The sequence below is a fragment of the Brevibacillus fulvus genome, from assembly GCF_016908525.1.
Classification (GTDB): domain Bacteria; phylum Bacillota; class Bacilli; order Brevibacillales; family Brevibacillaceae; genus Brevibacillus_G; species Brevibacillus_G fulvus.
Genome location: NZ_JAFBEB010000013.1, coordinates 1 through 56,187, shown reverse-complemented (window position 1 = coordinate 56,187; position 56,187 = coordinate 1). Strand labels below are relative to the sequence as shown.

Annotated in this window: 58 protein-coding genes and 1 riboswitch (1 of these 59 only partly in view); of the genes, 41 read left to right on the top strand and 17 right to left on the bottom strand. The window is 50.0% G+C overall.

All coding sequences use genetic code 11. The features are described 5' to 3' along the window. A protein-coding gene (locus JOD01_RS15950; RefSeq protein WP_204519306.1) for a COG1470 family protein crosses the window boundary here: on the bottom strand, window positions 1–574 show its 5' portion. The gene continues 578 nt to the left of window position 1, outside the view; the window shows 574 of its 1,152 coding nt (coding positions 1–574); the start codon lies at window positions 572–574; its stop codon lies beyond the left edge, outside the window. Between the two features lie 155 nt (window positions 575–729). Between JOD01_RS15950 and JOD01_RS15945 the strand changes: the two genes are divergently transcribed. The 4 genes from JOD01_RS15945 to JOD01_RS15930 all read left to right on the top strand — a co-directional run bounded on the left by JOD01_RS15945 (window position 730) and on the right by JOD01_RS15930 (window position 4,433). Then, window positions 730–1,323 (top strand): sigma-70 family RNA polymerase sigma factor, encoded by a 594-nt coding sequence (locus JOD01_RS15945; RefSeq protein ID WP_204519305.1) that lies wholly within the window; start codon window positions 730–732, stop codon window positions 1,321–1,323. After that, entirely contained in the window at window positions 1,316–2,044 is a 729-nt protein-coding gene (locus tag JOD01_RS15940; RefSeq protein WP_204519304.1) for an anti-sigma factor domain-containing protein, read from the top strand. The genes JOD01_RS15945 and JOD01_RS15940 overlap by 8 nt, the downstream gene beginning before the upstream one ends. A 129-nt stretch (window positions 2,045–2,173) precedes the next feature. Beyond that, window positions 2,174–3,856, top strand: a complete 1,683-nt coding sequence (locus JOD01_RS15935; protein ID WP_204519303.1) for an N-acetylmuramoyl-L-alanine amidase family protein — start codon at window positions 2,174–2,176, stop codon at window positions 3,854–3,856. A gap of 19 nt (window positions 3,857–3,875) precedes the next feature. Then, window positions 3,876–4,433, top strand: a complete 558-nt coding sequence (locus JOD01_RS15930; RefSeq protein WP_204519302.1) for a GerMN domain-containing protein — start codon at window positions 3,876–3,878, stop codon at window positions 4,431–4,433. Between the two features lie 85 nt (window positions 4,434–4,518). Here JOD01_RS15930 and JOD01_RS15925 read toward each other — a convergent pair whose 3' ends face one another. Then, window positions 4,519–4,716, bottom strand: a complete 198-nt coding sequence (locus JOD01_RS15925; RefSeq protein WP_204519301.1) for a DUF378 domain-containing protein — start codon at window positions 4,714–4,716, stop codon at window positions 4,519–4,521. Window positions 4,717–4,915: 199 nt separating this feature from the next. Between JOD01_RS15925 and JOD01_RS15920 the strand changes: the two genes are divergently transcribed. The 4 genes from JOD01_RS15920 (at window position 4,916) to pstB (JOD01_RS15905) (ending at window position 8,699) form a co-directional block, all read left to right on the top strand. After that, a complete protein-coding gene (locus tag JOD01_RS15920; protein ID WP_204519300.1) occupies window positions 4,916–5,857 on the top strand; it encodes a phosphate ABC transporter substrate-binding protein in 942 nt (313 codons plus the stop codon). Between the two features lie 166 nt (window positions 5,858–6,023). Then, window positions 6,024–7,016, top strand: coding sequence for a phosphate ABC transporter permease subunit PstC (pstC, locus tag JOD01_RS15915; protein WP_420829096.1), 993 nt, complete (start codon window positions 6,024–6,026; stop codon window positions 7,014–7,016). Further along, window positions 7,013–7,903 carry a phosphate ABC transporter permease PstA gene (gene pstA / locus JOD01_RS15910; RefSeq protein ID WP_204519299.1) on the top strand — a complete coding sequence of 297 codons (891 nt, stop codon included), beginning with the start codon at window positions 7,013–7,015 and terminating at the stop codon, window positions 7,901–7,903. The genes pstC and pstA overlap by 4 nt, the downstream gene beginning before the upstream one ends. Window positions 7,904–8,015: 112 nt before the next feature. Continuing rightward, on the top strand, window positions 8,016–8,699 hold the full coding sequence (pstB, locus tag JOD01_RS15905) for a phosphate ABC transporter ATP-binding protein PstB (RefSeq protein WP_420829098.1): 684 nt from the start codon (window positions 8,016–8,018) through the stop codon (window positions 8,697–8,699). Window positions 8,700–8,760: 61 nt separating this feature from the next. On the opposite strand, the gene JOD01_RS15900 is transcribed toward pstB (JOD01_RS15905), so the two are convergent. Beyond that, complete coding sequence (locus tag JOD01_RS15900; RefSeq protein ID WP_204519297.1) at window positions 8,761–10,770, bottom strand: methyl-accepting chemotaxis protein; 2,010 nt, start codon at window positions 10,768–10,770, stop codon at window positions 8,761–8,763. A 242-nt stretch (window positions 10,771–11,012) separates the two neighbouring features. Here JOD01_RS15900 and pstB (JOD01_RS15895) point away from each other — a divergent pair, with 242 nt between their 5' ends. After that, window positions 11,013–11,765 carry a phosphate ABC transporter ATP-binding protein PstB gene (pstB, locus tag JOD01_RS15895; protein ID WP_204519296.1) on the top strand — a complete coding sequence of 251 codons (753 nt, stop codon included), beginning with the start codon at window positions 11,013–11,015 and terminating at the stop codon, window positions 11,763–11,765. Between the two features lie 145 nt (window positions 11,766–11,910). Further along, window positions 11,911–12,249, top strand: coding sequence for an ArsR/SmtB family transcription factor (locus JOD01_RS15890; protein WP_204519295.1), 339 nt, complete (start codon window positions 11,911–11,913; stop codon window positions 12,247–12,249). Window positions 12,250–12,289: 40 nt separating this feature from the next. Here JOD01_RS15890 and JOD01_RS15885 read toward each other — a convergent pair whose 3' ends face one another. Further along, window positions 12,290–12,538 (bottom strand): glutaredoxin family protein, encoded by a 249-nt coding sequence (locus JOD01_RS15885; RefSeq protein ID WP_204519294.1) that lies wholly within the window; start codon window positions 12,536–12,538, stop codon window positions 12,290–12,292. A 164-nt stretch (window positions 12,539–12,702) separates the two neighbouring features. On the opposite strand from JOD01_RS15885, the gene JOD01_RS15880 reads away from it, so the two are divergent. From JOD01_RS15880 to JOD01_RS15820, 13 genes are all read left to right on the top strand, one after another. Beyond that, window positions 12,703–12,882 carry a gamma-type small acid-soluble spore protein gene (locus tag JOD01_RS15880; RefSeq protein WP_204519293.1) on the top strand — a complete coding sequence of 60 codons (180 nt, stop codon included), beginning with the start codon at window positions 12,703–12,705 and terminating at the stop codon, window positions 12,880–12,882. A gap of 119 nt (window positions 12,883–13,001) precedes the next feature. Next, window positions 13,002–13,385, top strand: a complete 384-nt coding sequence (gene acpS / locus JOD01_RS15875) for a holo-ACP synthase (protein WP_204519292.1) — start codon at window positions 13,002–13,004, stop codon at window positions 13,383–13,385. A gap of 301 nt (window positions 13,386–13,686) precedes the next feature. Then, the gene (locus tag JOD01_RS15870) at window positions 13,687–14,715 is read left to right on the top strand and encodes a DUF4367 domain-containing protein (protein WP_204519291.1); all 1,029 of its coding nucleotides are present in this window, start codon (window positions 13,687–13,689) and stop codon (window positions 14,713–14,715) included. A 131-nt stretch (window positions 14,716–14,846) separates the two neighbouring features. Next, entirely contained in the window at window positions 14,847–15,287 is a 441-nt protein-coding gene (locus tag JOD01_RS15865; RefSeq protein WP_204519290.1) for a hypothetical protein, read from the top strand. Between the two features lie 2 nt (window positions 15,288–15,289). Next, window positions 15,290–16,471, top strand: a complete 1,182-nt coding sequence (alr, locus tag JOD01_RS15860; RefSeq protein ID WP_204519289.1) for an alanine racemase — start codon at window positions 15,290–15,292, stop codon at window positions 16,469–16,471. Between the two features lie 190 nt (window positions 16,472–16,661). After that, window positions 16,662–16,961 (top strand): CopG family ribbon-helix-helix protein, encoded by a 300-nt coding sequence (locus JOD01_RS15855; RefSeq protein WP_204519288.1) that lies wholly within the window; start codon window positions 16,662–16,664, stop codon window positions 16,959–16,961. 3 nt (window positions 16,962–16,964) lie between these two features. Then, window positions 16,965–17,315 (top strand): type II toxin-antitoxin system PemK/MazF family toxin, encoded by a 351-nt coding sequence (locus JOD01_RS15850; protein WP_204519287.1) that lies wholly within the window; start codon window positions 16,965–16,967, stop codon window positions 17,313–17,315. 199 nt (window positions 17,316–17,514) lie between these two features. Further along, window positions 17,515–17,922, top strand: coding sequence for an anti-sigma regulatory factor (locus tag JOD01_RS15845; RefSeq protein ID WP_204519286.1), 408 nt, complete (start codon window positions 17,515–17,517; stop codon window positions 17,920–17,922). Between the two features lie 18 nt (window positions 17,923–17,940). Further along, a complete protein-coding gene (locus JOD01_RS15840) occupies window positions 17,941–18,945 on the top strand; it encodes a PP2C family protein-serine/threonine phosphatase (RefSeq protein WP_204519285.1) in 1,005 nt (334 codons plus the stop codon). A gap of 61 nt (window positions 18,946–19,006) precedes the next feature. Beyond that, window positions 19,007–19,339 (top strand): STAS domain-containing protein, encoded by a 333-nt coding sequence (locus JOD01_RS15835; protein ID WP_204519284.1) that lies wholly within the window; start codon window positions 19,007–19,009, stop codon window positions 19,337–19,339. Next, window positions 19,340–19,831, top strand: a complete 492-nt coding sequence (rsbW, locus tag JOD01_RS15830; RefSeq protein WP_204519283.1) for an anti-sigma B factor RsbW — start codon at window positions 19,340–19,342, stop codon at window positions 19,829–19,831. Continuing rightward, on the top strand, window positions 19,797–20,603 hold the full coding sequence (sigB, locus tag JOD01_RS15825; RefSeq protein ID WP_204519282.1) for an RNA polymerase sigma factor SigB: 807 nt from the start codon (window positions 19,797–19,799) through the stop codon (window positions 20,601–20,603). The genes rsbW and sigB overlap by 35 nt, the downstream gene beginning before the upstream one ends. 75 nt (window positions 20,604–20,678) lie before the next feature. Further along, complete coding sequence (locus JOD01_RS15820; protein WP_204519281.1) at window positions 20,679–22,838, top strand: Tex family protein; 2,160 nt, start codon at window positions 20,679–20,681, stop codon at window positions 22,836–22,838. Window positions 22,839–22,874: 36 nt separating this feature from the next. Here JOD01_RS15820 and metE read toward each other — a convergent pair whose 3' ends face one another. Together metE and cmpA are read right to left on the bottom strand one after the other, a co-directional pair. Beyond that, window positions 22,875–25,151 (bottom strand): 5-methyltetrahydropteroyltriglutamate--homocysteine S-methyltransferase, encoded by a 2,277-nt coding sequence (metE, locus tag JOD01_RS15815; protein ID WP_275581966.1) that lies wholly within the window; start codon window positions 25,149–25,151, stop codon window positions 22,875–22,877. Between the two features lie 87 nt (window positions 25,152–25,238). After that, window positions 25,239–25,340, bottom strand: a riboswitch (SAM riboswitch). Between the two features lie 79 nt (window positions 25,341–25,419). Beyond that, window positions 25,420–25,545: a cortex morphogenetic protein CmpA gene (gene cmpA, locus JOD01_RS15810; protein WP_204519279.1), complete on the bottom strand. Its 126-nt coding sequence runs from the start codon at window positions 25,543–25,545 to the stop codon at window positions 25,420–25,422. A 180-nt stretch (window positions 25,546–25,725) separates the two neighbouring features. Between cmpA and JOD01_RS15805 the strand changes: the two genes are divergently transcribed. The 6 genes from JOD01_RS15805 to tsaD all read left to right on the top strand — a co-directional run bounded on the left by JOD01_RS15805 (window position 25,726) and on the right by tsaD (window position 30,047). Further along, window positions 25,726–26,187, top strand: a complete 462-nt coding sequence (locus JOD01_RS15805; protein ID WP_204519278.1) for a SprT family protein — start codon at window positions 25,726–25,728, stop codon at window positions 26,185–26,187. A gap of 80 nt (window positions 26,188–26,267) precedes the next feature. Then, window positions 26,268–27,299: a thiamine-phosphate kinase gene (gene thiL, locus JOD01_RS15800; protein WP_204519277.1), complete on the top strand. Its 1,032-nt coding sequence runs from the start codon at window positions 26,268–26,270 to the stop codon at window positions 27,297–27,299. Next, window positions 27,292–27,768, top strand: a complete 477-nt coding sequence (tsaE, locus tag JOD01_RS15795; RefSeq protein WP_204519276.1) for a tRNA (adenosine(37)-N6)-threonylcarbamoyltransferase complex ATPase subunit type 1 TsaE — start codon at window positions 27,292–27,294, stop codon at window positions 27,766–27,768. The genes thiL and tsaE overlap by 8 nt, the downstream gene beginning before the upstream one ends. Beyond that, entirely contained in the window at window positions 27,749–28,462 is a 714-nt protein-coding gene (gene tsaB, locus JOD01_RS15790) for a tRNA (adenosine(37)-N6)-threonylcarbamoyltransferase complex dimerization subunit type 1 TsaB (RefSeq protein ID WP_204519275.1), read from the top strand. The genes tsaE and tsaB overlap by 20 nt, the downstream gene beginning before the upstream one ends. Before the next feature lie 38 nt (window positions 28,463–28,500). After that, a complete protein-coding gene (gene rimI, locus JOD01_RS15785; protein ID WP_204519353.1) occupies window positions 28,501–28,959 on the top strand; it encodes a ribosomal protein S18-alanine N-acetyltransferase in 459 nt (152 codons plus the stop codon). Beyond that, window positions 28,956–30,047 carry a tRNA (adenosine(37)-N6)-threonylcarbamoyltransferase complex transferase subunit TsaD gene (gene tsaD, locus JOD01_RS15780; protein ID WP_420829095.1) on the top strand — a complete coding sequence of 364 codons (1,092 nt, stop codon included), beginning with the start codon at window positions 28,956–28,958 and terminating at the stop codon, window positions 30,045–30,047. The genes rimI and tsaD overlap by 4 nt, the downstream gene beginning before the upstream one ends. A 475-nt stretch (window positions 30,048–30,522) precedes the next feature. On the opposite strand, the gene JOD01_RS15775 is transcribed toward tsaD, so the two are convergent. Then, window positions 30,523–32,451 carry an ABC-F family ATP-binding cassette domain-containing protein gene (locus tag JOD01_RS15775; protein ID WP_204519274.1) on the bottom strand — a complete coding sequence of 643 codons (1,929 nt, stop codon included), beginning with the start codon at window positions 32,449–32,451 and terminating at the stop codon, window positions 30,523–30,525. 131 nt (window positions 32,452–32,582) lie between these two features. On the opposite strand from JOD01_RS15775, the gene JOD01_RS15770 reads away from it, so the two are divergent. From JOD01_RS15770 to JOD01_RS15740, 7 genes are all read left to right on the top strand, one after another. Next, window positions 32,583–33,173, top strand: coding sequence for a 5-formyltetrahydrofolate cyclo-ligase (locus JOD01_RS15770; RefSeq protein WP_204519273.1), 591 nt, complete (start codon window positions 32,583–32,585; stop codon window positions 33,171–33,173). Between the two features lie 75 nt (window positions 33,174–33,248). Beyond that, window positions 33,249–33,761: a MogA/MoaB family molybdenum cofactor biosynthesis protein gene (locus JOD01_RS15765; RefSeq protein WP_204519272.1), complete on the top strand. Its 513-nt coding sequence runs from the start codon at window positions 33,249–33,251 to the stop codon at window positions 33,759–33,761. After that, complete coding sequence (locus JOD01_RS15760; RefSeq protein WP_204519271.1) at window positions 33,755–34,756, top strand: molybdopterin-binding protein; 1,002 nt, start codon at window positions 33,755–33,757, stop codon at window positions 34,754–34,756. Before JOD01_RS15765 ends, JOD01_RS15760 begins: the two co-directional genes overlap by 7 nt. A gap of 18 nt (window positions 34,757–34,774) precedes the next feature. After that, the gene (locus tag JOD01_RS15755) at window positions 34,775–35,137 is read left to right on the top strand and encodes a twin-arginine translocase TatA/TatE family subunit (RefSeq protein WP_204519270.1); all 363 of its coding nucleotides are present in this window, start codon (window positions 34,775–34,777) and stop codon (window positions 35,135–35,137) included. A gap of 30 nt (window positions 35,138–35,167) precedes the next feature. Then, entirely contained in the window at window positions 35,168–35,923 is a 756-nt protein-coding gene (gene tatC, locus JOD01_RS15750; protein WP_239565500.1) for a twin-arginine translocase subunit TatC, read from the top strand. Between the two features lie 117 nt (window positions 35,924–36,040). Continuing rightward, window positions 36,041–37,075: a threonine aldolase family protein gene (locus JOD01_RS15745; protein WP_204519268.1), complete on the top strand. Its 1,035-nt coding sequence runs from the start codon at window positions 36,041–36,043 to the stop codon at window positions 37,073–37,075. Between the two features lie 119 nt (window positions 37,076–37,194). Then, window positions 37,195–37,671, top strand: coding sequence for a hypothetical protein (locus JOD01_RS15740; protein ID WP_204519267.1), 477 nt, complete (start codon window positions 37,195–37,197; stop codon window positions 37,669–37,671). On the opposite strand, the gene JOD01_RS15735 is transcribed toward JOD01_RS15740, so the two are convergent. Then, complete coding sequence (locus JOD01_RS15735; protein WP_239565499.1) at window positions 37,658–38,929, bottom strand: CAP domain-containing protein; 1,272 nt, start codon at window positions 38,927–38,929, stop codon at window positions 37,658–37,660. The two genes, JOD01_RS15740 and JOD01_RS15735, sit on opposite strands and share 14 nt — an antisense overlap. A 253-nt stretch (window positions 38,930–39,182) precedes the next feature. On the opposite strand from JOD01_RS15735, the gene groES reads away from it, so the two are divergent. Together groES and groL are read left to right on the top strand one after the other, a co-directional pair. Beyond that, window positions 39,183–39,467, top strand: a complete 285-nt coding sequence (groES, locus tag JOD01_RS15730) for a co-chaperone GroES (RefSeq protein WP_204519266.1) — start codon at window positions 39,183–39,185, stop codon at window positions 39,465–39,467. A gap of 59 nt (window positions 39,468–39,526) precedes the next feature. Then, window positions 39,527–41,152 carry a chaperonin GroEL gene (groL, locus tag JOD01_RS15725; RefSeq protein ID WP_204519265.1) on the top strand — a complete coding sequence of 542 codons (1,626 nt, stop codon included), beginning with the start codon at window positions 39,527–39,529 and terminating at the stop codon, window positions 41,150–41,152. A gap of 107 nt (window positions 41,153–41,259) precedes the next feature. Here the strand turns inward: groL and JOD01_RS15720 are convergent, their stop codons facing one another. Together JOD01_RS15720 and JOD01_RS15715 are read right to left on the bottom strand one after the other, a co-directional pair. Continuing rightward, entirely contained in the window at window positions 41,260–42,771 is a 1,512-nt protein-coding gene (locus JOD01_RS15720) for a DHA2 family efflux MFS transporter permease subunit (RefSeq protein ID WP_204519264.1), read from the bottom strand. 45 nt (window positions 42,772–42,816) lie between these two features. Further along, complete coding sequence (locus tag JOD01_RS15715; protein WP_204519263.1) at window positions 42,817–43,446, bottom strand: TetR/AcrR family transcriptional regulator; 630 nt, start codon at window positions 43,444–43,446, stop codon at window positions 42,817–42,819. A 265-nt stretch (window positions 43,447–43,711) separates the two neighbouring features. Between JOD01_RS15715 and JOD01_RS15710 the strand changes: the two genes are divergently transcribed. Further along, window positions 43,712–45,010, top strand: a complete 1,299-nt coding sequence (locus JOD01_RS15710; RefSeq protein WP_204519262.1) for a helix-turn-helix domain-containing protein — start codon at window positions 43,712–43,714, stop codon at window positions 45,008–45,010. Window positions 45,011–45,093: 83 nt separating this feature from the next. Here JOD01_RS15710 and JOD01_RS15705 read toward each other — a convergent pair whose 3' ends face one another. The 7 genes from JOD01_RS15705 to JOD01_RS15675 form a co-directional block, all read right to left on the bottom strand. Continuing rightward, window positions 45,094–46,089: an ABC transporter ATP-binding protein gene (locus JOD01_RS15705; RefSeq protein ID WP_204519261.1), complete on the bottom strand. Its 996-nt coding sequence runs from the start codon at window positions 46,087–46,089 to the stop codon at window positions 45,094–45,096. 14 nt (window positions 46,090–46,103) lie between these two features. Next, window positions 46,104–47,066, bottom strand: coding sequence for an ABC transporter ATP-binding protein (locus tag JOD01_RS15700; protein WP_204519350.1), 963 nt, complete (start codon window positions 47,064–47,066; stop codon window positions 46,104–46,106). Window positions 47,067–47,099: 33 nt separating this feature from the next. Further along, window positions 47,100–48,029 (bottom strand): ABC transporter permease, encoded by a 930-nt coding sequence (locus JOD01_RS15695; RefSeq protein WP_204519260.1) that lies wholly within the window; start codon window positions 48,027–48,029, stop codon window positions 47,100–47,102. A gap of 18 nt (window positions 48,030–48,047) precedes the next feature. After that, entirely contained in the window at window positions 48,048–48,965 is a 918-nt protein-coding gene (locus JOD01_RS15690) for an ABC transporter permease (protein WP_204519259.1), read from the bottom strand. A 72-nt stretch (window positions 48,966–49,037) separates the two neighbouring features. Continuing rightward, window positions 49,038–50,612, bottom strand: a complete 1,575-nt coding sequence (locus JOD01_RS15685) for an ABC transporter substrate-binding protein (RefSeq protein WP_204519258.1) — start codon at window positions 50,610–50,612, stop codon at window positions 49,038–49,040. 26 nt (window positions 50,613–50,638) lie between these two features. Next, the gene (locus JOD01_RS15680; protein WP_204519257.1) at window positions 50,639–51,844 is read right to left on the bottom strand and encodes an amidohydrolase; all 1,206 of its coding nucleotides are present in this window, start codon (window positions 51,842–51,844) and stop codon (window positions 50,639–50,641) included. Continuing rightward, entirely contained in the window at window positions 51,841–53,199 is a 1,359-nt protein-coding gene (locus JOD01_RS15675; protein ID WP_204519256.1) for a M20 family metallopeptidase, read from the bottom strand. Before JOD01_RS15675 ends, JOD01_RS15680 begins: the two co-directional genes overlap by 4 nt. Window positions 53,200–53,425: 226 nt before the next feature. Here JOD01_RS15675 and JOD01_RS15670 point away from each other — a divergent pair, with 226 nt between their 5' ends. Continuing rightward, window positions 53,426–54,733, top strand: a complete 1,308-nt coding sequence (locus JOD01_RS15670) for an amidohydrolase (protein WP_204519255.1) — start codon at window positions 53,426–53,428, stop codon at window positions 54,731–54,733. A 14-nt stretch (window positions 54,734–54,747) separates the two neighbouring features. Continuing rightward, window positions 54,748–55,872 carry a M20 family metallopeptidase gene (locus JOD01_RS15665; protein WP_204519254.1) on the top strand — a complete coding sequence of 375 codons (1,125 nt, stop codon included), beginning with the start codon at window positions 54,748–54,750 and terminating at the stop codon, window positions 55,870–55,872. Window positions 55,873–56,187 lie beyond the last annotated feature (315 nt).

The window sequence follows — 56,187 nt, the reverse complement described above, 5'->3', positions numbered from 1 at the left end:
CATCTACTTTGAATTGGACATCCCAGCCTTGCGGAGCTTCGGCTGTCAAGGCGTACAGCTGCTTTTCCGCCGTCCGGTTGCGCAGGGTGGTCTGATAGTTGAAAGTGGAGCCGGCGTGTCCTTCCATATTCGGTTGATCAGAGGTCAGCTCGGTTTTATAGGTGCCTTGCTCGGAGACCGTCACGGATAGCGGCAAGGAAGCTCTTCCGCCCGCCACCAGCTGGAAATGGTATGTGCCTTTGTCCACTTGCAGCGGCACATCGACTTGCATGGTCAAGGTTTGACTGCTGTTTGGCTTAACGGCGATCTGCTGGACACTCCAGCCGTCTGCGCTCAATTCGGCTTCCCAGTTCGCGGGCAGTCCGGTGACTTGCAGGTCGCTCTCGGCAATATCGCTGCTGTTGTTTAAGACATCGACGGAAAAGTTGATCGATTCGCCCGGCGTCACGGTGATGCTTGGATAAGGCGTATACAAAGAGAATGACTGTGCCGCATACGTATGGGTAGCAGCGGCGGCGACAAGCGCCAGCATCAAGATAAGGAAAAGTGGAGCTTTGTTCCAGATCCTTTTCATCGAATAATCCCCCTTGGCATGAAAATGTTGTATCTGTTTGGAGTACGATGGGAAGATCGGTTTGGATTTATCGATTTTGAAAAAAACTTCAAAATGGAAGCAAAATTTGCTATTTCATAGAGAGAGGGGACGTCGAGGAACGGGAGGAGATTTTGGTGTCTCAGTCGCGAGATGAGGCAGTCGATTTGTTGGAAGAAATCAAACGCGGCTCCATTACGGCTTTTGAACAGTTTTATGAGCGATATGTTTCCCTGGTTTTTCAGATTGCCATGCGGGTAGTGGAAGATCGGATGGAAGCGGAAGATATTTGTCACGATGTGTTTTTGGAAGTATATCGAAAAGCGGATCAATTTGATCCCGCCCGCGGCTCGGTTGAAGCGTGGCTGGCTGTCAAGACACGGACCCGTTCGCTGGATCGCTTGCGCAAGCGGAAGAACCGGGTGCTTGAGGAAAACGCGGGAAGCGAGCGAGAATGGCAAACCGAACCGTTTGAAACAGAGGAGAAAGCGATCGCCCGGCTGAATCGGGAAGCTTTGCAGCGAGCGATCCAAAATATTCCTTCGCCGCAGCGAGAGGCGGTCTATCGGGTCTATTTTCAATCGCGCACCCATCAGGAAGTTGCCGAACGAATGGGGCGGCCGTTGGGGACGGTCAAATCGCTGATTCGTTACGGCTTGCAAAATGTCAGGAAACAATTGTGCCAGATGGGATGGCTGGAGCAATCAGGGGGTGCGAAAAAAGGTGAGTAACACATATTGCCATTGGCGGGAAGAAGATGTGGTCAGATTTGTTTTGGGACAAATGACGGGGCCGGAGTCCAGTCTGTTCAGCGGGCATCTTCCCGACTGCGAAACATGTGCCGCCGTTTGCAAACAGTGGGAGTCGCTTTTGCAGGAGAACACAAGCGAGCCAGGACCGTCGCCGGAATTGAAAGACAGATTGTTAGCGTCAATAGCGGCTGAACATAGAAAAGCTGAGCGCAGCGGTTGGGCGCGCCGGTTTTGGCGCAAACCGTTCTATCCGGCGGCAAGCTTCGGACTGATGCTCATTTTGCTCGTCGCCGCAACTGTCTACTCGCCCGCGCCTGTTCAGCAGGATAGGGGAGAGCGGGAGAGCTGGCAAGGCGGAAAAATTGTCAATGATCCGCGAACGGTGCTGCATTTGGCTGTGACAACCCCGCCCAATCAGGCAAAAGGGTATGTTTGGGTCAATGATGATTCGGAGGAAATCCTGTTTTTGGCGGAAGGGCTTGCTCCTTTACGCGAAAAGGATTATCAAGTCTGGTTCATTATCCGGAATAATCGTTTGAAGGCCGGCGTATTGCAATGGAACGGACAGATTTCGCATCTTTATTTTCACGGAGGGACGATTCATCAAGTCGAGGATATTGCGGTCAGCATTGAACCGAAGGGTGGCAGTTTTATTCCAACCGGTCCCGACACGTTCTACGTAAAGCTGCGTGAGCGCTAATTTTGTAGAAGGATGTAGAATTTAGTGCAAATTGACTATAAACTTTCGCGGACAAACAGCGTCTAATTCTATGTACAAAGCTGCCTGTCACGGTGCTTACACAAAATGAATCAAACAAGGGAGGACAGGATGAGAAAGATCATAGTAGCGCTGCTTTTCTGTGCAATGTCATTGCTGGTGCCGCAATTGTCATCAGCGGCGGCAAAACCGGCGGGAGATGCCGTCAACCTGATGATTGAAGGGAAGACGGTCGTGCCAGAAGTGCCCCCGCTGTTGGTTCAGGGCCGAACGATGGTTCCGGTGCGCATCATTGCGGAAAGTCTGGGAGCTGACGTGCAATGGGACCCTTCGACAGAGACAGCGACGATCGAGCGGCAAAATAGCCGGCTGCAGTTGCGGCTGAACAGCACCAAGGCAACCTTGAATGGCAAAGCGGTACAGCTGGAAACACCACCAATGATACATAATCAACGAATGCTGTTGCCGCTTCGCTTTGTGGGAGAGGCACTCGGCTGCAATGTCGGCTGGGACAACGATTCGCGTACGGTTTTGGCCAATCCGTCGATCGGGATTCAGGTGAATGACGAAAAGGTAACGTTCGAACCAAAGCTTTATCAGATCGGGGACTCATGGTATGCTCCGATCGGGCAGTTGGCTGAGCTGGTCGGCTGGTCAAAGACATTTGACCAAAGTGTGGTGCCTGAGGCCAAGACGATCGACTCGCAAGTGATGGTTCCGCTGGACGAGGCGGAAGATTTGCTGGATGCCAAACTGACCTGGCAAACGCAAGACAACTTGCTGGTCATTGAGCGTTTGAGCAAATTTACAGGGTTTGAAGTTGATGGGCAGACGGTGAATTTGCAGCTGAGCAAACAAGTGAGCGCCAAGCACTTTGTGCTGACACAACCGGATCGACTGGTGCTCGATCTGCCGCAAACCGTGCTGTCCAGTGAGATGAAGCGGGATGTGGAGCAACCGGAAGAGGAAGCCGCGACTGAACTGCAAGCGGACGGCGCCCTGGAAGCGGACGATGCCGATGTGGACGCGACCGATGTGGATGAAGAAGACACAACGGCGACTGATGACCAAGAGGCGAATGAAAAACAGACGGACGCAGAGCCGTTGGTGACCAAAGTTCGTTACAGCCAATACAGCAGCTCGCCGCAAACCGTCCGCGTCGTGATCGAGTTGCGGGAAAAGAGCGACTACACCCTGAAAGAAACCGCAGACGGTTTGCAGATTAGCTTTGCTCCCGCCCCTCATAAAACCGGCTTCCTGATTGTGGTTGACGCTGGCCATGGCGGACATGACCAGGGAGCATCGGGCGTAGCGGGGAATGTGGAGAAAGATTACAACTTGCAGGTGGCCAACCGGGTGGTCGAATTGTTGAAACAATACAAAGAGTTTCAAGTCGTCGCTACACGTTCGACAGACGTCTATTTGACTTTGGACCAACGGGTGCAGATCGCCAACAAACAAAACGCTGATCTGTTCTTGTCCGTCCATGCCAACTCTTTCCCGCCGTCGCCATCGGCAAGAGGTACGGAGACCTACTATTACAATGCCAACAGCAAAACATTTGCCGAGATTGTCCATCGCCATCTGCTGGCTGCGACAAAATTTCCCGACAGAGGGGTCAAAAAATCGGCATTTTATGTCATTAAAAATACGAAAATGCCCGCTGTTTTGACCGAAACCGGCTTTTTGTCAAACGCGTATGAGAATTCGCAATTAACGTCGCCCGCATTTCGGGAGAAAATCGCACAAGGGTTAGTGGCTGCCATTAGAGAATACTATACAACATACTATTAACTGCTATGGAGGTCATAGGATGAAAAACCCTTTTGCTATTGTCCTGCTCATTTTGTTGGTCGTGCTGGCTGGTTGCGGGAAACAGGCGACTCAGCCGCAATCGTCGGCACCTGCCGCTCCGGCTGCCGCGGAGGCACAGCCGCAAACAGCCGCTGACACACCGGCAAAACCGGAAACGCCTGCAACGCAGCGCGCGAAGGTGGCCATTTACTTTGCCGATAACAATCTGCTCGAGCTGACAAAAGAAGAGCAAGAGATTTCCTATACGGATGATGTGGACAAGTATAAGCAGGTCATTCAACTGTTGGAAAAACCAGCGGTGAAGGAACATGAAGCGCTGTGGCACAATTTTGCCTATCATTCTGTTGCGTTTGCAAACGGAACGCTGACGATCGATGCGTCAGGAAAGAACCAGTATAATCTCGGTTCGACCGGCGAAGGGATGGCGATCGATGCCCTCCAGCAAACGTTGTTTCAATTTCCGGAAGTAAAGGAAATCGTCATTTTGGTCGATGGCCAAAAAGCGGATTCATTGGCCGGACACGTCGATATCAGCCAGCCGCTGACCCGTTCCTGACGAAAACAGCAAAAGTGGCTCCTCCAGTGATGGAGAGAGCCACTTTGTTTTTATGCGGGAACCGCTTTTGCAACGCAGCGTGTGCTTAAGATGCCCGTTCCCGTTCGCTGAACAGAAGCTTGATGGAGTAAATGCCAGCCAAGCCGACCAGAGTGTAAACAATGCGGCTGATCAGTGAATCCTGGCCTCCGAATAAGGTAGCAACCAAATCAAATTGGAACAATCCGATCAATCCCCAGTTGAGAGCACCAATGATGACGAGTATTAATGCCAGCTTATCCATGCTTTGCACTCCTTTTCTTTTAGCGTCAAGCCTCATTTTCTCCCAAAAGGGCAAAGATTATACAACCTCGTGCTCTGTCTTTACCAATCTTTAAGAAAGCTTAACATTTGCAACATACTGCAACAACATTCGAACCGTATAGTTTGTACATGAAAGGACGATTAAAAAAACAGATTCATACGGGGAGGATTATCAATTCATGAAACGATTGAGCAAATTTATGATGGCTCTCACTCTGGTTGGTGCCATACTGGCAGGGTGTGGTTCCAACAATGCGGCAACACCTCAACAGGAGCAGCCGAAAACGGACAGTTCCGCACCAGCTCCAGCTGATTCCAATAAGCCGGCAGAGCCTGCAGCAAACGAACCGGTGACTGCGGTCGGCTCAACGGCGCTGCAACCGCTGGTGGAGCAAGCAGCCAAAGATTTCATGAGCAAAAACAGCGGTACGCAAATTCAAGTTCAAGGCGGCGGAAGCGGTACCGGTTTGAGCCAAGTGGCAAGCGGCGCTGCATCGATTGGTAACTCCGACATTTTTGCCGAAGAGAAAGACGGTATCCCGGCACAAGAACTGGTTGATCATAAAGTAGCAGTAGTAGGCATGGCAGCTGTAGCCAACCCGCAAGTAGGCGTGGACAATTTGACCAAAGAGCAATTGATCGGAATCTTTACAGGCAAAATCACCAACTGGAAAGAAGTTGGCGGCGCTGATGTAAAAGTAACTTTGGTGAACCGTCCAAAAAGCTCCGGAACGCGTGCGGTATTCCATCAGTTCGCTTTGGATGGAAATGAGGAAGCAGAAGGCATCACGGAAGATTCCTCCGGTACTGTTCGCAAAATCATCTCCGAAACACCGGGAGCAATCGGTTATCTGGCGCTTTCCTATTTGAATGAATCTGTGAAAGCATTGAAGCTGGATGGCGTTGAAGCAAACAAAGACAATATCGTGACCAATAAATACCCGGTATGGGCTTATGAACACATGTATACAAAAGGCGAACCGGCCGGCACAACAAAAGCTTTCCTCGATTACATCATGGGTGATGAAGTCCAAGGGAAAACCGTTGTGGAGACAGGATTTATCCCTGTGACGGAAATGAAGGTTGAACGTGATGCCCAAGGCAATGTAACCCAAAAGTAAGCCAGAACCGGAAGCGGAGAGAGGGGTAGATGATACCCCTCATTCTGCATGTCACTGTACGAAAAAAATAGACAGAGTTGTACAGAAGACGTAAGCGAGCGGCAGCGGATCATTCTTCGCCGTTGGGGAGGCGAAGCCAGTTTGCTTTTATGAATGGAGGAAGATTATGAATCGTCAGGGATCCGATGGAATGACCATGATCGAGAAGAACGTTGGCCGACAGCAGCACCGTCTGGCAAGAGACAAATCTTATCTGCAAAGCAAGCTGCTGAAGCCAAATAAAAAACAATCGCTGGAAAACTTTTTTGGCAAGGCGATCGCCATGTCTTGTGCGGCCTTGCTGTTGATTGCAGTTATTTCTATTATTTACTTTATCGCTTCCAAAGGGTTGTCTACTTTCTTTGTCAATCAAGTGAGCATTGTTGATTTTCTCACGGGGCTGAAATGGGACCCCGAAGGCGAACCTGCTTTATTTGGGGCATTCTCGTTTATTCTCGGATCGTTTTTGGTCACGGTGTTGGCGGCTTTGGTCGCTGCGCCGCTGGGAATTGGCGCTGCCATTTTTATGAATGAAATTTACCCGACATTTGGGAAGAAATTCGTCAAACCGGTCATTGAACTGTTGGTTGGTATCCCATCTGTCGTTTATGGATATGTAGGTTTGACTGTGCTCGTTCCCTTTATTCGCGAGCGGTTTGAAGTCTTGGGATTCAGCTTGCTGGCGGGCGGTCTGGTGCTGGCCTTGATGATTCTGCCGACGATTACAAGCGTTGCGACGGACGCCATTGAAGCGGTGCCGCAAGATATGCGCAATGCGGCCCGTGCGTTGGGCGCGACGCGGTGGCAAACGATCTGGCATGTCGTGCTGCACGGTGCTTTGCCCGGTTGCTTGACAGCCATTGTCTTGGGGATGGCGCGGGCTTTTGGGGAAGCGCTGGCCGTGCAAATGGTCATCGGGAATACATCCAAGCTTCCGGAAAGCATCTTTGACCCAATCAGTACCTTGACCAGTGCGATCACTTTGAACATGGGCAATACGATTCAGGGAACAGCATACAACAATGCGCTGTGGTCGCTGGCCCTGCTGCTCCTGTTAATGTCCCTTTTCTTTATCATGATTCTTCGCATCCTGGGCAGAAAGAAGTTGGATAATCGATGAGAGCAAAAACAATCGATCGGATCGCTACGTATGTGTTGACGGGAATTGCCGTGTTGATCATCGCCGTGTTGGTCGGACTGCTGGGCTTCATTTTGACCAACGGCTGGCATAAGCTGACCTTTGATTTTATAACGTCACCCCCTGATTTGTTAAAAGCGGGCGGAGGGGTTGGCCCGCAATTGTTTAACTCCCTCTACTTGCTGGTGCTGACCATGCTGATCTCGCTGCCGCTCGGCTTGGGGGCGGGTATCTATATGGCCGAATACGCGCCAAACAACCGGATTACGCAAAGCATTCGCCTTTGCATTGAGGTGCTGTCTTCCCTGCCTTCGATTGTGGTCGGGCTGTTTGGGTTGCTGGTGTTTGTAACGATGACCGGCTGGGGCTATTCTTTGATGTCGGGAGCGCTGGCTCTGACCGTTTTCAATTTGCCCTTGCTGGTCCGGATCTCTGAGGATGCGATTCGCAATGTCCCGAAAAGTCAAAAGGAAGCCAGTTTTGCCTTAGGGATCTCCAAATGGCGGACGGTGGTTACGGTTCTTTTGCCGGCTGCACTGCCGGGAATCGTTACGGGAGCGATTCTCGCTTCCGGGCGCGTATTTGGTGAAGCGGCCGCCTTGCTGTTTACTGCCGGGATGTCTTCGCCCGATCTGATTTTTCATGACTTTAATCTCGATTCGCCCACTTCACCGCTCAATCCGTTTCGCCCTGCGGAAACTTTGGCTGTGCACATCTGGAAGGTAAACACCGAAGGGTTGACTCCGGACGCTCGTGACGTTGCCGACGGCGCGGCGGCAATTCTTGTCCTTGCCGTACTGCTGTTCAACTTGGGTGCCAGATGGTTTGGCACGTGGCTGTTTAAAAAGATGACATCGGTGACTCGCTAAGAAAGAGGTGGAATAGGTGAACACGCTAGATTTTGACCAGGGAAACACGATTATTCGGACCAAAGATTTGTCTGTCGCTTATGGCGAAAAAACGGCCGTATCCAAGATCAGCATGGAGATTGAACGAAATACCGTAACGGCGTTTATCGGGCCGTCAGGCTGCGGGAAATCTACGTTTTTGCGCAGCCTGAACCGGATGAATGATTTGATTCCTTCCTGTCGGGTGACGGGTTCGATTGAAATTGACGGGATTGAAATCAATGATAGCAACGTGAACATCGAAGGGCTGCGTCAACTGGTCGGCATGGTTTTCCAACGGGCCAATCCGTTTTTTAAATCGATTTATGAAAATATTGCATTGGCGCCGCGTTACCACGGAATCCGCAGCAAAGCGGAACTGGATGAGATCGTGGAACAAAGCTTGCGCAAAGCAGCTTTATGGGATGAGGTAAAAGACCGGCTGAAAGAGTCGGCCTTGGCGCTTTCCGGCGGACAACAGCAGCGGCTTTGCATAGCTCGCGCGATTGCCATGCAGCCGTCCATCTTGCTGCTGGATGAACCGGCATCCGCGTTGGACCCGATTTCCACAATGAAGGTGGAAGAACTGATCAGCGAATTAAAGGATGAATACACGATTGTGATCGTCACGCACAATTTGCATCAGGCAGCGAGAATTTCCGACAAAACCGCCTTTTTCCTGATGGGCGAACTGATCGAAATGAACGAAACCTCCATTTTGTTCACGTCTCCTGCCCAAAAGCAAACGGAAGATTACATCACAGGTAAATTTGGTTGAAGCATCGCATCGCAAAAAGGTTGCCGAAGATTGATTCGGCAACCTTTTTTACTCTGTTGGATCAAGGGCGGAAATAGGCGATTTCGGACTGAAGTCCATCTACCAGTTGGGTAAGCTGATCGGCGTCTTCCGTAAATTGCTGCGCGATCGCTGCGCTTTCCTCGGCAGAGGCTGCCGCTTCCTGTGAGCCGGCGATGATCGTTTGATGGGAAGCGGCCAACAGCCCTACGCCATTTTCGATCAGATGGCTTTGCTTGTGGATGGCGGAGGAAAGCTGCTGAATCTGCTGGAAGCGATGATACAGACCCTCACTGGTTTGGACAATTTGCCGGAATTGCGAAGTGGTCAGCGAGAGAATCTCTCCTCCGGCAACCGTCGCTTTTTCTGTTTGCGTCATCCGGTCAGCTACAATATTCATATTGTTTTGAATGAGCATAAGCACGCGCTCGATTTGTTGTGCGGCTGCTTCGGTTTGTTCCGACAAGTTGCGAATTTCATCGGCAACGACTCCAAACCCCAAACCCAAATGTCCCGCCCGTGAGGCTTCGATTCGGGCATTTAGCGAGAGCAGTTTGGTCTTTTTGGAGATTTCGAGAATCGAGGAAAGAATGCCGCCGGCTTCGATGATGCTGAGATGCAGGTCGCCGATGGCCATTTGCGACGCTTTCATATCCTGGGAGATCTCCGCCATGCTGTTCGTCAGTTCGGTAAAAGCCATGTTAACCTGTGATGATTGCCGGAGCACCTGTTCGTGATCACCGCCAGCTTCGGCAATGTGGCTATGGATAATGGCAATTTCATCGGTGATCTGCTCGGTCGTCCTGCCGATTTGCTCGATTTCTTCCTTCTGTTTTTCCATTTCCGACACCCAAGTAGCGATGACAGCGGAGATCTGAATCTGCGATTGCCAAGAATGCTGCGATTCCTCCGCCACTTTGGCGGCAATCGCTTTGACATCAAGGCTTACCTGGCTAATGTCGCGAATAATCTCTCTGAGTTTGCCGCTCATTCGATTAAAGCTGTCCGCCAATATTTTCATTTCATCGTTGGTTTTTACCGATATGGCTTGCGACAGGTCGCCTTCGCTGAACCGCTCCAGCTTTTGCTGAACTTCTTTCAGCGGACGGGTGATCGCTCTTACAAAGAAGTACAGAACCGCGGCCAAGACGATCAGACCGATGATAAACACCAGCAAAATGATATGTTGCAGCCGGTCTACCTCTGTTTGCACCTCTGCTTCATTTTGCGAAACGATCACACCCCAGCGCAGGACAGGATCATATACATAGGCGGCCAAAATGGCGTTTCCCTGGAGGGTAGTATGACTGAACCCGGTTTTGTTGGCGAGCAACTCCTTGATCAGGTTCCGGTTTTCGTAGGCAGGTCGCTGCAACGCAAATTTTTTATCCGGATGAGCGACGACCCGGCCGCTTTGATCGACAATGCAAACGTAACCGGTTGCGCCAATCCGCATCTGCTCGACAAATTCGCTTAAAGAAGGAATGGAGACAAAGGCGACCAGGACCTGGGCGACTTGCCCGCTGGCGTCATTGATTGGCAAGGAAATGGCTACCTTGGGAAATTCAGTTTCCGAGTAGCGAAACACATCCGAGATGAATACTCCTTTTTGGGCAATCGCGCCTTTGTACCAGTCCGTCTGTCGCGGATCATAGGAATCGTCGGTAGGGGACCCGGGAAAAGAGAAGAACTTGCCGGATGTACTGGCAATTTGCAATTCGGAAATATCCTTGTTTTTGCTTGCCATTTCTTCAAATGCGTCAAATACGTCACTGTTGGAAACCGAGTTGGTTTTATAGACTGCAGCGAATGTCTCCAGGGAGGAGATAATCGATTGCACCCGTAGCCGGACTTCTTTTACGGAGGACTCGGCTGCAGTGACGAGTTGCTCTTTGGCATTTTGGCTGAGGACCAGCTGAGCTTGATGTCCGATTGAAACGGCGGAGGAAGACATGATGATCAGGACGATGAAGCATATTCCCGCGAATAGTTTGTGCATGATCGAGCGATGTTTTTGGGTACGGCTTGTGAGTAGCTTGATTTTTCCCCTCAATCGATACTCTCTCCTTTTATTCATATAAAACCCACAAACATATTGTAATGGCAGTCAGTCATCGCGGATTCAATGTGAAGCAAAATTAACCTTAAATTTACACTGCGTACAAAAAAGACACTTGAGGAAAAACTTAAAGAAAACTTAACACTGCTTACATATGCGCCTCATACACGTCCGTTATCCTGATAAGGAGTAGAAAAGTGGTGTACAAATAGATAAATCGTGGGGGCAGAGACAACGTGAGCATAATCGATGTGAAAAATCTCGATCTGTTTTATGGCAAACAGCAAGCATTGTTTCAAATCAATCTCGAAATTGAGGAAAAGAGCATCACAGCGTTTATCGGTCCGTCAGGATGCGGCAAATCCACTTTTTTGCGCACGTTGAACCGCATGAACGACATGATTGCCAATGTGGAAATAACCGGTGAGGTCCTGGTGGACGGCGTCGATATTTATGACGCCAAGGTGGATGTGGAAAGGTTGCGCAAACAAATCGGGATGGTGTTTCAACAGCCCAATCCGTTTCCGAAAAGTATCTATGACAATGTGGCGTTTGGGCCGAGAATGCATGGAATTACCAATCGTTCCACATTGGACGAGATCGTCGAGAACAGCCTGAAGGCAGCAGCTTTGTGGGAAGAAGTGAAAGACGTGCTCAAAAAGCCGGCGCAAGGGCTGTCTGGCGGGCAGCAACAAAGGTTGTGCATCGCCCGAGCGCTTGCCGTCAATCCGCAAATCTTGTTGATGGATGAACCGACATCCGCGCTGGACCCAATCTCCACAGCAAAAATCGAGGAGCTGCTGGAAGAACTGAAATCGTCCTACACGATTGTCATCGTGACCCACAATATGCAGCAAGCAGCGCGCATATCCGACAAAACCGCCTTTTTCCTGAGCGGTGAGCTGGTTGAGTACGATGACACGTCCGTGATCTTCCAAAATCCAGCCGATCAGCGCACCGAAGATTACATTACCGGACGATTTGGCTGAATGCTGTACGCGAATCCGTATTCCGGGGATGTTCTCGTTCCACGCTGACCAATAAAACTAAAACCGGTAAAACTTATCATCTTTCCCATCTGGAATAAGGTATAGTATACTGGTAAACAGAAATATTGGATAAAGGTGGGATCATATGGAAGCCGCGGATTTGATGCAGTTGCTCTACCTAGCAGATATATATAAGTTATTGGGTGACAAAACACGATTAACCATAATGGCACTGCTTCATGTTCAATCACTTTGTGTCCGTGATCTTGTTGAAATTCTTCAAGCTTCTCAGCCATCCGTATCACAACATTTAGCAAAATTAAAAACATATGGACTTGTTAAAGAAAGCCGAAAAGGTCCATGGGTCTTTTATTCGGTCAATACAGAATGCGCACCAATGGTAAAACGCATTGTCGAACAACTTCCCGATATGTCCGCAATCATTAACAAAAGACTTCAACATGAGGTAAATGCGATTGGTTGATCCCTCAGGGGTTCATCTGATAAACAACGAAGCGTTGGATCTATTGCAGATCCAACGCTTCTTTTAATGCTTCCTTATCGAACCCGTGAACGACCGTGCGATCACCATTTTCCGCTTCAATCAAGGTAACCGGAGTCATGTTCGCTCCCAATTCGATCGCTTCATTGAAGAAAGTGTTGTTTTCCCGGATATCGCGCTCTTCAAAGGCGATCCCTTGGTGAGTAAGCCACAATTTTTCCTCCTGGCATGGCCCGCACGTTTTTTGGGTATATAAAATGACTTTAGCCATCTTTCTCACTTCCCTTCTGAACACATCCATCTGTTTTGATTATACAGGACCGCGGCTGCAATTGCACATCTGGAGTGCTGCTTGCCGGGGAAAAATAAGGATGGGATAAACAGACCGGGCAAAGTCCACATTATACTCAGCGACGTCAAGGAGGTGAACTGACCATGGCTAAACGCAACAAAGTTGCTACTCCGGCTGCTGCTACTCCAGCTGCTGTTAACCCGAATGCCGCTGCAAACACAACAACTACTGAGTTTGCCAGCGAAACCAATGTTACCGAGGTTCGCCGCCAAAATCAACAATCGGCAGCGAAGGCAGCGCAAAAAAACAACCAAAACATGTAATGCTCGATATACAGTTGCCCTCACAAGTTTTTTGTGGGGGCATTTGCCTGTCTGCCGGCTTGTCTTGCCAAGCAACCGATGATAAGGTGGGAACAGTGAGAAAAACGGGAGGATGACCAATGATTGCGGGAATCGGCATCGACATTGTGGAAATTGAGCGGATTGCTGCGATATTGCAACGCAACCGATCCTTTTTGCGGCGGATTTTGACAGAACAGGAGCTAGCTGTATTGCCAGCGGGCGAGCAGCGGTTGGTGGAATATGTGGCGGGGCGGTTTGCTGCCAAAGAAGCGACCGTAAAAGCACTAGGCACAGGAATCGGCAGCATTGTCGGTTTTCACGACATTGAAATTCAGCGGACGGAAAGCGGCAAGCCGATGCTTTTGGTCGCCAGGCAGGCTTTGCAAAAAGTTTGCTCCGATCCAGCCGGCGTGACGTTCCATTTGAGCATCTCGCATAGCAAGGCTTTCGCGGTTGCGCAAGTCGTTATGGAGAAAGTCTAACTTGTCTGCATAATGGGACGAGAATGGACATAGATATATATCGCGTAGATTAGAAGGGGCTACCTGCTTTCCCGACGAGTCGACCGATTTTTGTCTGAGAAGACCTATTGTCCATCTTGTATTTTTTGTCGCAATAGTCCCAACTTTCAACTTATTGTTCAAGCCTGCTTGGCAAAACTTTCGCCATGATTTTTGCACGCAAAGGGCTTGGAGCAATTTGGGAAAATCCGCAGACAGATTTCCCGGGAAATTGACAGGGGTTCCCTTCTTTGTCGAACTAAGACAAGAAGGAGTTGATCGAATGAGAAAAGGAGCGATATGGCTGGTATTATTGCTTGTCCTATCCTTCACACTGGGCGGTTGTTTTGGGAAAAAGACGCCGGAAGATGTAATCGGAGATTTAAACAGTACGCTGGATAAAATCAGCGGATACAAGTCAACGGCTGTTCTGACGATGCAAACCGGCTCAACCCCGCAGGAGTATGACGTTGAAGTTTGGTATGAAAAACCAAGCTATTACCGCGTAGCTTTAACATCCAAACAACGAAACATCACCCAGATTATTTTGCGCAATGACGAAGGTGTTTTCGTGCTGACGCCTCACCTGAACAAGAGCTTCCGTTTCCAAAGCGGTTGGCCGGAAAACAATGGACCGTTGTATCTTTATGAGACGTTGGCCAGAAGTATCATTGATGATGCTGAACGCCAAATGAAGATGGATAACAAACAATACGTGTTTGAAGTAAAAGCCAATTATAGCGGCAATCGAATGTTAACCAGACAAAAGATTTGGCTGACAGAAGATTTCAAACCGACGCGGGCCGAGATTATGGATACCAATTTAAATACATTGGTAAGCATCAGCTTTAAGCAATTTGATTTTAATCCACAATTTGAAAAAGACGCATTTGACAAAGATCGCAACATGTCAACCAGTTCGCTTCCTGCCATTCCGACGCTGGCACAAGGCGGTCAACCTTTGCCGGAAGGACAATTTGGCGTCATCGAGCCTACATATACGCCAGAAGGAGTAACCCAGGTCGGCATAGAGCCTGTTGATCGGGATGGACAGCAAATGGTCGTTCTTGAATATAAAGGTGACTATAATTACCGGTTAATTGAGTCAAGGCCGACAGAAGCAACCGTTTCCTACGAACAAGGCATGCCGCTCGATTTAGGCTTCACCATTGGTGTGCTTACGCAAAATATGGAGAATCAGCGACAGTTGACATGGGAGCTGGACGGCGTGGAATTTACCCTGGTGGGCGATCTTCCAGAGGAAGAACTGGTAAATGTAGCGAAATCGACATACGGTGTAGGTGGTAAATAAAGGCGGGGCAACCCACCTTTTTTCTTTTGTCGGTGCTTGCGGATCGAGTTTGCTTGACATGAGAGGATTGACACGCGTGCCAAAAAAACGATAAGATACGCATAATCATGCTGTGAGGTGACCGGTAACAGATGAAAAAAAGCTCAGAGGAAGTTTTGTATCAGGCCGAAGCCACATACAAAGATTTACTCTTGCGAAAAAACCTGAAGTTGCGTATCTTTGAAACGGTGGTATTTGTGTTGGGGATGCTCGTTGCCTCAAGTATTTTAGATGCGGACTCGGACACCTTCAAACTGATCGCTTTTGCTATCGCGATTGCGGTGGTAGGCCTGTTTCCTTTCTTGTACAAGTTGGTTTTGCAGCCAAAGTACACATTGACGAGAACGCATTTGATCGTTTCCATGTCAGGAAAGGAAACCGCATTTCCCTTGAATGAAGTGGAACCGGTTATTGAAGGCCGACACATCTATCGTTTAAGCGGAAAACGGGAATCGTTAATGGTTTCCCGGGAATTTTTAGGGCACCTCAACGAACGGTTGCGTTATTTTCAAAATAAAGCTAAGAGGCGATAGGGATGAAGCCTTTTTTTCGGGATACGTGGGTAGAAATTGATTTGGACGCCATTCGTGCCAATGTGCAAGCATTTCGCAGACACCTGCCAGGCCAGACGGAGATCATGGCTGTGGTGAAAGCGGATGGCTATGGTCACGGTTCTGTTCAGGTAGGTCGTGAAGCCTTGCAAAGCGGGGCGAACTCACTGGCTGTCGCGATGCTCGACGAAGCGCTCGTGTTAAGAAAAGCGGGGATTACAGCACCGATTTTGGTGCTGGGCTATACGCCGCTTGATTCGGTTGCGCAAGCGTACGAATGGGACATTGCGCTGACAGCCTATCATGCTGAATGGGTCCATCAGGCCGCCCGACTGGTTGCCGAGCAGTTCCGTCAAAAAGAAACACCGCTGGCGATTCATGTCAAGGTAGATACAGGAATGGGCAGGATCGGTGTTCAAACCGAGGCCGAACTTGACGAGTTGGTTGCTGCATTGCATCAATCTCCTGTCATGCAGTGGTCAGGCATTTTTACACATTTCGCTTGTGCTGATGAGGAAGATACTGCGCATGTACGCAAGCAGCATGAACGATTCCAGGCATTGCTGGAAGGCTTGCGGCAGAATGGCTATGTTTTGCCCAAGGTCCATTGCTGCAACACGGCGGCAGCGATGGTATTTCCAGAATGGGGGTATGATTCAATCCGTTTGGGCATAGGTTTATACGGATTGTACCCTTCCATGTATCTCAAACAGCGCGAGCAGATCATGCTCACCCCTGCTTTGACCTTGAAGACGAAAATTTCGCATGTGAAGACGGCAAACTCGCCTTTTACCGTAAGCTATGGCGCTACCTATCAGGCGCAGGCGGGGGAGCAAATCGCCACACTGCCCATCGGTTATGCAGATGGGTTCTCGCGTTTGCAATCGAATCGAGGGGTTGTCTTGCATCATGGCAGACGCGTTCCGATCGTTGGCAGAGTTTGCATGGATCAAACGATGGTAAGTGTTCCGCGAGGCGATGCCGAGGTCGGGGATGAAGTGGTTCTTTACGGAAGACAGGGCCAGGAGGAAATTTCCTTGGACGAGGTCGCTTCTCTGATGGGGACGATCAACTATGAAGTTTCCTGTCTGCTCAATCATCGTCTGCCTCGCCTTTATGTAAAAGACGGTCAGGTCGTCGAAGTGGCACATTCCATTTCCAAATAGAGGAATCGCAGAAAAAGCGAGATTTTTGGCAGGATTTTCGCAGCGGGTAACGAATATATTAAAGCGGTGTATGGATGTGTCGAATCTTTTTTGTCCGTAGTCTGTAAAGTCAGGTATATTTTTGTAGTTGGTTCGACATAATGGTATTGTTAAAAACATTAGACAAAATGAGTGAACGGAAGTTACGGTCATGGTTGGAGGTGGATTTGTTTTGGCTAAGACTAATACCAAGCGCATCATGATTAGCTTGCCACAAACCCTTTTACAGGAAGTGGATGGCTTCATTGAAAAGGAGAATTCCAATCGGAGTGAATTTATTCGTCAGGCCATGAACCTGTATCTGAAGGAGCGCAAGAAACGCTTTATTCGCGAAACGATGCAGAAGGGTTATATGGAAATGGCAAAAATAAATTTGCATATGGCATCCGAAGCATTTGGAGCTGAAGAAGAGGCTGATCTTACGCTGGACCGCTTAGTAAGCGGGGTGTAACTGGTGATCGTTAAACGTGGCGATGTATTTTTCGCGGACCTTTCACCAGTGGTGGGCTCCGAGCAAGGGGGCGTTCGTCCAGTATTAGTCATACAGAATGATATTGGCAACAGATTTAGTCCGACGGTCATCGTCGCTGCCATTACAGCACAAATTCAAAAGGCGAAGTTACCTACGCACGTAGAAATTGATGCAAAGACATATGGATTTGATCGTGATTCCGTGATTCTGCTAGAACAAATCAGAACCATTGACAAACAGCGACTTACGGACAAAATAACGCATCTGGATGAAGAAATGATGGACAGAGTCAATGAATCGTTACAAATAAGTTTGGGATTGATTGATTTTTAAGGAACGGAACGCAGGAGAAACCACTTGGTTGAATCAAGTGGTTTTTGTGTTTTTGCCGAAAATTCCCTTCGCAATCTTTTCGACACTGGCAGGAATTCATATTAATTGTGACGAAATAAATTATTCAGCAAAATTAGACAAAATTAGACACGTTTTTTGGGGAGTGGCATCACTGCGGTAAGAAGGGGAGTACTTTGGTATGTCTGATCCGGAATGCATTAGGATTGAGATCAGGACGGAAAAAGATATCGTTCTAGCTAGACAAACAGGTCGGAATTTGTCGATTGAACTTGGTTACGGGAGAATTGTCCAATCGCGCATCGCCACGGCTATCTCTGAATTGGCTCGGAATATTTTTTTGTACGCCGAGAGCGGATTCATTGAGATCGACATTGTTCAGCAAGGCTCGTTGACTGGATTGAGAGTGATTGCGTGTGATCAGGGGCCGGGAATCGTCGACATCCGCAAGGCGCTCCAAGACGGCTATTCGACTTCCGGTGCGTTGGGAGCCGGATTGCCGGGAGTGAAACGGATGATGGACGAGTTCTACATAGACAGTTCGGAAGAGCAGGGGACGAAGGTCACGATCATCAAATGGAAGAATTGAGCGGAGGGAATCACTTTCATGATTCGTCAACAGCTGGAGAATGAGTATCGCGAAATTTTACAGGCATACCTGAAAGGGAAGGATGAGGATCAACTCTATCTGGCACAACAGTTTAGCAAAGTATTGGTGAGGAAAAAAATCGCTCCGGAAGATGTGATTGATATTCACCGAAGCTCTCTGGAACAGATGGTGGAACTTCCGGAGCTGGTTCGGGAGTCATTTTATTTGCTGACTGAAGTTATGATCGAATACGGCAATACATATCGGGAAAACCAGATGTTGCGGGATAAACAACAGCAGATGGAGACCGAAATTGACGTAGCTGTTTCGATGCAGCAAAGTCTGTTGCCTGAGCAGATCCCTTCCTATCCTGATTTGGATATTGGCATTATCAGCGTCCCGGCCAAGCAGATGAGCGGGGATTACTACAATATTGTTTCGCAAACTCCCAAGTCGTTTGGCATTGCGATTGCGGATATTATCGGCAAAGGAATTCCCGCTGCCCTCTGTATGTCCATGATTAAATATGCGATGGACAGTCTCTATACACGTTATGTCGAGCCGGCAACAGTGCTGAAGCGATTAAATACGATCGTTGAGAAAAACGTGGAAGCAGGCATGTTTGTCACCATGTTGTACGGCATGTATCAAATTGAGAAACATTGCTTTCGTTATGCTTGCGCCGGGCACGAACCAGGAGTTGTTTACCGGGCAACCGAGCAGAAGTTTGCCGATCTGGACGGACAAGGATTAGTGCTGGGCGTTGCCCAAGAGGTATACTACTCCAGCTATGAAATTGATTTGCAAGCAGGCGATTACCTGATCTTGATGACGGACGGGGTCACAGAGCGGAAAATTGGCAAACAGTATTTGAGCAGGGATGCCTTGCTGCAAATGATGCGGGAGGAAATCGGCGTTTCCGCGCAAAAAATGGTGGATAACCTGTATAAACGCCTCTTGGCAATTTCCGACTTCAAATTGCCGGATGATCATACGATGATGGTCATTCACCGCAAATTTTAGGCGGGGAAGATCGTCTGGAGGGTTTTCTGCTTGTCCGTCGAATCTTTATGGGGGGATCTGAATGAACTTTACGATAAATTGCGACAGTCAGAATGGACATTATCTGTTTCAGATTAACGGAGAGATTGATGCATATACTGCGCCGCGATTGAAAGAACGGTTAACTTCAGCGCTCTCCGATGCGGCAACCAAATCAGTAACGCTGGATTTTGAAAACGTAACCTATATGGACAGCACGGGAATAGGTGTGCTGATTGGGGCGCTGAAAATGGCTGCCAAGTCCGGCTGCCAACTGAAAATTACGAAAGTGATGCCGAGGATTGAGCGGATCTTAAAGATTACCGGTTTGGACAAACTGCTCCCGATTTCAAGGGAAAGAGGGGAGAGCACCTGAATGTACGCAAAGGAAAATGCTGATGTAGTTGAGCTGTCATTGCCAGCGAAAGAGGAATACATCGGCCTGGCTCGCTTGTTGGTTTCCGGCATTGCCAACCGCGCCGGGTTAAGCTATGACGAGATCGAGGACGTCAAGTTGGCGGTCGCGGAGGCATGCACCAATGTTGTCTTTCATGCATACAACAATTTACCCAAGGGTCAAATTCGCCTTCACGGTATGTTGTATCCCGACCGGCTGGTCATTGTTGTCGCAGATCAAGGAAACAGTTTTGACTTTTCTGACATTGTTTCCGAAATGGGACCAATCAATCAAGAAGCAAGCATTGAGGATCTGAAAGAAGGCGGTCTGGGTCTGTTTCTGATTCATAGCTTGATGGATGAAGTAAAGATAAGCAGCGAAGCCGGGGTCGTTGTCTCGATGACCAAGTATTTGCAACTAGATGGGGTGCCAAGAAATGTCGGCGGGTTCTCGCAACTGGAAAGTGAATAAAGAAGAAGCGCGTCAGTTGCTCGCTGGCTATCGGGAAAATCCTACGGCAGAAATCCAGGCACAACTCGTGAGCCATTATCGATCATTGGTTGAATCACTTGCCGTAAAATTTGCCCGCGGCCAGGACTCCATGGAGGATTTGGTGCAAGTCGGGATGATTGGGTTACTCGCTTCGTTTCGGCGCTATGATCCGGAATATGGTTACGGGTTTGAAAGTTTTGCCATTCCGACGATTGTCGGGGAAATAAAACGATACATTCGCGATAAAACATGGAGCGTGCATGTTCCCCGTCGCATCAAGGAACGGACTCCTCAACTGAAGCGAACCGTCGACGAGTTGACGATTGTTTTGCAACGATCCCCGCAGATTGCGGAAATTGCGCAAAAAATGGGGATTACGGAAGAGGAAGTGCTGGAGACAATGGAAATGGGGCGGAGTTACCATGCTTTGTCCATCGATGTGGAATTGGACGCCGACCAGGACGGCGGAACGATCACCTTGCTTGATCAAATTGGCGAAGTAGACGGCGGTTATCACCAAATCGAGCAAACGCTGATGCTCGGCAAAGTGCTGACACAACTGTCTGAGCGGGAAAAAGAAATCATTCAGCTCACCTTTTATGATAATTTAAGTCAAAAGCAGGTGGGAGATCTGCTGGGAATTTCACAAATGCATGTCTCGCGATTGCAGCGCAGGGCGCTGGCCAAACTGCGCGTGGCCCTGCACAACGAAGAAAAACAAATAGGCGGAAGAAAGCGCGAACAAGGCTGACGGCGAGGGGAATTCGCCGTTTTTTTGTTTATGGTACAATAATACAGCGATATTTTTGCGGGGAGGATATGGCCGATGGATATAAAGCGGATGACGCAAATGATAGCTCGGGAGCTTTCTGTCAAGGAACAACAGGTGGCGCAAACAATTGCTCTGCTTGATGAAGGAAATACGGTTCCGTTTATTGCCCGTTATCGGAAAGAAATGACCGGACAGCTGGATGAAACCCAGATCCGTGCAGTGGAAGAACGCGTGCAATATTTGCGAAACTTGTCTTTGCGCAAGGAGGAAGTGCTTCGACTGATTGCGGAACAGGGGAAACTGACCGACGACCTGCAAAAGTCGATCGAAGCAGCGACCAAACTGCAGGAAGTGGAGGATTTGTATCGGCCCTATCGGCAAAAAAGACGGACGCGGGCGACGGTTGCCAAGGAGAAAGGGCTGGAACCGCTCGCGGACTATTTGTTGAGCCTGCCGGAGCGTGGAGAACCGCTGGAGCAGGCGCAAGCCTATGTTGATGCAAAGAAGGGTGTGGAAACGGCGGAAGAAGCGCTTCAGGGAGCGATGGATATCATTGCTGAACGAATCTCCGACGATGCCGAACACCGCAAATGGATACGGTCAACCACGTTCGACAAAGGCAGGCTGGTCACTGAACAAAAGGAAGAGGAACAGGACGGCAAAAATGTGTACCAGATGTATTACAGCTTCAGTGAGCCGTTGAAGAAGATCGTGCCGCACCGCGTACTGGCGATCAATCGCGGCGAAAAGGAAGGCATCCTCAAGGTGACGATTGAATCACCTGTCCAGGATATTCTCTCCTATCTGCAGCGGCGGATTATCACCCGCAAAACTGTAGCGGGAGCGATATTGGAAGCAACGATTGAAGACAGCTACAAGCGGTTGATCGCCCCTTCGATCGAGCGGGAAGTGCGGGGACAACTGACGGAAACGGCCGAAGAACAGGCGATTCACATTTTCGCGGAAAACTTGCGCAATCTGCTGCTTCAGCCGCCGGTCAAGGGAAAGGTCGTATTGGGCGTAGACCCGGCTTATCGGACGGGCTGCAAATTGGCGGTTGTAGACGAGACGGGCAAGTTGCTGCATGTGACCGTGATTTATCCGACGCCGCCGCACAACAAAGTGGCCGAAGCGAAAGCCAAGGTGAAAGAGCTGATCGACCAGTTCGCCATCGAGATCATCACGATCGGCAACGGTACCGCCTCGCGGGAAACGGAACAGTTTATCGCGGACGTGTTAAAGGAAGTAAAACGGGAAGTTTTCTATATTATTGTGAACGAAGCGGGGGCATCGGTATATTCGGCTTCGGCACTGGCCAAAGAAGAATTTCCGGAGCTGGATGTTGCCGAGCGAAGCGCCATTTCCATCGCGCGCCGCCTGCAGGACCCTTTGGCTGAACTGGTCAAGATCGATCCGAAATCGGTAGGCGTCGGCCAGTATCAGCATGATGTCTCCCAAGCCCGATTGGCGGAAAGCTTGCAGTTTGTCGTGCAGTCGGCGGTAAACCACGTTGGTGTCGATGTGAACACAGCCTCCGCATCTTTGTTGCAATATGTTTCCGGCATCAGTAAACAGGTAGCAACGAATATTGTAAAAATGCGTGAAGAGCTGGGCAAAATTCAAAATCGCAACCAATTGAAAAAAGTTCCGCGTCTCGGCGCCAAAACATACGAGCAGTCGATTGGATTTTTGCGGATCATGGACGGGGAAAATCCTTTGGATAAAACGCCGATTCACCCGGAATCGTATGAAGCTGCCTATCAATTGCTGGCCATGATCGGTATCCAGCCAACAGCGATTGGCAGCGAGGAATGCCGCAATCGTCTGCAAAAGCTGGATTTGCCGCAGACAGCGGAACAGTTGGGAATTGGCGAACCGACTCTGCGCGATATGATCGAAGCGTTGCTCCGGCCGGGGCGCGACCCGCGTGAGGAACTGCCAAAACCACTGTTGCTCAAGGACGTGCTGCAGCTGGCTGATTTGCGCGTTGGCATGAAGCTGCAAGGAACGGTGCGCAATGTCGTGGATTTTGGCGCTTTTGTCGATATCGGGCTGAAAAATGACGGACTGGTGCATATTTCCCGTTTGAAGAAAGGATTCGTGAAGCATCCGCTTGAAGTTGTTACGGTTGGCGATATCGTCGATGTGTGGGTAGTAGACATTGATGAGCAAAGACAGCGCGTCGGGTTGTCTTTGATCGATCCGGAAAGCTGACAAGGCAGGCCATCCCGTGGGATGGCCTGCTCTTGTTTATTTTGGGGTTATAGTGATTTTGGCGCGGACCTTTTTGGCGGCGCGGACCATTTTCTCCAGGGCGGCGATCGCTTCTTCTTCTTTTCTTGTTTTTAAACCGCAATCGGGATTGACCCAAAACAGTTGTGCCGGCAAAACGGAAAGCGCTCGCTCCAAAATTTTTTCCATCTCCGCCTCGCTGGGAATGCGCGGGCTGTGAATATCATAGACACCCAGGCCAATTCCTTTGTCAAATTGTTCTTGTTCAAAATCGGCAATCAATTCGCCGTGGCTGCGCGATGTTTCAATCGAGACAACATCCGCGTCCAACTCCCGGATCGCCGAGAGAATATCGCCAAATTCGCTGTAACACATATGGGTATGAATTTGGGTAGAGTTGGCAACGTCGGAGGTGGCGATACGAAAAGCGGTCACGGCCCACTGCAAATAACTGTGCCACTCTTCCCTTTTCAGCGGCAAGCCTTCCCGCAAGGCAGGTTCGTCAACCTGAATCATTTCGATTCCCGCCTGTTCCAAACACCGTACTTCCTCGATCAAGGCATCGGCGATCTGATAGGCGATCTCTTGGCGGGGGAGATCGTTGCGGACGAATGACCAGTTCAGGATCGTTACAGGTCCGGTCAGCATCCCCTTCACCGGTTTTTCGGTCAACGATTGCGCATAGACTGTTTCTTTTACCGTCATCGGTTCAACAAATCGTACATTGCCAAAGATGATCGGCGGTTTGACGCAGCGGGAGCCGTAGGACTGCACCCAACCGTTGCGGGTAAAGGCAAATCCTTGCAATTTTTCGCCGAAAAATTCAACCATATCGGTGCGTTCAAATTCGCCGTGAACCAGCACATCCAGCCCGAGCCGTTCCTGCAGCTTGATCCACTTGGCGATTTTTTCACGAATGGCCGTTTCGTACTCCTGTTCCGTAATCTGCCCTTGTCTCCACAAGCGCCGCGTCTGCCGCAGGTCAGCCGTCTGCGGGAAACTGCCGATCGTTGTTGTCGGCAAAATCGGCAACTGCCACTTGGCGGCATGCAATGGTTGCCGCTGGGCAAATGCCGCCGCTCTCTTTGTGACACGTGCAGGCTGATGGGGCGAAACCGCTCTTTCCGGTGATTGCGCCAACGCTTGCAGCGCTTGTTTGTTGGCTTCCCGCTTTTGCAGGGAACGATCGCTTTCTGGCTGCAGGAAGATTTCTTTCAGGTCGGCCAATTCCTGCAGCTTTTCTTCGGCGAAAGCCAACGCATTTTTCAAAGTCGGTGCCAATTCGGTTTCCTGCTTCAGCGAAACAGGGACATGCAGTAAACTGCAGGAAGGCTGCAGCCAAATGTTTTCCAGCGGCACCCACTGCTTCACTTCACCGAACAATTCGGCTGCCTGCTGATAATCCGTTTTCCAGATGTTGCGGCCATCGATCAGCCCGAGGCCAAGCACTTTGTCGCGTGGAAAGGAACAGGTGCGCAGATGTTCGAGGTTTCCGGCATAGCCGGCGACAAAATCCAGCCCGATGCCATCAACCGGCAGGGCGACGACATCTTCATAAAAGCTGACGGCAGCGAAGTAAGTTTGCAGAAACAGCGACAAATCGGGAACCTCATTGCGCAACTGCTGGTAGACGGAAGACACCAAATCCATCTCCGCCTTGGTTATGCTCGTAACCAGCGACGGTTCATCGATTTGCACCCAACGGACGCCCGCCTCCCGCAATTCCCGTAACAGTTGCGCGTAAGGGGCGACGAGCGAATGCAATACCTCGGCAAACTGCTCTTTCGCATAACCTTTGGAAAGCTTGGCAAAACTGAACGGACCGATGATCACCGGTTTCCCCTCGATGCCTAACTCCGTTTTCGCTTCCAAATACAATTGCAACGGCCGGTTGTTGAGCAAATTTGGCACTTGTCCATGCCATTCGGGCACAATGTAATGATAGTTGGTGTTATACCATTTGGTCATCTCACTCGCGACCAAGTCTTGCTCTCCGCGGGCGATGGCAAAATAGAGAGACAAATCATCCGGGAAGCGCTTTGTTTGAAAACGTTGCGGAACAAGTCCAAACATCAAAGCTGTGTCCAATACATGGTCGTAGAATGAAAAGTCGCCAATCGGGATAAGATCGACACCGGATTGCTGCTGTTTTTGCAATAGCTCCAGACGGATCTGTTTCATTTGCTGCAAAAACGTTTCAGGCGCCAGCTGCCCATTCCAGAAGTTTTCCAGTGCCTTTTTCCACTCCCGATGCTCGCCAATGCGCGGATAGCCCAGATTACTTGTCTTTACCATCAAAATACCCCTTTCTTGAATTGCCATGGGTGGACAAACAAAAAACCCCTTCTGAAAATAGAAGAGGTTTTGTTTGCACAAATAATCTTCTTATCTTTCAGAATGAAATTCTGCTGGACGGAGCACCTTGTCAGCGACAGGTTGCTGAGATGTCATAGGGCCAGATCCCTCGATCTCTCTGGATAAGAATATTTGGAATTGTTTTTTGTTATTGTAAAATACTGGTTTTTCTCTGTCAATGACAAAATGAACAGGGGAGAAGTCCATCCTATTGTTGAGGAGGACTGCTTTGTTTTTCCAAATATAAAAACCAGCAACTGTTTAACAGGCGAATTTGCCGCACATCTTTGCCAAAAAACGCTCGTTGCAGTTGTTTACGCATCCATTGTGGCATGATTGTACCTCCTGCTGTCTCGCTTTACTGGCAATGTATGCCCAACACCGGGCAAAGGTACCTGTCTGCAGCGGCAAATTGCGGCAGCACACTTTCGTGCCGTTTTGCTTGAGCTTGCGGCATGATTGCTGGTATCGTGGAGAAGGACAGAGAATTGCTCAATTATGGGGGGAAGGAACAATGACGGATCAGGAGTTGCAAGCACTCGTCGAGATGATTTCCGTTGAATATTTTGGTTTGCCCTTTTCCCATCAGGCGCGGTTCAATAAACGATTGCGGACGACAGGTGGGCGATACCTGTTACGGTCGCATGATGTCGAATTTAATCCGCTACATCTGGCAGAGCACGGGGAGGAGGAGCTGATTAAGATCATCAAGCATGAACTTTGCCATTATCATTTGCATCTGGCGGGAAAAGGCTACAAACATGCTGACCGTGATTTTAAGCAGCTGCTTGCGCAAGTGGGCGGAAGCCGCTACTGCCAGCAGGTCAGCGGCGGGCGAAAAACGCTGCCTTATAAGTACGAATTGCTCTGCCAGCAATGCGGCATGGCATATAAACGGAAACGAAAGGTCAATCCGGCGCGCTATCGATGCGGACGGTGCGCAGGCAAACTCAAGCTTCGTCAGCTCGCTGACTAGGTTGGCAAGCTCCTTCGTTTCTTGCACCCCGGGGAGGGCGAAGGTATAATGGACACAATTGAAGAAAAGGGGCGTATAGTGTGGCACGGGATGAATTTGCCTTGATTCGGGAGTGGACGGGCCGCTCGTATGGGCTGGAGGGAAATGGCGTCAGCGTTGGACTTGGCGATGATGCGGCCGTTTTTTCCGTTGCCGCTGGAATGGAAGTCGTTGCCTGCTGTGACGCCATGATTGAAACCGTGCATTTTTTGCGTGAAACGATGAGTCCGTGTGACATTGGCTATAAAGCGATGATTAGCAACATCAGCGACATTGCCGCGATGGGGGGCATTCCGCGCTATGCGCTGGTGACGATCGGCGTGTCCCCCGGCTGGCAGGCGGATGAATGCAAGCGAATCTATGAAGGGATCGATCAGGCGGCGAAGCTCTACAATGTCCGGATGATCGGCGGCGATACGGTTGCAACACCCGATGCCTTGCATCTGTCGATCACATTGCTCGGTGAGGTGGAAAGCGGACGGGCATTGCGGCGTTCGTCGGCGCGAGCCGGTGATCTCCTGTTCTTGACCGGTCCGGTCGGCAGCTCGGCGGCGGGACTCGATCTGCTGCTGTCCCGGCGCGAACGGGCAGTGGAGCCGCGGCCAGACTGGCAGACGCTGGTCGCACAGCATCAGCGGCCAACCGCCCAGGTGGAGGCGGGCAGGCTGCTCTTGAAAAGCGGATTGGGCCGGGCGTTAAATGACATTAGCGATGGGCTCGCCTCGGAAGCGTGGGAGATTGCCGAAGCGAGCGGATGCAAGATTGTCATCGAAGCCGAGCGAGTCCCGATGCTGGAGGAAATGCGGTCATATGCCGCTTCTGTCGGGAAAAATCCGCTGGACTGGGCGTTTTACGGCGGGGAAGATTATCAGTTGATCGGTTCGGTTCCGGCAACCGAAGCGGAAACATTGGCTGCAGCCTTTGCCGAACATGGGCTGCCGTTTTATTTGCTGGGGACGGTGGAAGCGGGGCAACCCGGCGTATGGCTGTCAGAGCAGGGAAGCGAAAGACCGTTGCCGAAAGCGGGTTACAACCATTTCAAGGATGAGGCCGGGGAGGATCAGAATGGCTGAGAAGTACCAATGGGTATTGAAAAACGAAGCTGAGACGCGCGATTTCGCCCAGCGTCTGGCGGCATATCTGCGACCGGGAGATTTTATTTCCCTGGAAGGAAATCTGGGAGCGGGGAAGACGACTTTTACCCAAGGGTTGGCGAAAGGCCTGGGGGTGCAAGCGGTTGTCAACAGCCCGACTTTTACCATTATTAAGGAATATGACGGACGGTTGCCGCTTTACCATATGGATGTGTATCGGGTAGAAGATGACAGCGATTCCTTGGGACTGGATGAGTATTTTTACGGAGAGGGCGTCTGTGTGGTGGAATGGGCCTCGTTGATCGAGGATTTGCTGCCGGCGGAGCGCCTGACTGTCATCTTGGACGTTCAGTCTCCGGCAGAACGGCTTTGCCGTTTGGTTCCTTTGGGAGAGCGGTATATACAATTGTGTGAGGAGCTTGATCTGAATGCGCGTACTGGCGATTGACACCTCCAATCTGGTTTTAAGCGTTGCGGTCGTGGACGAATCGCGCGTGCTGGCCGAAATGACCACGAACCTTCGGAAAAATCACTCCGTTCGACTGATGGACAATATTTCGCTGTTGTTGGATGAACTGGAGCTTTCTCCCCAGGAATTAGACGGGATTGCGGTAGCCAAAGGGCCGGGCTCCTACACGGGCGTCAGAATCGGAGTGGCCACTGCCAAGAGTTTGGCTTGGTCTCTGGGGATTCCTGTCGTGGGCATCTCCAGTTTGCAGGCGGTAGCGCTCAATGCATGCGGGTTCACCGGAGGAATCGTTCCTTGTTTCGATGCCCGCCGTGGGCAGGTGTATACGGCTTTGTATCAGTCCCAAGGGATGAACCGCCTGACGGAGATGGCAGCGGAGCAAATCATTTTGTTGCGGGAATGGCTGCCGTTGATTGCCGCGGAAACGGCCGGTCGACCGTTGCTGTTTCTGGGGGATGACGTCGCCTTGCATCGGGAGACGATTGTCGAGATGTTGGGAGAGCGGGCGCTGTTTGCTCCAAGTGCCTTTAACCATCCGCGTGCTGCCCATCTGGGGTGGCTGGCGATTGAACGGATCGAACAGGCGGACGATCCGCACAGCCTGCTGCCAGAATATTTGCAGGTGGCCGAAGCGGAAGCCAAATGGCTGGCGAAAAACAGCGCAACAAAGTAGAAATGTCACAGACGAGAAAAGCGGAAGAGGGAAAGAAAATGGCTGAACTGGCGGACGTGGAATTTCGTTTTATGACCCTCGACGATGTGGATGCGGTCAGCGAATTGGAGCAGCTTTCCTTTACCACCCCTTGGCCGAGAGATGCCTTTGTAAATGAGTTGACGATCAATCAACATGCCAGATACGTCGTGGCGGTCAGTCAGGGAAAAGTGATTGCCTACGGGGGAATGTGGGTCATTTTTGATGAGGTGCATGTAACCAATGTAGCGGTTCATCCGGCTTTCCGCGGCCAAAAAATCGGAGAGCAACTAATGCGCCAAATGATGGCGACTGCCGTCTTGTTTGGCGGAGAGCGGATGACGCTTGAGGTGAGACCTTCCAACACGGTTGCGCGCAATTTGTATCAAAAACTGGGCTTTGTGGAAAATGGACGGCGCAAAAAATATTATTCCGATAATGACGAGGACGCATTAATAATGTGGGTGAATTTACGATGATGACGAAAGCGGGAACACGTTATCAACAGCGTGTCCAACAAACCTTGCAAAAGCATAAAGCATCGGATAAACCAACGTATATTCTGGGAATCGAGACAAGCTGCGACGAGACATCGGCCGCGGTCGTAGAAGACGGCCGCAAAATTTTGTCCAATATTATCGCTTCCCAGGCCGATATTCATAAACGGTTTGGCGGAGTAGTGCCGGAAGTTGCTTCCCGCCGTCATGTGGAAAACATCACGCTGACGATTGAAGAAGCGTTGCAAGCCGCGGGCAAGACGTTTGACGATTTGGCGGGAATTGCCGTTACCTATGGTCCGGGATTGGTCGGGGCGCTGCTGGTTGGAGTAGCGGCGGCGAAAGCGATCTCGTTTGCCCGGGGAATCCCGTTGATCGGGGTGCACCATATCGCCGGCCACATTTATGCCAATCGGCTCGTTGAAGAAATGGAGTTTCCATTGGTTGCGCTGGTTGTGTCTGGCGGCCATACGGAACTGGTGCTGATGAAGGAGCACGGCGATTTTGCCATTTTGGGCGAAACCCGTGATGATGCCGCCGGAGAAGCTTATGATAAGGTCGCCCGCGCTTTGCATTTGCCATATCCCGGCGGTCCGGAAATTGACCGGCTGGCCAAGGAAGGGACGGCAAGCGTGCCGCTTCCGCGGGCGTGGCTGGAGGCGGATTCGTATGATTTCAGTTTCAGCGGACTGAAATCGGCTGTGCTCAATACGCTGCATAATGCCGAACAAAAAGGGACCACCATCAATCCGGCCGATATGGCTGCCAGCTTCCAGGATTCGGTCTGCGAAGTGCTGGTGGAGAAAACGCTGCGGGCAGCGAAGCAGTACCAAGTCCGGCAAGTGCTGCTGGCTGGCGGTGTCGCTGCCAATCGGGAACTGCGGGAGCGGCTGGTGCAACGCTGCCAGAGCGAAGGAATCAAACTGGTCATTCCGCCGTTGTCCCTTTGCACGGATAATGCGGCGATGATTGCTGCTGCCGGGTATATCGGTTATTTGAAAGAAGATTTTGCGGACCTTGATCTGAATGGAGTTCCCGGGTTACCTTTGGCGACCTCTTCCCTGCAATAACGGGAAGAGGTTTTTGTCATGCACAATACCCGGTTTGCCTCGCTTCATTGGGCGTTTTGGAGAAAAACACTTTTCCACAACCTATGGATAACCCGATGGAATAACTCACAAGCACATTGTGAATTATGGTGATAACTATAACAAATTGTTGTTTTGTCACGCCTTTACTTGTGGGAAAAGTTGTGGAATTTGTGGATAAACCTGTTGATAAAAATAGCGGAAACACCGTTGTTTTGGTGACTCCGTTGTATCCACATGTGGATAACTTTTCGGGATTTGCCGAGCTTGTTGCTCCTGACCATACAGCAGAAAAAAAGACTCCTTTCGGTTGAAGAAAGGAGTCTTTTTTGGCAGGCATACCTGTTGATGGTGCCCGGACGACCGAGATGCTCAAGATGCGACTTGCACAGTCCAGCTCAATAGCGGGCGATGGGGTGGTGGGGGATGATTGGATGCGAATCGGATTCGCCCCGGATTAAGCCTCCGACAACTCGCTCCATTCGATATACAATGCGTCAATCTCTGCTTTCGCTTGCTCGATGGCATCATTTCGCTCTTTGGCTTGCAAATGGTCGCTGTAAATTTCCGGGAGACAAAGCTCCTCTTCCCACTGTTGGATAGCCTGTTCCCGTTGCTGGATAGCAGCTTCAATCTCCTCAATCCGCCGCAAGCGTTGCCGTTCGCGGCGTTTGGCTTCTTTGTCCAGTTCATAAGAAGACTTGTCTGGCTGCACGGCAGCTGTACCCGCCTTTTTCACTTGGCTGGCCTGTTCCGCTGCCAATTCCGCCAGTTCCTGTTTTTTGTCGACGTAATAATCATAATTGCCCAAGTAACTGGTGACTCCTTCGGGAGACAGTTCCAGCACGCGCGAAGCAATACGATTGAGAAAATAGCGGTCGTGGGACACAAACAAAATGGTCCCCGGATAATCGACCAGCGCGTTTTCCAATACTTCTTTGCTGTAAATATCCAGATGGTTGGTCGGTTCGTCAAAGATCAAGAAGTTGGCTTGCTTCAACATCAGCTTGGCCAGGGAGACACGCGCCCGTTCCCCGCCGGACAATTCGTGGATGCGTTTTTGCACATCATCGCCGCTGAACAGAAAATTCCCCAACAGCGTGCGTACATCCCGTTCCAACATATTGGGGTAGTCATCCCAAATCTCCGTTAAAACGGTCTTGTTTTCATGCAAATTGCGGTGCTCCTGGTCATAGTAGCCGATGGAAACATTGCTGCCGAGCTGGAACGAACCGCTCAAGGGGGCAAGTTCGCCGACGATCGTTTTTAACAAAGTCGATTTGCCGATCCCGTTGGGGCCGACCAGCGCCACCCGTTCTTCCCGTTCAAGCTCAAACAGAAGATTGCGGGACAGCGGTTTTCCGGCATACCCTACGCTCAGCTGATTTACTTTCAACACGACATTGCCGCTCATTTTGACAATATCAAACGAAAAATTGGCCGACTTTTGCTGTGCGATTGGCTTCTCCAGCCGCTCCATTTTTTCCAACGTCTTGCGGCGGCTTTGCGCGCGTTTTGTTGTCGAGGCGCGCGCCAGATTGCGGGCGATAAAATCCTCCAGTTTGGCGATCTCCTCCTGCTGCTTGTCAAACCGCTTCAGCTCTTGCTCCAGCTTTTCCGCTTTCAAATCGAGAAAATGACTGTAGTTGCCGGGATAACGAGTGGCGCGGGTTCGTTCGATCTCATACACTACCGTAACCAGCCGATCAAGAAAATAGCGATCGTGGGATACAACCAAAATCGCCCCCGGGTAGTTCTGCAAATAATTTTCCAACCACGTCAATGTTTCGATGTCCAAATAGTTGGTCGGTTCGTCGAGCAATAAGAGCGTCGGCTCTTGCAACAGCAATTTTGCCAGGGCCAGCCTTGTCTTTTGCCCGCCGCTCAGCACGTGAATCGGCGTCTGGTAGTCCAAATCGGCAAAGCGCAAGCCGTGCAGCACTCCGCGAATGCTCGCCTCGTAGCTGTACCCGCCTTTTTCCTTAAAAGCTTCCATACGCCGGGAGTAATCCTCGGTGATTTGCTGGAACAGCTTTTCATTGGCCAGCACATCCGCTTCGCCCATTTTCGCTTCCAATTTGCGCAGTTCTTGTTCCTCCTGCTGCAAATGGCTGAAGACGGAGAGCATTTCATTCCAGATCGTTTGTTCAGATTCCAGCCCGCTGTCCTGAGCGAGATAGCCAATGGTCACGTCTTTGGGGATACGAATCGCGCCGGAATCGTAGCTGAGTTCCCCCGCCAATATTTTCAGCAACGTTGATTTGCCGGCGCCGTTTACACCGACCAGACCAACTCGTTCGCCTGTTTGTATCTGAAGGGAAATATCTTGTAAAATAACTTCAACACCGTATGCTTTTTGGATGTTTTCCGCTTGCAGTAAAATCATGGTTTCACCTCAAGAGATTCTCTTCATTTCAGTGTATCGTAAGCACAGGGTAGGGACAAGTGAGAAGGACGTGTTTCACACGGAGCATTCTTGGAAACATTGTTTTATTTTTGGGGAAAAAGGTGATAGGGATGGATCGAGTCGAAGCAAAAGCAGAGCTGCGCAAACAGAAACTGGCGGAATTGTCTTCCCTGTTGCCGGATGAACGGGCGTGTGCCTCATCTCTTGCTGCTGAAAGATTGCTTGCGCTAAAACCGCTTGCCGCTTGCCGAACCATCATGCTGTTTTACCCGTTTCGACAGGAGATCGACACGCTGCCGTTTATCGAGCGGGCCATGCAGCGCGGTCAAACCGTATGGCTGCCCGTAACCGATCCGACGGCGAAAAAAATGGTTCCCTATGTATACCAGGGAGCTTCAGCGCTGCGAAGAGGAGCGTACGGAATTTACGAACCGGATCCTGTTTTGTGCCCGGCGGCAAATCTGGTAGAATTGGAGGCAGTAGTGCTTCCCGGTGTCGCCTTTGATCAGGCGGGCGCCCGGCTCGGCTACGGCGGTGGCTATTACGACCGGTTTATCGCCGGTTTGCAGCGAAAGCCGCTTTTGATCGGATATGGCTACTCGCTGCAAGTCGTCAAGCGGGTACCGCGGGAAGTGCACGATGTTGCACTTGATTATGTTGTCACGGATAGTCGTACGTGGGGACCATTTGCAGGTGGATAACGTGACTTAGACATAGAAGGAATTCGCCAAAGCGGTTGTCCCATTTATGCTGATGGAGAGGGGAGGATTTTCAGGATGAACTGGAAAGTAGGGGTCTTGTCAGCCAGCGATTCCATTGCCAAAGGTGATCGGGTGGACGATCGAATCCCGATCATTCGTCGATTGGTACAGGATTGGCTGAAGGTGGAGGTAGCCATCTATCGCCGGGTGACGGACGATATGGAAGAATTAAAGGAACATATGATTGAACTGGTCGACCGCGAAAAATGCGATTTGCTGATTACAACGGGCGGAACGGGTTTGAGTCCGCGCGATGTGACGCCGGAAGTAACGGAGTGGGTTATTGATCGGCCTGTTCCCGGACTGGCCGAAGAAATGCGCCGGGCTGGCCTGCAGCAATCCCGCCGCGCTATGTTGACCCGAGCGGTTGCCGGTACACGGGGGAATTGTTTGATTGTCAATCTGCCAGGCAATCCGAAAGGGGTAGAAATCTGCTTCAATGCGATTGCCGATATGCTTCCCGATGCTTTGCATATTTTGCAAGGAACAGAATATGCCGATGAAGGCTGGGGGGGACGCGGATGGTAAAGAAGCCGAATTTTAAGGAAGTGCCTGTCCGCGAAGCGGTCGGCATGGTGTTGCCCCATGACATGACGCAAATTTTGCCGGGTGAATTTAAAGGCCGCCTGTTCAAGAAGGGGCATGTGATTCGGGAAGAAGATATTGAACCATTGTTGTCCATTGGCAAGGAGCACATCTACATATTGGACATGCCGCCCGGACACATCCATGAAGATGAGGCCGGTACCCGCATTGCCAAGGCGGTAGCGGGCAAGGGATTGTCTCTGACCGAGCCGTATGAAGGCAAGGTATCGCTGAAGGCGGAATGGCTCGGCTTGGCCAAGATCAACGAAGCGGCCGTCCATGCGGTCAATGCGTTGGAAGGCATTGCGCTGGCAACGATATTTGGCGATCAGGTGGTCAAAGCGGGCGAGACGGTCGCGGCCACCCGGATTATTCCTTTAATCATGGAAGAGCAACGGATTGTCGAACTGGAGGCATTGGCGGCCAGCTTCGACGGACCGATCGTTGAGGTCATTCCGTTTGCTCCGAAGAAAATTGGCCTTGTCACAACAGGCAGCGAAGTATTTTCCGGCCGCATCGAGGATAAATTTGGCCCGGCCATCCGCAAGAAGGTGGAGGCTTTGGGCTCGGTCGTGGTGGAACAGCGCTTTGCGCCGGATGACAAAGAGTTGATCCAGCAGCACATCAAGTTTTTTCACGAACAAAAGGTCGATCTGATTCTCGTCACGGGCGGGATGTCTGTTGACCCTGATGACCGAACCCCCGGCGCGATTGCCGATGCGGGAGCGAAGATTGTCCGCTACGGCACGCCGATGCTTCCCGGTTCGATGCTGCTCGTCGGCTACCTTGGGGAAACGCCGGTCCTGGGCTTGCCAGGTGCGGTCATGCACGAGCCGTTTACTTCGTTTGATGTCTTTTTGCCGCGGATCTTGGCCGGCGAACGAATCGAGGCCGCCGACATGACTCGCCTCGGTTATGGCGGACTGCGGAAATCTTGAGAGCGGAGGGGATTAGAGATGGATAACATTGGTTTCCCCGGGATGATCTTGCTGTTGATTCTTGCGTTGGTTTTGTTTGGCCCCAAAAAATTGCCGGAATTGGGGCGTACCGTCGGGCTGGCGGTACGGGAATTTCGCAACGCCGCCCGCAGCGTTGCCTTGGAGGAACAAGCGAGCAGCAAGGATGCCGCGGCGCAACCGGCCGCCGGCGACGACATCCCTGCGGCGGAACGGGCGAAAATCGAGCAGGAAGTACGCGAACGTCTGGAAGCGGAAATTCGGGAGCGGCTGGAGAGGGAGCGGCTGGAGAAAGAAATTCGCGACAAACTGGAAATGGAACGGATGGTACAACAAAACGAGCAAGGCAGTGTAAATCGGTAAGGGTGGGCTTGTATGCAGGAGCATAAAGAAATGACCTTGGTGGAACATCTTGCAGAACTGCGGCGCAGATTAATCTGGGTTATCGTACTGTTTATCATTGCATTGATCGCAGGTGTCTATTTTGCCGGACCGGTAATTGAATATTTGAAACACGACCCGATGGCCGGAGGGGTTCCGCTAAAATCATTTCACCCTTCGGACGCTTTGATGGTCTACATGCAGTTTGCTTTTCTGATCAGTCTGGTCGTGACAGTTCCTTTTGCGCTTTTTCAGCTATGGGGATTTGTCAGTCCCGGTTTGCGGGAAAATGAACGGAAAGCAACCGTATACTTTATTCCGGCGGCGTTCCTGCTGTTTATCGTCGGGATTTTGTTTGGGTATTATGTGGTTTTTCCGATGGTGATCCAGTTTATGGCCGGGGTGACCACCGAGATTGGCGCGGATCCTACTTACGGGATTGCGCAATATTTTGGATTTCTGTTTAATATGGTCATTCCCTTCGGTTTTTTGTTTGAGCTGCCGATTATTGTCATGTTCCTGACACGTCTGCGGCTGTTAAATCCGATGCGGCTGGCCAAAATTCGCCGAATCTCTTATTTCTTGCTGGCGATTGTCGCGATTACGCTGACACCGCCGGACTTTATGAGCGATGTGCTGGTGACCATACCTTTGTTTATCTTATATGAACTGAGCGTCTGGATTTCCCGGGTTGTCTACCGGAAACAACTGCAGGAGGATGCCGCGTGGCAGGAGCGGTATGAAACAGACAGCAACAAGTCGGTATAGGACAAGGCAGTGTGTGGATATGAGCAGTCTCCATCGCCAAGATCGCTCTTCCCGACAGGGGCAAGGCGATCTTTTCTGTTACCATCAAAAATCGGATAGGTTGGAGAGGATCAAAGAATGATACGATTTGAAAACGATTATACGGAAGGCGCGCATGAGCGAATTTTGCAACGCTTGTGGGATACCAATTATGAGCAGACTCCCGGTTACGGAACAGACGAACATTGCGAGAAAGCGAGAGCGTATATCCGAAAAGCTTGTGATCGAGAGGACATCGATGTTCACTTTTTAGTGGGCGGCACGCAAACGAATATGACGGTGATCGCCTCAATCTTGCGGCCATATCAAGGCGCTGTTTCCGCCACGACCGGCCATATTGCAGTTCATGAGACAGGAGCGATTGAAGCGACCGGCCATAAAGTGCTGACATTGCCAAGCGACGACGGCAAAATTCGCGCCGAACAAGTCAGAGAACTGTATGACGCGCACTGGAATGATGCGACGCACGAGCATATCGTCCAGCCGGGCCTCGTTTATATTTCCCATCCTACCGAGAATGGAACGACTTATACGAAAGCCGAACTGGAAGCATTAAGCAAGGTTTGCCGTGAGTGCGGGTTGCCCTTGTTTATGGATGGTGCCCGGTTAGGTTATGGATTGGCGGCCAAAGGCAACGATTTGTCCCTGGCCGATATCGCCCGGTTATGCGACGTGTTCTATATCGGCGGCACCAAGGTTGGCGCTCTGTTTGGTGAAGCGGTTGTAATCACCAATGATGCCCTGAAAAAAGATTTCCGCTATATGATCAAGCAGCGGGGCGGATTGTTGGCGAAAGGGAGATTGTTGGGAATCCAGTTTGAGACTTTGTTTGAGAACGGTCTGTACGGCGAACTTTCCCGTCACGCCGTCGAGATGGCGATGATGATTCGGGAAGCGTTTGTGCAAAAAGGATTTTCCTTGCGCTACGATTCCACCACCAATCAGCAGTTTCCGATTTTGCCGGATGAGGTGTTAACGGAACTCGGCAAAACGTATTCATTCTCCTTCTGGGAAAAAATCGATGACAACCACAGTGCGGTGAGATTTTGCACCAGTTGGGCGACGAAAAAAGAAAATGTAGAAAAGCTGATCGAGGATATTCGAGCGTTGTAAGACGTTTACTTCCGCGCGTAAAGCACTCCCGCAACGGGGAGTGCTTTTTTTGTTGCCCTTATGCATAGCAACTGTAACCAGACAGCCATACTAAACCAAATAGAGGAGGTAGACAGCGTATGTGGCTAATCGTCTGTTTGAGCTTGCTTCTGAATCTTGGTCAGCAACAAGGGACAGCTGCTGAGCAGGTAGAGTTGTTTGATACGGATAAGGAGCGAGTGGTGCAAACGATAAACAACTCCGCAGCGTTTCAGCAAACGGCGCAAGCGATGCTGGCCAGCATTACGGGCAGAGTGATGGAGATCAGTCCCTCGTTGGCCAAAGCGATGATCGTCAAAATTCCGCTTGCTCCGCCGCAACATATGCGGATTCCCAAAGAAAGCGTGGAGGCAGACATTACGAATGTGTTTGTCGTGATGCCCAAACAAGGAGAGCGAAAGCCTTGGCTGCTGTTGCATACAACCGAAAACGATACCATTCTCGTCGAGTTTAGCAGCAGTCTGGACAAACTGAAAAAATTGCTCAACGAAAAAAGAGCCCTGGCACGAGGAAACGCCAAGGCTTGGTACAACAGTGAAACATTTATTGTAATGTGACAAAGTTTTGCGTGTAGTATTCAACCAATACTCCAACGCCCAATTGCCGAAAGTCTTTTTCCAGGATGTTTTTGCGATGTCCAGGGCTGTTCATCCAACTTTCAAACGCCTCAATGGCATCCGGAAAGCCGGCAGCGATATTTTCTCCGGCAAGCTGATAAGAGAGTCCCGCTTTTTTCAAGCGGTCGAAAGGATCAAGCCCGGTTGTGACGGAGATATGTTGAAAAAAGTTGTGCGTCCGCATATCGGTGCTGTGCCCGCGGGCGACTTCAGCCACCTGTTCATTCCAGGCCAGCTGCGGAAGCTTGTGACGATAGCGAATGACATTGACCAGGTCGAGGCTTTGCCGTTCATTGGCCGCGTTGACCAACTCCTGTTGCTTGATGGAGAGTGGAGGGGCATCAAAATTTGGCGCTTTTCCGTAGTAACTCCATCTCGTTTCATAAAAGCCGCCGCGCAGCAGCATCAGTTTGTCGATCATGCGGATCGCGGTAACGAGATTGTGATTCTCCTTGTCGACATAAAAGATGACCGGCGTATTTTCTTGCAAAACAAGCGGGCGCTCTGTCGGTTGGTTGGTGATTTGAATTTGTGTACCCTCATAGGTAAACGATACGTTAGAGGCAAGCTTGTATTGACTGGATAACGTTTGATAGCTGGTGCCTACGCGGATGGAGCCGATTTGAGCCGCAGGTGCATTGGAATACAGATCAACGACTTTTCCATTCAAGATCCCGACTTGGACATAACGGTCGGGATTTTTGTTGTATATCCACCATTCATAGCCGAATGCGCTCGGTTCCTTTCTGACAGGTTGTCCAAGAATGGCGGTTACTTGCTGCGCACTGGTGCCCAGTGTGAGGCCAAACAAGGCAGGAGAAGCGGATTGGTCCGCTTTCTTGGTCATTGCCGCGCTTTTTTGGACGAGGTTGGTCGATCGCGTGACAGCAGCGGCCTGTGCGGCCGGTTCCGCACCAGGTTTGTCTCCAATCCAGGCCATTTGCTTGCGTTGATCCCAGCCTACCGTTTTATGCAGGTTTTGTCCGACCAGATTGAGCGGAACATATAACGTGTCGTTATATTGGATCACGGCAGGCGCATCGGTTTGCCCAGCATTCCAGTTCACTTCTTTTCCGTCATGATAGAGAGTGAATGGCAACGGTCGCACATCGCTTGCTCCGTGCCATTTGGCTCCCAATATCGAAGACAGGCCAAAAAGTGAAAGTGTGAAAAGTATAGTCAAAAATCCTTTTCGCAAGATAGATCCCTCCCGTGCAGCTTGGTTCGAGCCTGTATACTTAAACCATATGGTTCGGAACGATTTGCTAGAACCGCTTTTCTAGCAAAAAAAGAGAAAATGCTAGAAAGGCAAAAAAATTAAGGGAAGCGCGAGGAAAATACTTGCAAATTCATCAGTGATTCTTTATTATAAGAAATGGATGTTAGCACTCAACCTCACTGAGTGCTAACAACAAAAAATTGACCTACATTTTTTGAGGAGGGTGTTTTTTGTGTTAAAGCCATTAGGTGACCGTGTGGTAATTGAACCAATTTCCAAAGAAGAAACAACTGCAAGCGGAATCGTGCTTCCAGACACCGCTAAAGAAAAACCACAAGAAGGCCGCGTTGTCGCAGTCGGATCCGGTCGCGTAGCTGACAACGGAGAGCGCATCGCATTGGAAGTTAAAGAAGGCGATAAAGTTATCTTTTCGAAATATGCTGGCACTGAAGTAAAAGTAGACAACAAGGAATTGCTCGTGCTGCGCGAATCCGACATCCTCGCGATTTTTAGCTAATTCCTTTTTTGACATATTTCTCTATCCAAAACACATACCTACAGGAGGTTGAGTAACTCATGGCAAAACAAATCAAGTTTTCTGAAGATGCCCGCCGTTCCATGCTGCGTGGTGTAGAAACTTTGGCAAATGCCGTTAAAGTAACGCTTGGACCAAAAGGACGCAACGTTGTATTGGAGAAAAAATTCGGTTCTCCTTTGATCACCAATGACGGTGTGACCATTGCGAAAGAAATCGAATTGGAAGATCCATATGAAAACATGGGTGCGCAACTGGTTAAAGAAGTTGCTACCAAAACAAACGATATTGCCGGTGACGGTACCACTACCGCAACTGTACTGGCTGCTTCCATGATCCGTGAAGGTTTGAAAAACGTAACCGCTGGCGCAAACCCAATGGTAATCCGTCGCGGTATGGAAAAAGCTGTTCGCGCAGCTGTGGAAGAAATCAAAACAATCGCAAAACCGGTTGAAGGCAAATCTTCCATTGCGCAAGTTGCCGCTATCTCCGCTGATGATAAAGAAGTGGGTAACCTGATCGCTGAAGCGATGGAAAAAGTGGGCAAAGACGGTGTAATCACTGTTGAAGAGTCCAAAGGTTTTGTAACCGAATTGGAAGTAGTAGAAGGTATGCAATTCGACCGCGGCTACGCTTCCCCTTACATGATCACTGACACTGACAAAATGGAAGCAGTGTTGAACAACCCATACATCTTGATTACTGACAAGAAAATCTCCAACATCCAAGAAGTATTGCCTGTACTGGAACAAGTGGTACAAAGCGGCAAACCGCTCTTGATCATTGCTGAAGATGTTGAAGGCGAAGCGCTGGCTACCTTGGTTGTAAACAAACTGCGCGGTACCTTCACTGCAGTTGCTGTTAAAGCTCCTGGCTTCGGCGATCGCCGCAAAGCAATGCTCGGTGACATCGCTGTTTTGACCGGCGGTGAAGTGATCACTGAAGAACTCGGTCTCGATCTGAAATCCACTCGTTTGGAACAATTGGGCCGCGCTGGTAAAGTTGTTGTTACCAAAGAATACACCACAATCGTGGAAGGTGCCGGCAACAAAGCGGATATCGAAAGCCGCGTAGCGCAAATCCGTCAACAAATCGCTGACACCACTTCCGAATTTGACCGTGAAAAATTGCAAGAACGTCTGGCGAAATTGTCCGGCGGTGTAGCGGTAATCAAAGTTGGGGCAGCTACTGAAACAGAGTTGAAAGAAAGAAAGCTCCGCATCGAGGATGCGCTGAACTCTACTCGTGCCGCTGTTGAAGAAGGTATCGTACCTGGCGGTGGTACTACTCTCGTGAACGTAATCAAAGCGGTAGAAGCGGTTAAAGCAGAAGGCGAAGAGCAAGTGGGTGTACAAATCGTACTCCGCGCTTTGGAAGAGCCAGTTCGTCAAATCGCTGCAAACGCTGGCTTGGAAGGCTCTGTCATCGTAGAGCGTTTGAAAAAAGAGCCTGTAGGTATCGGCTACAACGCTGCTACTGAAGAATGGGTGAACATGCTGGAAGCTGGTATCGTTGATGCTGCGAAAGTTACTCGTTCCGCGCTCTCCAACGCTGCTTCCGTTGCTGCAATGTTCTTGACTACCGAAGCTGTTGTTGCAGATAAACCAGAAGAAATCGTTAAATCGCCTGCTGGCATGCCAGACATGGGCGGCATGGGCATGATGTAATCTGCCCGATAAAAAAAGGCTTCTCGGGAGAAACCTCCGGGAAGCCTTTTTTCTGTCGGATGGCAATGAAAAAGGCGACTCCTGCAAGGAATCGCCTTTTTTGTTTCTTACACGGTCTCGGGCTTCATTTGTTTTTGCCCTTGTCGATTTAATTTCTTGACTGTTTCCTCACTTGTATCAACACGTTTCACAAACAGGGACAAGATGAGAACGACAATATTGATGCCCAAGGTTACATAGAAAGAATATTGAATTCCGGCCAATAAAGCTTGCTGTGTGACTACTGCTTGTGCAGTCTCCGTCATCGTTGCTGGATCTACACCAGACATGAGGCTGTTCGCTTCTGTTTTGGTCACGGAATTCATAATGGTCACAAGTACAGCCGTCCCGATAGAACCGGAAACTTGCTGGGCGGTGTTATTGATCGCTGTACCATGCGGATTTAAGCGTGTGGGCAATTGGTTGAGCCCGTTTGTCATAATCGGCATCATGACCATGGACATTCCTAGCATACGAAGTGTATAGACAATAATGATATACGTGTAACTGGAGTCAATTTGCAAGTTTGCCAGCAAATAAGTCGAGACAGCCGTAATCGACAGTCCGACAACACCAAGAATACGCGGCCCAAATTTATCGAACAGTCTTCCGGTAATCGGGGACATAATCCCCATGATAATCGCGCCAGGCAGCATCATTAACCCGGAATGAAGCGGCGAAATCCCTCTGACGTTTTGTACATAGGCCGGTGTCAAAATCATCCCGGAAAACATCGCTACGGCGTTGACAATCGCAATGACCGACGCCAGGGCAAACATCGGGTATTTGTAAACACGCAAGTCTAACAATGGTTCATCCATTTTCAATTGTCGGCTGATGAAAGCAATCAAAGCAGCTGCCCCGATGATTAAAGTGGTCAAAACAATTGGATTTGTCCAACCGTCCGAGCTGGCCGAACTGAATCCATACAGCAGTCCGCCAAATCCGATCGAAGATAAAACAACAGAAAGGTAATCAAGCGTTGCACTTTTGTTTTGTTCCATGACGTTTTCCAATTTCCAAATGGCCAATAGCAAACTGATGACGGCTAACGGCAAAATCATTTCGAAAAGCAACCGCCAGTCATAATATTCCACAATAAACCCGGACAAGGTTGGCCCGATAGCCGGGGCAGTGATCATGACCAAGCCGAAGACGCCCATCGCGGTCCCGCGTTTTTCACGAGGGAAACTTACCAGCATGATATTCATCAACAAAGGGCCCATTACCGAAGAACCGGCAGCCTGGATCATCCGTCCGAAGAGCAGTATCCCAAAGTTTGGGGCAAAAGCTGCCAAGGCCGTCCCTAAAGTGAAAATGGCCATCGATACAATAAACAGGCGACGGTTGGAGAAGCGCGTGATCAAAAAGGCTGATGCCGGAATTAAAATCCCGCTGACAAGCATATAGCCCGTCGAAAGCCACTGGATAGACGAATAATCTTTAATATTTAAATCTGCCATGATCGAAGGCAGGGCGACATTTAACAGCGAGTTATTGAGGAACGAAACAAACGCTCCGACAAATAAGATCGCAATCATTAAATACGGTGTTTTTTTCTGGTGTAGCATAGAATCCATATACGTATTCTCCTTGTTGTAGTTATATTTTTGCGCACGAGGCGACTAGACACTTGCGCCGTTTTCGAGATACAGTCCTCGCTTGACCATTTCCATTTGTTGGCGGTAATTTTGCAATGCTTCCTCTTCGGTTAAATCTTTGGCAAAAGTCTGCACAAGGTTATGAAAGGTGATGGCTGTAATAATTTTGATCAAATGATGCAATTCTTGATCGTCTTTAACGTTCAAATGTTTGCGATTGATCATGTTCATCATCAGTCGGTTCTGGCTTTTTTGATTCTCTTCATATACATTGCTAGCCAATGTTTTTTCCAAACGATAATTCATATTGGAAAAAGCATTTCGAAAGAAGTTTTTATGTTCTTGGCTTTTGTGATCTTTTACCATAAGACGGAAAAAATCGAGACAGGTTGCAAACAAGTCACCGTCCTTCTCCTGCAGCAGAGTGACAAACCGCTCGAAATTTTTTTGTGAGAGTTGGTGTAACAGGTAATAAAACAGATCTTCTTTATCCGCAAAATACTGATAAAAGCTGCCCCTCGGAATTCCCGCCTTTTTGATGATATTGGCGATGGAGGCTTCATGTAATGGAACTCTGGAGAACTCCTCCTTGGCAGATTGCAGCAATTTGTTCTGTTTCTCTGGCGACAAATGAAAAAACGTTTGTTTTGGCATTGTTTCTGCTATCCTTTCCCAAATAAATGACACGGTGTCATAACGAATAGTGATTATTATATATGACACCGTGTCATAAAGCAATACGCAAAATGACATTGTGTCACAATTGTTTTAAAAGGAAAAACAAAAAGCTCTGTTCAGTAATGCCAATCGATTGTATCAAAATTTTACAAAAATGTGATAAAATAGAGGGGAGTAAGTTGCTGTTTCGCAAGATTTTCTGTTGGGCATGCCCTTCTGCCCAGACAAAGGGGATGAGGTGTTGGACAGGCTTGCTATTGTTGGTCCGAAAGATTCCGTTGAACATATATTGCGGGTGTGTAACCAGGAAAACTTGTTCGAACCGATCCCGCTGCCATACGCCCGGCTGGAGGAATGCCGGCAAATAATTGAAGACAATCGGCATCGGATCGACTTTTGGCTTTTTTCCGGTCCAATCCCGTATTCTTATTGTCTGGACCAGTCGTTGGTTTCCGAAAAAAATGCCGCTTACCCGCCGCTGAACGGACGCGGGCTGATCAATACGCTGTTCCGTGCCTTTCGCGAGCGAATAAATATACAGGCGGTCAGTTTTGATCTGTTTCCCCACAGCGAAGTGGAGGAGACTTTGCAGGAATTGCGAATGGAGAAGTTGCGCTATTTTACAACAGGCTTTCCCGATGATTGGGACACGGAAAAGTTAGTTTCCCATCATATGAAACTGTGGGAGTCAGGCGCCGCCGACACCGTTTTTACTTGTATCGGCAGTGTGTACGAGACGCTGCAAGCGACAGGCATTCCCGTATACCGCGTTTCCGCCCCGATTTCCGTATTGCGCAGCACCTTGCATGAAATCGAACAGCGCGTCAAAACGGAAAGGTACCAACTGTCTTCCATCGTCATTATGGCGATCGAAGTGGACTATCCCGTCGAACTGAGCAAGTTTTCCTTTTCTTATCAATACAAGAAAAGACATACCCAGTTGCACTACGGTTTGCTGGATTTTGCGGAGAAGATTAACGGCTCTTTGTTTCAAAGCACAACCAATCTGTTCTTGCTGTTTACGACAAGCGGCGAGTTGGCCAATTTTCTGCAGAAACAAAGTCCGTATGAGTTCTTGCACAACCTGAAGGCAATGTATGAGGTAGTGGCACGGATCGGCATCGGCTACGGTTTGAACGTCCATCTGGCAGAAAAAAACGTGCAAAAAGCTCTGGAACACGCCAAGCGGTATGCCAATTCGACCATCTTTGAAGTGAGGGAGGACGGCAGCGTACATGGACCGCTGGAACTGGCGGGAAAAGGGAATGATCAGGAACCATACAGTGTGTACAAGCACAATCGCAAACTAAAGGAAGCGGGATTAAGTCCGCTGTTGCTGTCGCGTTTGGAAGCGATTTCAAAACAATATGGGATCAAGGAAGTGACGCCAAGCTATTTGGCTGATTTCCTCAAGGTTACAGAGCGAAACGCGAGACGAATCTTGCAAGAGATGGAAAGAGCGGGACTGGCTACCCATGTGCGAATCGAACAAACAGAGGGAAGAGGCCGCCCGCGAAAGGTGTATAAAATTTTCCATTAGATGCAAGAAAACAAACGAATAGATGTAAGAAAACAAACGAACCGACCAGCAAAAGGATACCTGGTCGGTTTTTGCTTTGTATTTTATGTCCCGAGGGGAAAGTGGCAGGCTACCGTATGTCCCTCCGCGATTTCTTGCAGGGGCGGCGGCGTTTGGCTGCAAAGGTCTGTGGCATACGGACAACGCGTATGGAAGCTGCAGCCTTTTGGCGGATTGGCCGGACTGGGCAGGTCTCCTTCCAACAGCATCCGTTCTTTTCGTTTGGTCGGGTCCGGAATCGGAACGGCCGATAACAAAGCTTCCGTATACGGATGGCGCGGATTGGCAAACAACGCGTCGCGGTCAGCCAACTCCACGATTTTCCCCAAATACATGACGGCAATCCGATCGCTGATATGTTTGACAGCGGGCAGGCCGTGAGCGATAAAAATATAGGTAAGACCGTAATCCGCTTGCAATTTTTTCAACAAATTCAAAATTTGCGATTGAATCGATACGTCGAGCGCAGAAACCGGTTCGTCGCAAACAATGAGTTTCGGCCGCAACGCCAAAGCTCTGGCGATCCCGATGCGTTGGCGCTGGCCGCCGCTAAATTCGTGGGGATGGCGGGACAAATGGTGTTCGCCCAGCCCGACGACTTCCAGCAATTCAATCACTTTTGCTTTTAACTCTGCTCCTTTGTACATCCCGTGGATTTTTAAAGGCTCTGCAATAATATCTTCCACTTTCATTCTCGGATTGAGCGAAGCAAACGGGTCCTGAAAAATGATTTGCATATCTTTGCGCATTTTGCGAATTTCTTCGGGACTTAGTTTGGTCAAATCCTTGCCTTCAAACAGGATTTCTCCTTCTGTTGCGTCCAACAGCTGCAGAATCATCTGGCCGGTCGTCGATTTCCCGCAGCCAGACTCCCCGACAATCCCCAACGTTTCTCCGCGATGAACGACAAAATCAAGTCCATCTACCGCACGAACGTAGCCAACCTGTTTGGAAAACATGCCTTGTTTAAACGGAAAATATTTTTTTAACCCTTTCACTTCCAATAGGAGTTGGTTTGGTTGATCTTTGGCTTGGCTCATTGGCAATCCCTCCCTTATGCGTGAAAACACCGCACCTTATGATCGTTATCTCTTTGCTCAAGGGCCGGTTTGGCTGTCATGCAGCGGCTGTCGGCCAGCGGACACCTTGGATGAAAGGCGCAGCCGGTCGGCATATCCAATGGATTGGGGACCGTCCCTTCGATGGAATCCAGTTCCTCGCGCTGCTCGTCAAGTTTGGGCAGGGATTGCAGCAGCCCTTTGGTATACGGATGTTTGGGAGAAGAGAACAACTCATAGACCCCGGCTTCTTCCACGACTTGACCGGCATACATGACGACGACCCGATCAGCCATCTCGGCCACCACACCGAGGTCATGGGTAATCAAGATGACGCCGGTTTCCCGTTCCTTGCTCAGCTTGTTCATCAGTTCGAGAATTTGCGCCTGGATCGTCACATCCAGCGCGGTTGTCGGTTCGTCGGCAATCAACAGGCGGGGGTTGCAGGCCAGAGCCATGGCGATCATCACCCGTTGGCGCATCCCTCCGGACAACTGATGGGGATAGTTCTCAACCACTTTTTCAGCGCGAGGAATTCCGACGAGCTTTAACATCTCGATACTGCGTTCTCTCGCTTGCTGCTTGTTCAACCCTTCGTGCAAGCGAAGCACTTCACCGATTTGATTGCCAATCGTAAAAATCGGATTGAGCGAGGTCATCGGTTCCTGGAAGATCATCGAGATTTTGTTGCCGCGCAGTTTGCGCATTTCTCTTTTGTTTAATTTCAACAAATCTTGTCCTTCAAACAAAATTTCCCCGCCAACAATTTTTCCTGGCTCTGCAACGAGCCCCATAATCGAGAGGGACGTGACGCTTTTTCCGCAGCCGGACTCGCCAACGATCGCCAGCGTTTCTCCGCTGTTGACCGTAAAGCTGACGCCATTGACGGAAGGAACGGTTCCATCTTCTGTATGGAAATGGGTTTGCAGATTATTGACCTGAAGCAGCTCAGCTCCCATCATGCATCTCTCCTTTATGTGACAACTTGGTTCCTACTTGCCGCCTTTAGCTTTCATCCGTGGATCGAGAATGTCACGGAGAAAATCGCCGAGGAAAATGATACCCAAAACGGTGATTGTGATCGCGATTCCCGGGAAGGTAGCCACCCACCAGCTAGTCGCCAAATATTGGCGTCCATCGCTCAACATGCCTCCCCAGGAGACGGTCGGCGGCTGAATACCCAAGCCGAGAAAGCTGAGTGAGGCTTCGAGAATAATCGTCGTAGCGACACTGAGCGTGGAAATAACGATAAAAGACGAAATAACGTTGGGCAGGATATGAGTGAAGATGATTCGAAAGTTTTTCGCGCCGACTGCCCGGGCTGCCCGCACAAAATCACGTTCCTTGATGCTGAGCACTTCACTGCGGACGATGCGCGCATAAGTGGTCCAGTTGGTTACACCGAGGACGAAGATCAATGTGAGCAGGCTCGGTCCCATCACCGCGAGAATGACCAGCATGAATAAAATATTGGGAATCGCCAGAAAGGCGTCGGTTGTACGCATAATGACACTGTCGAGCCAGCCGGTATAGTACCCGGAGACGAGCCCGAGAATAATGCCGATAAACCCGGCGACGACAACCGCGCAAATCCCGACCAGCAGGGAGACTTGCGAGCCGTAAATGATGCGGCTCAACACATCGCGCCCCAAATTGTCGGTTCCCAGCGGATAATCGGATGTTCCTTTTTCCATCCAGACGGGAGGCAGCAAACGTTTTGCCACATTGGTTTTGGCCGGATCATGCGGGGCAAGAACAGGAGCGAAGACGGCCATCAAAACCATGCAAAGCACAATAAACAATCCGATCGTTCCTGTTTTGCTTTTGAACAACTGGCGAGAAAAACGCACCAGATTGCTGGGACGGTTGCTTTTGGTTGCCAGAACGCTCGGGCTAACCTGGGTTTCCATTGGTGCCGACATGAGCATCCACCTCCATCATCAGTTGTATTTGATTCTCGGGTCGAGAACGCGATAGGCTAAATCGGCCAGCAAGTTGCTCAAAATAACCAGAATCGAAACGACAAAAACCGCTGCCTGTACGATTGCCATATCCCGCTGATTGACAGCCTGAATCAGCAAATTCCCCATGCCAGGCCAGGAAAAGACGGTTTCGGTGATCAAGGTTCCCCCGATCAGATGGGAAGTTTGCAAGGCCATGATCGTAATTACAGGGACGAGCGAGTTTTGGAAGGCGTGTTTGTAGATGACGATCCTTTCCAGCAAGCCTTTGCTTCGCGCCGTACGGATATAATCCTGCTGCAAAATTTCCAGCATGCTGGAGCGGATCAGGCGGGTCATTTCTGCCGCGACACCGGTTCCCAACGTAATCGCCGGCAATACGAGGTGGGCGAACGTTCCTTGACCTGACACCGGAAAGACCCCCCAATGAACGGCGAACAGCAGGATGAGCATGATCCCCAGCCAAAAGCTGGGCATCGCTTTGCCTAGAACGGCTCCGCCGGTGACAAATACATCGAGAAACGAATTTCGTTTCGTTGCTGACAGAATACCTAACGGGATCGCGATCAAAGTGGCAACAACCATCGAGGAAATCGCCAGTTCAAAGCTTGCCGGCAAACGTTCCAGCACGATCGGCAAGGCCGGTTCCTGGTACCGGAAGGAATTCCCGAAGTCTCCTTGCACGAGATGGCCCAAAAATTTGAAATATTGCACATACAACGGTTGGTCCAATCCCAAAGCCTTGATCAAGATGGCGCGATCCTCATCTGTCGCGGTATCGGAAAGCATCAGCGTGACAGGGTCGCCTGTGACGTGTACCAGCACAAAGACGATCAGCGAAATAAGAAAGAGGACGGGAATGATTTGCAGCAATGACCGTATGAGAAATTTTTTCATTCTTTTGCCTCCCGGAATGATGGTTTTAAAACGAACGGGCCTCACGAAGAGACCCGTCCCGTTTCCGAATCGTTATTGCTTGAGGGTGATTTCGTCGACCGGCAGCATTTCATCCAGTCGAGGTTCAAACTGTATCCGGTTGCTGTTGTATCCATAGTTGGCACCCATCTGGAACAAGTAAATGAACGGGCGATCGTTGGCGACCATTTGCTGAGCCTGTTGATATTGTTTCTCGCGCTCTTGTTCATTCAGGTTTGTTTCAGCTTCTTCCAACAGTTTGTCGAGTTCCGGATTGTTGTAATCAGTTTCCCCCTTGGCAATGGCAGAACTTGCACGGTCAAAGGCTAGAGAAGCATCGAACATGGAGTTCCCGTAGGCGATCATAAACAGTTCGTTCATCTTTTTGCCGCGATATTGCTCATTAAATTTGCTCCACTCTTGCAGATCGAGATTCACTTTGATGCCCACTTCACCCAGCATGGCTTGAATCAATTCGGCAGTTTCCTTGTCTTTCAGATAACGGCCGCTTGGGGAACTGAGGGTGATTTCCAGTCCGTTTGCGTAACCCGCTTCCGCCAGCAGCTGCTTGGCCTTTTCCGGGTCGTACAGGGAAGTGCCGTACAGCGATGGATCTGCCCCGAAGTTGCCTGGGGTAACACGCGTCCGGGTGACGGTGCCGCCGCCAGCGAGAATATTGTCCACAATCGCCTGTTTGTCGATGGCCAAGTCAATCGCTTCGCGTACTTTCGGATCGGCGGTTTTCGTGCCGGGAGTCATCCGTACCGTCAACTGCATGACGCGTTGGGTCGGTCCCTGTGCGACTGCGGTTCCCTCGTTATTTTTGATCCGGTCCAGATCGGTAGGCGGAATGTTGACAGCCAAATCAACGCCACCGGTCAACAATTCGGAAACACGGGTGGCATCTTCCGGAATGGAGCGGAAAACCACTTCATCCCATTTAGGCTTGTCGCCGAAGTAGTCGTCGTTTTTGACCAGGATCAGGCGATCGTCGCGTTTCCATTCTTTTAATTTGTAAGGGCCGGTTCCAACCGGATTTTTCAGATATTCGTCAAAGCCTTTTTCTTGAATGTATTTGGAAGGCAACATTCCCGAGCCCAGCCGGGAAAGACGATTGAGCAGCACCGGCTGCGGACCGTCGGTAATGATGTGAACAGTGTGATCATCAATCACTTGCACTTCCTTGATCTGTTTGTAATTTCCGTATTCCAGCAACGTTTGATCTTTGGCAACCCGTTCGAGCGTATATTTGACGTCGGCTGCTGTAAACGGATCGCCATTGTGGAATTTGACCCCTTCCCGCAGCTTGAACTCCCAAGTGGTGTCATCCAACTGTTTCCACGAGGTAGCCAAATCAGGCTGGAGCTGCTGGTTTTTGTCTTTTTTGACCAGATAATCAAACATGTTCACATGGACGGCTTCGGTTGAGGTGTTGTTGTGATTGTGAATATCGAAGCTGACAATATCGTTGCCGCTTGCGATGGTCAACACCTTTTTGCCGCTGTCTGTTTGTGTGGACTTGCTGGTGGAATTCTCCGTTTGCGGAGTGTTTGCCGATTGTTGACTGCCGCATCCTGCGACCCCCAGCAACAGCATTAAAGCAAGACTGGCCATGGCAAAACGTTTCATGATTCAAACCCCCTTCATGTTTCTCTTTAACTTTTTTGCAAGTACTGCAAAGCAACGGCCGACAGCATGGCGGAACCGAGCGGCAAAGCATCCTCATCGAGGTCAAACTGCGGGTGGTGCAGAGGATAAATCGCATTTTTTTCCCGATTGCCTACTCCCAGCCGGAAAAACACGCCGGGAATTTCGTGGGTGTAATAGGAGAAGTCCTCTCCGCCCATCGAAGGTTTAACGAGGCGTGACTTTCCTTGGCCCAATACCAGGTCTGCCGTTTCCAGAACAAGATCGACCATCGCATCGTCATTGATTACGGAAGGATAGCCCATGTGATAGGTAAACTCGTAGGTGGCGCCAAAGGCATCTGTGACGCCTTTGATGATCTTTTCCAATCTTTCCGGCATTTCCGCGCGGAGTTCCGGATTCAGAGTGCGCACGGTTCCTTGCATGGTTACTTCTGGTGCGATGACGTTGCTGGCCGATCCGCCTTCGATCTTGCCGATCGTGACGACGATGGAATCAAGCGGGTCAACATGGCGGCTGGCAATATGCTGGAGAGCGGAGATCACTTGGGCGCTGATCACCACGGAATCGACGGAGGTATGCGGATGGGCAGCATGGCCTCCGCGACCGATTACCTTGATCGTGATCGTATCCGCGGCGGCGCAGCCAATTCCTCTGACGGCGGTTATTTCACCAACCGGCACAAACGGAAAGACGTGCAATCCGGCAATGGCATCCACTGGCGGATCGCTTAACACGCCATCGTCCATCATCGCTTTTGCGCCGGCCCCGCCTTCCTCGGCGGGCTGAAAGATAAACTTGATGTTGCCGCGCTCCGGTTTGCCCAGTTGGCAGAGCAGTTGCGCTGCCCCCATGAGCATGCTGGTGTGGGCATCATGTCCGCAAGCGTGCATTTTGCCAGTGACTGTTGATTTGTATTCCACCTGTTTTTGATCCAGGATCGGCAAGGCATCCATATCGGCTCGCAGCCCGATTGTCGGGCCTGGTTCTTTTCCGCGAAGGAGACCGACCACTCCGGTGCGGCCAACTCCCCGGGTTACCTCAAGACCCAAACTCTCCAAATGCTGGGCCACTTGCCCGGAAGTGCGAACCTCCTCGTAAGCAAGCTCAGGATGCTGGTGAAAGTCGCGTCTCCAGGCAATGAGCTTGTCTTTCAGCTCGCTCGCTTTTTTGAGCAGTTCTGAGCTTTCATAAAGTTCGGGCTGGACCGTCACTGCGCATCACCTCGTTTGGCGAAGTCTTCAATAATGGCGGCAATATGTTTGATTCCTTGAATATAATCATCAACCAGAATATTTTCATTTGGCGCATGGTTGTTGGAGGCGAAGTTGCCCACTCCGACTGATACGGCAGGTATCCCCAGGCTTTGGCACAATACATACATCGGTCCTGTTCCGGGCGACATGGGCATCACTGTTGGCTCCATTCCGTAAATCTGCTCGGCTGTGCCGAGAACACTGGCTGCCAAAGGATTCCAAATCTCTGTACGCGCGGGATGTTCCAGCGTAAAGGAGTGAATCTCAATATCGGAAAAACCGTGTTTGTCGAGATGCTTTCGCAGCAAATTGCGTATCTCGTGCGGATCTTGATCGGGAACAAGCCGGAAGTCGATTTTGACTCTCGCTTCCGAGGGCAAGACAGTTTTTGAACCTTCACCGGTATAGCCCGATTCAATCCCGCAAATGGTGCAGGTTGGTTGGAAGATCAGCTTTTCTTTTAAAGGAAGGCCGGACAAGTTCAGTAAGAATGAATCCAGTCCCAACTTTTCCAAAGTGCTTTCCTCGCTGTAAATCATCTTCTCCAAGACGTCTCGATCGGCTTCGGTAAGTGCCGCCACTTTGTCGTAAAACCCTTCAATTTGCACCTTTTCATCCGGGGTTTTCAAGGTGGAAAGAGCCCAGATCAAGCGCCAAGCCGGATTTTCAATGATCGCTGCATTGGCGGAATGCAGATCTGTGTTCGCTCCTTTGCATCTCAGTTCGACATAGCACATTCCTTTCACGCCGAGGCTGACTTGCGGGCGCCCATCGGCATTTTTGTAGCCGAACTCCCACAGGCATCCGTCTGCCTGAAGCAAATCGCGGTGGTGTTCAACAAATTCTTCGAGATGAACGCTTCCGATTTCTTCTTCCCCCTCGACAACAAATTTTACTTGCAGGGGAAGCGAACCGCGTACTTTTTGAAAAGCGTGCACCGCAGCCAAACGTGCCAGCAGATTGCCCTTGTTATCGGCAACGCCTCTGGCATAAATGCGGCCATCGCGTATTTCAGCGGCGAATGGCGGGGACTCCCACAATTCAAGCGGGTCTTCCGGTTGGACATCATAGTGATTGTAGAAGGAGAGGGTTTTGCTTTTTTCTTGGCCGAGGACTCCATAGACGACCGGATATCCCGATGTTTCCACTTGCATCGTCTCGGCGCCCAGTTCCTTCAGCTTTTTTTCTACCATTGCGGCGGTTTCTTTCATTCCGCGGTTTTGCGCGGCAACGCTCGGTTGGCGGCAGATCTCCTGAAGCCATGAAATATATTCCTCTTTGTTGCGGTCGATAAAATCGAATACGTCTTGCAAGGAATGGCCCCCTTTAACGGAAATATTCCAAAATTTAATTATTCAAAATAATAAGATAAACCATTTAATTTTGTCAATTCAAAGTATTATAAATATTTTTTGGCATATACCCAAAATGAGGGAGGAATTCAAAGTCTTTTAGCGAACGGGTTTATTAAATTAACGGAAAATTTCCGAAATAAGACCCAAAATTAAATGCAAGATTACAACGGAATGAGGGGAAGGTATGTCCGAACAGTTGGAGCAGTTAGTCGAAACGCTATATCCCACTTTGGTCGAATGGAGACGAGATTTTCATTATTATGCGGAATCGGGCTGGGTTGAATTCCGCACTGCCTCGAAAGTGGCGGCCAGGTTGGCGGAATGGGGTTATGAAGTGAAGGTGGGGCGAGAAGTTATCAAGGACGAGGCCCGGATGGGGGTCCCGTCGGAAGCGTTTTTGCAGGAGCAACTGAAACGAGCGTTGGAGCAAGGGGCTGATCCTGATTGGATTCCTCGCTTGGCAGGCGGCTTCACCGGGGTGGTGGGAATCTTGCGGACCGGAAAGCCTGGTCCTACTGTCGGCTTCCGTTTTGATATGGATGCTTTGGACATTCAAGAGTCAAGTGATCCGGAGCATATCCCGGTTGCCCAAGGGTTTCGTTCAACCAATGCAAATATGATGCACGCTTGCGGCCATGATGCTCATACCGCGATTGGACTGGGACTGGCCAAGACGCTGATCGCATTGAAAGAACAGTTGACAGGGACGATTCTGGTTATCTTTCAGCCTGCGGAAGAAGGAGTCCGCGGAGCGAAATCGATGGTAGAAGCGGGCGTGCTGGATCAGGTCGAAATGTTTTTTGCTTCCCACATCGGGACGGGGCCGAAGTTAGGAGAGGTGGTATGCGGAGCCAGAGGCTATTTGGCCACCACCAAACTGGATGTCACTTATCAGGGGGTCGCCTCTCATGCTGGGGGAAAGCCTGAGGAGGGCAAAAACGCGCTTCTGGCCGCAGCCGCTGCAGCGCTTAATCTGCATGCCATCTCCCGTCACAGTGAGGGTGCTTCGCGTATTAACGTCGGGGTATTACAGGCGGGCAGCGGGCGGAATATTGTGCCCAGTCGGGCGACACTTAAGATTGAAACACGCGGCGAAACATCGGAAATTAATGAATACGTTTACAATCAAGCTTTGCAAATCATCCGCGGTGCGGCCGCCATGTACGGTGTGCAAGAATCGATTTCGATTCAGGGAGAAGCGCGGAGATGTGACTCAAGCGAGGAACTGATTCCGTTTATACGCACGCAAGCGAAAAAGGTGCACGGTGTTGAGCGAGTGTTGGATCATCATCCGGCGGGGGGATCAGAGGATGCGACGTACATGATGGAGCGGGTTCAACAAAACGGAGGACTTGCTTCTTACTTGATTTTTGGGACAACTTTGGCAGCGGGACATCACAATGAGCGGTTTGACATTGATGAACAAGCGATGAAAATCGCAATCAAAACGTTGGCATTATGCGCAATGCAGGCGTATCAACTTCAAAAATGAGAGGATGAACATATATGTCAGAATTGTACACCTATTTGCAAAAAAATCAGCTAAACATTCTGCAAGATATTGAGACGGTGGTCAAAGCGGAATCGCCGTCTAACGTTAAAGCGGCCGTTGATCGCTGCGGCGCCGTCCTTGCTTCGCTTTTCCAAAAATATTTTGGAGTCGATCCTGTTGTTTATCCGCAAACAAATACAGGCGATCATATGCGATTTGCGATCGGTGAAGGCGAAGGACAAATTTTGATCTTGGGGCACTTTGATACCGTATGGGATATCGGCAGACTCAGTTACCGCATCGAAGGAAATAAAGCTTACGGACCGGGGATCTTTGACATGAAAGGCGGAATTGTTCAGTCTCTTTGGGCGATCAAAGCTTGTCGAGAGCTTGATTTGCCGATCAGGAAGAAAATCGTCTTTCTTTGCACATCAGATGAGGAGATCGGGAGCGGCACTTCGCGAGCAATAATAGAAGAAGAAGCGAGAAAGAGCGAGGTCGTTTTGGTTGCCGAGCCGCCCGTTGCCCAGTCGGGTGCGCTTAAAACATCACGAAAAGGCGTCGGCATGTATACCGTCGCGATTAAAGGCAAGGCTGCACACGCCGGGAACCATCATCAGGATGGAATCAGTGCTGTAGAAGAAATGGCAAGACAGATCATTTATCTGCATAGTCTGACTGATTATGAAAAAGGGACTACTTTAAATGTAGGGATAGCCCAGGGGGGATCACGGAGAAATGTAGTGGCCGAATCGGCGGAAGCCTTTGTCGATTTGCGGGTAAGCAGTATGGAGGAAGCCGAGCGAATTGATAGCTTGCTAAGACAGCTGCAGCCTCATCAGCAAGGAGTTACTATAGAAGTGAATGGAAGCGTCAGTCGCCCGCCGATGGAAAAAAGCGAACAAACCGACCGCTTGTTCCGTTTGGCCAGAGAATGCGGAACGGAACTGGGATTGGACTTGAAAGAAGCATTTGTTGGCGGTGGAAGTGACGGTAACTTTACGGCAGCCGTGGGCGTTCCAACATTGGATGGATTGGGTGTGATGGGGGATGGGCCCCATGCGGAATATGAGCATATTTTAATTGATCAGTTACCGATTCGCGCTGCCCTGTTCGCAAAGCTGCTAATCGCGTTGTAGGGCCATAACCTCAACTTGTCGGGCCAAAGAGGGGGAACCTCTCTTTGGCTTTTTGTTTTTGTCTAATCTAAAAATTGGGCTTGCCTTGCGTTGTAGGATTTGTTATTATTTTGGACGTTGGTTTTACAATCTTATTGAAAAAAGAGAAAGTTAGCCAAAAAAATCCTCTTGATTCAAGATAGATTGTATGATAGAGTTTATAGAGTAAGCGTTGAATAAGATGTTCTTTGAAAACTGAACAGCGAAACGTTTGAAGTGATCAAATCACAAGCCAAGCAATTTCTTTTTGAACCAAAGATCAACACTTAACTTTAT

Excerpts from the sequence above, each read along its gene's own strand:
- JOD01_RS15820 (WP_204519281.1), top strand. The coding sequence starts at position 20,679 with ATGGATATAAAGCGGATGACGCAAATGATAGCTCGGGAGCTTTCTGTC.
- JOD01_RS15885 (WP_204519294.1), bottom strand. The coding sequence starts at position 12,538 with ATGGCTAAAGTCATTTTATATACCCAAAAAACGTGCGGGCCATGCCAG.
- cmpA (WP_204519279.1), bottom strand. The coding sequence starts at position 25,545 with ATGCCACAATGGATGCGTAAACAACTGCAACGAGCGTTTTTTGGCAAA.
- tsaB (WP_204519275.1), top strand. The coding sequence starts at position 27,749 with ATGCGCGTACTGGCGATTGACACCTCCAATCTGGTTTTAAGCGTTGCG.
- JOD01_RS15865 (WP_204519290.1), top strand. The coding sequence starts at position 14,847 with ATGAAAAAAAGCTCAGAGGAAGTTTTGTATCAGGCCGAAGCCACATAC.
- JOD01_RS15670 (WP_204519255.1), top strand. The coding sequence starts at position 53,426 with ATGTCCGAACAGTTGGAGCAGTTAGTCGAAACGCTATATCCCACTTTG.
- JOD01_RS15930 (WP_204519302.1), top strand. The coding sequence starts at position 3,876 with ATGAAAAACCCTTTTGCTATTGTCCTGCTCATTTTGTTGGTCGTGCTG.
- JOD01_RS15755 (WP_204519270.1), top strand. The coding sequence starts at position 34,775 with ATGGATAACATTGGTTTCCCCGGGATGATCTTGCTGTTGATTCTTGCG.
- JOD01_RS15685 (WP_204519258.1), bottom strand. The coding sequence starts at position 50,612 with ATGAAACGTTTTGCCATGGCCAGTCTTGCTTTAATGCTGTTGCTGGGG.
- JOD01_RS15855 (WP_204519288.1), top strand. The coding sequence starts at position 16,662 with ATGGTTGGAGGTGGATTTGTTTTGGCTAAGACTAATACCAAGCGCATC.
- JOD01_RS15770 (WP_204519273.1), top strand. The coding sequence starts at position 32,583 with ATGGATCGAGTCGAAGCAAAAGCAGAGCTGCGCAAACAGAAACTGGCG.
- JOD01_RS15835 (WP_204519284.1), top strand. The coding sequence starts at position 19,007 with ATGAACTTTACGATAAATTGCGACAGTCAGAATGGACATTATCTGTTT.
- tatC (WP_239565500.1), top strand. The coding sequence starts at position 35,168 with ATGACCTTGGTGGAACATCTTGCAGAACTGCGGCGCAGATTAATCTGG.
- JOD01_RS15775 (WP_204519274.1), bottom strand. The coding sequence starts at position 32,451 with ATGATTTTACTGCAAGCGGAAAACATCCAAAAAGCATACGGTGTTGAA.
- JOD01_RS15765 (WP_204519272.1), top strand. The coding sequence starts at position 33,249 with ATGAACTGGAAAGTAGGGGTCTTGTCAGCCAGCGATTCCATTGCCAAA.
- JOD01_RS15720 (WP_204519264.1), bottom strand. The coding sequence starts at position 42,771 with ATGGATTCTATGCTACACCAGAAAAAAACACCGTATTTAATGATTGCG.
- metE (WP_275581966.1), bottom strand. The coding sequence starts at position 25,151 with ATGGTAAAGACAAGTAATCTGGGCTATCCGCGCATTGGCGAGCATCGG.
- rsbW (WP_204519283.1), top strand. The coding sequence starts at position 19,340 with ATGTACGCAAAGGAAAATGCTGATGTAGTTGAGCTGTCATTGCCAGCG.
- JOD01_RS15745 (WP_204519268.1), top strand. The coding sequence starts at position 36,041 with ATGATACGATTTGAAAACGATTATACGGAAGGCGCGCATGAGCGAATT.
- JOD01_RS15700 (WP_204519350.1), bottom strand. The coding sequence starts at position 47,066 with ATGGGAGCTGAGCTGCTTCAGGTCAATAATCTGCAAACCCATTTCCAT.
- rimI (WP_204519353.1), top strand. The coding sequence starts at position 28,501 with ATGGCTGAACTGGCGGACGTGGAATTTCGTTTTATGACCCTCGACGAT.
- JOD01_RS15845 (WP_204519286.1), top strand. The coding sequence starts at position 17,515 with ATGTCTGATCCGGAATGCATTAGGATTGAGATCAGGACGGAAAAAGAT.
- alr (WP_204519289.1), top strand. The coding sequence starts at position 15,290 with ATGAAGCCTTTTTTTCGGGATACGTGGGTAGAAATTGATTTGGACGCC.
- JOD01_RS15920 (WP_204519300.1), top strand. The coding sequence starts at position 4,916 with ATGAAACGATTGAGCAAATTTATGATGGCTCTCACTCTGGTTGGTGCC.
- pstC (WP_420829096.1), top strand. The coding sequence starts at position 6,024 with ATGAATCGTCAGGGATCCGATGGAATGACCATGATCGAGAAGAACGTT.
- JOD01_RS15880 (WP_204519293.1), top strand. The coding sequence starts at position 12,703 with ATGGCTAAACGCAACAAAGTTGCTACTCCGGCTGCTGCTACTCCAGCT.
- acpS (WP_204519292.1), top strand. The coding sequence starts at position 13,002 with ATGATTGCGGGAATCGGCATCGACATTGTGGAAATTGAGCGGATTGCT.
- JOD01_RS15665 (WP_204519254.1), top strand. The coding sequence starts at position 54,748 with ATGTCAGAATTGTACACCTATTTGCAAAAAAATCAGCTAAACATTCTG.
- JOD01_RS15695 (WP_204519260.1), bottom strand. The coding sequence starts at position 48,029 with ATGTCGGCACCAATGGAAACCCAGGTTAGCCCGAGCGTTCTGGCAACC.
- pstB (WP_420829098.1), top strand. The coding sequence starts at position 8,016 with ATGGAGATTGAACGAAATACCGTAACGGCGTTTATCGGGCCGTCAGGC.
- JOD01_RS15705 (WP_204519261.1), bottom strand. The coding sequence starts at position 46,089 with ATGAGCCAAGCCAAAGATCAACCAAACCAACTCCTATTGGAAGTGAAA.
- sigB (WP_204519282.1), top strand. The coding sequence starts at position 19,797 with ATGTCGGCGGGTTCTCGCAACTGGAAAGTGAATAAAGAAGAAGCGCGT.
- JOD01_RS15935 (WP_204519303.1), top strand. The coding sequence starts at position 2,174 with ATGAGAAAGATCATAGTAGCGCTGCTTTTCTGTGCAATGTCATTGCTG.
- groL (WP_204519265.1), top strand. The coding sequence starts at position 39,527 with ATGGCAAAACAAATCAAGTTTTCTGAAGATGCCCGCCGTTCCATGCTG.
- JOD01_RS15715 (WP_204519263.1), bottom strand. The coding sequence starts at position 43,446 with ATGCCAAAACAAACGTTTTTTCATTTGTCGCCAGAGAAACAGAACAAA.
- pstA (WP_204519299.1), top strand. The coding sequence starts at position 7,013 with ATGAGAGCAAAAACAATCGATCGGATCGCTACGTATGTGTTGACGGGA.
- tsaE (WP_204519276.1), top strand. The coding sequence starts at position 27,292 with ATGGCTGAGAAGTACCAATGGGTATTGAAAAACGAAGCTGAGACGCGC.
- tsaD (WP_420829095.1), top strand. The coding sequence starts at position 28,956 with ATGATGACGAAAGCGGGAACACGTTATCAACAGCGTGTCCAACAAACC.
- JOD01_RS15740 (WP_204519267.1), top strand. The coding sequence starts at position 37,195 with ATGTGGCTAATCGTCTGTTTGAGCTTGCTTCTGAATCTTGGTCAGCAA.
- JOD01_RS15890 (WP_204519295.1), top strand. The coding sequence starts at position 11,911 with ATGGAAGCCGCGGATTTGATGCAGTTGCTCTACCTAGCAGATATATAT.
- JOD01_RS15760 (WP_204519271.1), top strand. The coding sequence starts at position 33,755 with ATGGTAAAGAAGCCGAATTTTAAGGAAGTGCCTGTCCGCGAAGCGGTC.
- JOD01_RS15840 (WP_204519285.1), top strand. The coding sequence starts at position 17,941 with ATGATTCGTCAACAGCTGGAGAATGAGTATCGCGAAATTTTACAGGCA.
- JOD01_RS15925 (WP_204519301.1), bottom strand. The coding sequence starts at position 4,716 with ATGGATAAGCTGGCATTAATACTCGTCATCATTGGTGCTCTCAACTGG.
- JOD01_RS15805 (WP_204519278.1), top strand. The coding sequence starts at position 25,726 with ATGACGGATCAGGAGTTGCAAGCACTCGTCGAGATGATTTCCGTTGAA.
- JOD01_RS15690 (WP_204519259.1), bottom strand. The coding sequence starts at position 48,965 with ATGAAAAAATTTCTCATACGGTCATTGCTGCAAATCATTCCCGTCCTC.
- JOD01_RS15870 (WP_204519291.1), top strand. The coding sequence starts at position 13,687 with ATGAGAAAAGGAGCGATATGGCTGGTATTATTGCTTGTCCTATCCTTC.